Raw genomic sequence first — 56138 nt, forward strand, 5'->3', positions numbered from 1 at the left:
GGTCCGGCTGCCCCGCGGTGTAGGGAATGTCGGCGGCCGTCATCGCGATGCGCAGGACCGATTCGGCATGCGAGGCGCCCGACCAGAAGAGCGCGGCGCTGCCCAACACGGCCGCGGCAAACCGCAGGCCGGCCCGATATGCGTTTTTCGAAATCATGAAGATTTACTGCCCCCTTCGTTGGTTCAGACAAGAAAGAGATCACAGTCAAAAACGGCTGACAGGCGCTGCCCCGATGCCCGTCGTCGATACCGGCCGGCCCCGGGGTTCTGCCCTCCCGGAACGCGCCACAATTTTCGACTCTGCCCGCACCAATAAAAAATGTCGACATTCAAAAAAATTTCCCGTGCCGGATCGCCGGGAGTCCGTCTCCCGGCCGCCGTTCCGTCCGGAAACGGCGGCCCGGCAGCGGCACCGAATTTTTTGGCGCGCTTTGGCGGCCCGGCGGGTTTGCCTCTAAAATTGTCGACACTTTTATCCTGCCGGAGGAACCGCTCCATGACCGATCCCCTGCTCCGCGCGCCTTTTCGCACGGTGCTGACGCAGTTTCGCGACGGAACGCTCTCGCCCGTCGAGTACATGGAGCGCTTTCTGGAACGCATTGCCGAACGCGAACCCGTCGTCGGGGCGTTCAAGTTTCTCGACACGCAGCGCCTGCGCGAGGCCGCCGCCGCATCGGCCGCGCGCTATCGCGACGGCGCGAGCGCCGGCCCGCTGGACGGCATTCCGGTCGGCATCAAGGACATCATCGAGACAGCCGACATGCCGACGGGCTTCGGCAGCCCCGCGTTCGACGGCACGCGCACCGGGCGCGATGCGGCCTGCGTCGCGGCGCTGCGCCGGGCAGGCGCGATCATTGCCGGCAAGACCGTGACGACCGAATTCGCGTTCGGCTTCTCCGGCGCGACGCGCAATCCGCACGATCCCGAGCGCTCGCCGGGCGGCTCGTCGAGCGGCTCCGCGGCGGCGCTCGGCGCGTGCATGCTGCCGCTCGCGCTCGGCACGCAGACCCAGGGGTCGATGCTCCGGCCCGCGTCGTTCAACGGCGTCGTCGGGTTCAAGCCGAGCTTCGGCACCGTGACGCTCGGCGGCGTCCACCCGGTATCGTCGTCGCACGATCACCTCGGCTTCTTCGGCCATCACATGGAAGACGCCTGGCAACTCGCGGCCATCGTGTCGGCCGGCGCCGGCGCGGCGGGCGGCCATGCCGGCCTGCCCGACTACGCGCCGGACTGGACCGCCGCCGCGCTGGCGCCGCGACGCCTGATCCGGCTGCATCTGCGCGCGTGGGACGAGGTGGCCGACGCGGATCGCGCGACGATGAACGGGCTCGTCGACGCGCTGCGCGAACGCGGCGTCGAGATCGTCGACCGTCATAACGACAAACGCGTCGCCGAAGTGGAGGCGCTGCTCGATCGCGAGATCGACGGCTCGCTGGAAATGCTGGCATACGAAATGCGCTTTCCGTACACGGACTACGTCGCGCGCCACGGCGAGCTGATCGGCGAACGGGTCCGGGGCATGGTCGAGAAATCGCCGTCGATCACGAACGAGGCCTATCGAAGCCTGCTGGCCGCGCGCGCCGACGCGCAGCGGCGCGTCACCGCGCTCCTCGACGACGCCCGCGCCGACGGCTTCGTGATGCCTGCCGCCGCCGGCGCCGCGCCGCGCGGACTCGCCTACACCGGCAGCCGGATGCACCTCGCCTACTGGTCGTGGCTCGGCTTCCCGGCCGTCAGCCTGCCGCTGATGCGAGCCGAAGGTCTGCCCTGGGGGCTGCAGGTGATGCACTGCATGCAGCGCGACGCTCAACTGTGCACACTCGCACGATGGTTCGAACAATGCTTTCCGATACTTCGTTAAACGCCCTGCTGTGGATCGTCGCGACGGGCTTCTTCATGCAGTCGACCGACACGACGATCATCAACACCGCGCTGCCGGCCATGGCCGCGAGCCTCGGCAAGCATGCGCTCGACCTGCGGCCCGTCGTGGTCGCCTATTCGCTGACCATGGCGATGCTCACGCCCGCGTCGGGCTGGCTCGCCGACCGGTTCGGCACGCGGCGCGTCTACTTCACCTCGATCCTCGTCTTCGTGCTGGGCTCCGCGGCCTGCGCGACGTCGCACACGCTATGGGCGCTCGTGACGGCCCGCATCGTGCAGGGCATCGGCGGGTCGATGCTGCTGCCGGTCGGCCGGCTCGCGGTATTGCGGACGTTCCCGGCCGAGCGCTATATCTCCGGCCTCGCGTTCGTCGCGGTCGCGGGCCAGGTCGGCCCGCTCGTCGGCCCCGTGCTCGGCGGCTGGCTGGTGCAGGTCGCGTCGTGGCACTGGATCTTCCTCATCAACGTGCCGCTCGGCGCGCTCGGATGCGTGGCCGTGCTGCGCTTCCTGCCGCACAGCGTCGACGACCAGCCGGCGCCGCCCTTCGACTGGCCCGGCTTCGCGCTGATCGCGGCCGCGATGGCCACGTTCTCGCTCGGCCTCGACGCGCCGTCCCACCGCCAGCAGGGCAACGGCGCCATCTGGGCCGCGATCCTGATCGCCGCCGCCGCACTCTGCGTGCTCGGCTACGTGCTGCACGCGCGCCGGCGCAAGCAGCCGCTCTTCCCGCTGTCGATCATGAAACAGCCGGGTTTCGCGCTGGGGCTGCTCGGCAACCTGCTCGCGCGCATCGGCTGCGCGGCCGTGCCGTTCCTGCTGCCGCTGCTGCTGCAGCTACAACTCGGCTACACGCCGCTGCACTCGGGGCTCATGATGCTGCCCGTCGCCGTCGCCGGCATCTTCTCGAAACGCGCCGTCGCGCCGCTCGTGCGCCGCTTCGGCTTCGTGCCGTTCCTCGTCGCGAACACGGTGCTGGTCGGTCTGTCCATCGCCAGTTTCGCGACCATTTCCCGCAGCCTGCCGCTCCCGCTGCAGATCGTCGAGCTGGCCGTCTTCGGCATGGCCAATTCGCTGCAGTTCGCCGCGATGAACGGCGTCACGCTCAAGGACCTGGGACGCGAATATTCGGGCACCGGCAACAGCCTGTTCTCGATGGTGCAGATGCTCGCGATCAGCCTCGGCGTGACGGTCGGCGGCGGCCTCGTCGACGCGCTCTCTGCGCACGGGTCGAGCGCGGCGCTCGCGTACCGGATCACCTTCGTGTTCATGGGCGTCGTCGCGCTGCTGTCGACCTGGGTGTTCGTCGCCATGGGCAGCGCCGGCGGTCGCGCGGCCGCGGCAAAGACGGACGCGGCGCGCCAGGCGTCGTGAATCGCGAGCGCTACGACGCGTAGCGCTCGCGGCCCGTCAGGATGTGGTGGCGCATGGCGTCGCGCGCGCGTTGCGCATCGCCCGCGACGATCGCCGACGCGATCTCGCGATGCTGCTGGTTCGATTCGAGCCGATGCCGGAGTTCGGTGAGCCGCGGCAGGCGATAGATATGCAGCCTCATCACCGCGTTCCGGTAGATGTCGAGCATCTGCCGGTTGTCGCAATGCTCGGCGATGTAGCGGTGAAATTGCACGTTCAGCGCATAGTACGCGGCGCCCTTCTCCGACTCCGCGACCTTGTCCATCCGCTCGACGAACGACATCAGTTGGGTCTGCTGCGCGCGGGTGATCTGCGTGGCGAATTTCGCCGCCATCTCGCCCTCGATCAGCGAGCGGATTTCGTAGAGATCCCGGATTTCCCGCGCGTTGACTTCCCGCACGAACATGCCGCGATTGCGCACCGAGACGAGCAACCCGGCCTGCACGAGCGCGCGGCAGGCTTCCCGGACCGGCGCTCGGCTCAGCCCGAGCCGAGCGGCAAGCGGCGCCTCGGCGATCCGCTGTCCGGGGCCGATGTCGCCGCGCACGAGCATCGCCTCCAGCTCAAGGATCACGCGATCGGTCAGCGAGGATGAACCGGCATCGTCGGAATCGGTGGGCATCGGCAAGGCAGGGGCGTTGACGGGTACGGTGGATCGATCGGGACCAGCGAATGATACCGGAGAGCGTATCGTCGTTATCGCGCCTTTATCGCGCCGTCATCGCGGCACGCTGTCCGCCCGCTCGTCGATGCAGGTATGCACGACCGACGCGAAGTCGATCAGCGCGGCGTCCGAACCGGGCCGGCCGACCAGTTGCACGCCGAGCGGCAGCCCGCTGTCGTCGTGCGCGCTCGGCAAATGGATGCACGGCCAGCCGAGCACCGACCAGCCCTTGTTGAACGCCGACGGTCCCGTCGATGCGAGCCCTTGCGGCGCCGGACCGATCGCGCTCGAGGTCAGCACGAAATCGGCATCGCCGAATATCACGTCGTACTGCGTGCGTTGCGCGGCCTGAAGGGACTTCATCTCCAGGTAAAGCCCGGCCGGCATCGCCAGCCCGGTCTTGACCGCCTCCATCAGGCGCGGGCTCAGCAGCCGCGCGTGGCCGGACGCGACCGGCAGCATGCTGCGCGAAAACTCGTAATGCATGATCACGTCGTGCGCGGCGAGCAACTCCGATGCGATCGCGAAGTCCCCGATCGTCTGCACCGACGCGCCCTGCCGGGCCAGCGCCGCCTTCGCGCGGTTGAGCACGGCGTCGGCCCCGGCTTCGATCTCGTGGGCCGGATGGCCCGGCAAAAACGCGATGCGCAGCGACGCCAGCTCGCGCGGCGCGCCCGGACGCGCGGACGGCTTCGGAAGCAGCACGTCGCCGACCGCGGCGACGTCGGCGACGTTCGTGCCGTACCAGCCGATCACGTCGAGCGATTCGCAGAGCACCTTCGCGCCGAGCCGGCCGATTGCGCCGTGCGTCGGCTTGAATCCGACCACGCCGCAATATGCGGCGGGGCGGATCATCGAGCCGCCCGTCTGCGTGCCCAGCGCGATCGGCACCATGCCGGCGGCGACGGCCGCCGCCGAGCCGCTCGACGAGCCGCCCGGCGTGTGCTCCGGATTGACGGGATTGCGCGTCGGCCCGGGCGTCATGAACGCGAACTCCGCGGTGACCGTCTTGCCGACCGGCACCGCGCCCGCCGCGCGCAGCAGGCTGACGATCGAGGCGTCGAACTGGACCGGCCGGTCGTCGCAGGCGGGCGACTGGCAACGCGTCGGCATGCCGGCCACGTCGATGATGTCTTTCACGCCGAGCGGCACGCCCGCGAGCGGGCCGGCGAGCGCATCGCCTTCGGGCGCGCTCAGCACGTCCGCCGCGCTGACGTGGGCCCACGCATGGAGTTCGGCGTCGCGCGCGGCAATTTCGGCAAGCGCGGCGTGGGCCGCCGCGAGGGGCTCATCCTCGCGCTCACGGGTGCGTCGGGCGATTTCGACGGCTGACGGACGGGACGAAGCAGGAATCATCGGAAGGGGCCTTCTGGTAGGACGACGACGTGCGGGGGGCGCCCGTCGATCGGTCGGGTTCTGGAATGGATGCCTTCTTGCGTGACTATCATCGGCCACCCGAGGAGGGCGATGACGGGCGCTCCCGTCCATTATCGGGCTTCAAAAAATCGGGGGCTGCGTCGGCCGCGGATGTGGGCCGACGCGGGAAGAAAGCAAAAACCCCGCGCGCCTTACGGCGCGCGGGGTTTGCGAATACTGCGAAACTGCCTGGAATGTCTGTTGGTGGAGCGGATGAGGATCGAACTCACGACCTTCGCATTGCGAACGCGACGCTCTCCCAGCTGAGCTACCGCCCCAACGAAGCGAAGATTCTAGCACACTTTATTCCGCTATTGCCAACCCGCCCGGCAAGCAACCGGAGAAACGCCGCTTACTTCGACGGCGCGCCGGCCAGCACCCACGCCACCACGGTATGAATATCGGCGTCGCTCATCTGCGGATGGGCCGGCATCGGAATCACGCCCCACACGCCGGAACTGCCGTTCCTCACCTTCTGCGCAAGATAGGCCGGCGCGCCGGGGTTGCTCTTGTAGCGCGCCGCGATCTGCTGGAACGACGGGCCGACCAGCTTGCGATCCACTGCATGGCACCCCATGCACGCGTTGGTTCGCGCAATCGCCAGTCCCGCCGCGGCATCGTCGGCGGCGTGCGCCCCGGTCGCGAACCATGGCGCGACAAACATCGCCGCGGCCAGCGTCAGGGCACGCAGTCGTCCGGCCCTCCGGTTGATCCCCCTCATTGCACGACTCCCGCGCTACCCGGCTGTACGGGCGACGAATTGGTCACCGGCGCCGGCGGCTGTTGATCGAGCGGACGCGAACTGACCGACGAGTCCGGCACCGCACCGACCACCGGCCCGGCCGACGCGGCGTCGGCGGGCGCCGGCGCCGCAACCGGAGCGCTGCTGGCTGCGGGTGCGTTCGCGACGGCATCGGGGCTGATGTACTGGAACACCTTGACGACCTGCACGACGCCCGGCACGCGACTCGCCGCATCCGCGCCGAGGTTGCCCTCGTTGACGGTCACGAGCCCCATCAGATAAACGACGCCGCGCTCGCTGACCACCTTGAAGTTGTTCGCCGAAATGCCTTTCTGGGCGATCAGCGAGGTCTTCACGCGGCCTTCCAGATAGGCGTCGTTGCTGCGCGACCCGAACGAGCTCGCCGGTTGCACGGCCAACTCGTTGACGATCGAATGGACGTTCGGGATATTGCGCACGATCGACTCGGCCTTCTGCTTCGATGCGATGTCGGGCACTTCGCCCGTAATCAGGACGCGCTGGTTGAATACGGCCACGTTGGTATGCGAGCCGTCAGGCAGGTTGTTGCCCAGGTCGGAGAGCGCCTTCACCTGGATCTCGCGATCCTCGGTCTGCGCGCCCACCGTGCGGCGATCGGTGGCGACGAGCGCGGTGCCGCCGGCAGCCCCCGCCAGCGCGAGCACGCACCCCTGCAGCGTGGCCGCGAGTCCCGTCGCGAGGCCGATGGCCAGCGTGGTTCTGGTCAGCACGTTCCTGATGCCGTATCTGCTCATCAAATTCCCTCTCCGTAGTTCTGGGTGTCAGTCGTCGCCGAGCAGCATCGCGTCGATGCCGTCGCACAGGCAATGGATTGTCAGCAAATGCACTTCGTAGACGCGCGCCGCCCGCGTCGACGGCACGCCGATGTGAATGTCGGTGTCGGCCAGCGCCGCGCCCGTTTCGTCCTCGCTGCCGGTCAGCGCGACGACGATCATCTCGCGCTCGTGCGCGGCGTCGATCGCAGCGATCAGGCTGGCCGGATTGCCGGAGGCGGTGATCGCAAACAGGACGTCGCCGGGCTGGCCGAGCGCGCGGACCTGTTTCGCGAAAACCTGATCGGGGAAATCGTCGGCGGTCGCGGGTAGCGCAAGCGCGGGCAGGCCCGGGCGCTCGCGCTCGAACCCGCCGACGAGCCCCTGCGCGAAGCGTTGGGCCTCCACGGCGGACCCGCCGTTACCGCATGCCAGAATCTTGCCGCCGTTCGCGAGCGCGGCGAACATCGCGTCGATTGCCGCGGCGATCGGCATGGCCAGGGCGTCCAGCGCCTCGAGCCCGACTGCCGCGCTATCGCGGAAGTGTTGTTGGATGCGTTCGACTGACATCGAGTCTCTATTTTTACGGCGGGGTATCGCAGAAAGCCGCTCGCGCGGCGTGCCGCAAGTGTAGCGCACTCGGCGTGCGCGCAAGACACGTCAGCGGTCGTCCGCGCGAAACGCGTCGCGCAGCCACACGGGACGCCAGCCTTCGAATGCGACCACGTCGAAGCGGCACGGCGGCATCGCGGCATCGACGCGGGCGGCGAGAAAATGTCGCGCCGCGCACAGGAGCCGGTTGCGCTTGCGCCACCCGACGCTCGCCGCCGCGCCGCCATAATCGCGCCCGGCGCGCGCCCGGACCTCCACGAACACGAGCGTGCCGTCGGGCTCGCGCATCACGAGATCGAGTTCGCCGCCGCGACAGCGGACGTTGCGCGCGACGAGGCTCAGCCCCCGGTCGACCAGAAAATCCAGCGCCCGCGTTTCGAACGCGGCCCCGACGGCATGAGACCCGCGCCGCGCGCCGGAGTTGCGCGGGTCGGTACGGGCCTTTCCCGATGCTTTCGTCCGGGGCGCCTCGTGCGAAGCATCGGCAACGTACCGGACATCCGCCGTCGGCGCGCCGGACACCGCTGGGTCGCGCGTAGCCGCCAGGCCGCCGCCGTTGTCCGGCGACGCGCCATCCGGCTTGCGCCGATCCGCGCGAAGCCGCCGGCCCGCCGTGCCGCCGGACTCCCTATCCCCGTTCTGCGCCCGCGGCCCGTCGTACCCCGCGTGGCACAATGTCGGCCTCGTTCCTTCCGCTCGCGCGTTCCGCCTCATGACGCCCCTCTTCGAACTCGCACAGGCCCAGCACTACCCCGAGGCCACGCTGTACGTCGTGGCCACGCCGATCGGCAATACGGCCGACGTCACGTTGCGCGCGCTCCATGTGCTCGGTCTCGTCGACCGCGTCGCCGCCGAGGACACGCGCAACACCGGCCAGCTACTCACGCGCTACGGCATCGCGAAGCCGCTCGTCGCCGTGCACGAGCACAACGAGCGCGAAGCGGCGCAACGCATCGTCGAACACCTGCGGGCCGGCGAGCGCGTCGCCTACGTGTCGGACGCCGGCACGCCCGGCATCTCCGACCCGGGCGCGAAGCTCGTCGAGACCGTGCGCGAGGCGGGCCTGCGAGTCGTGCCGCTGCCGGGCGCGAGCGCGCTCGCCGCGGCAGTGAGCGCGGCCGGCGACTGGGTGACGACGTTCACGTTCCTCGGCTTTCTGCCGCCGAAAGCGAAGCAGCGCGCCGCCGCGCTGCAACCGCTCGCCGCGCACGTCCACGCGATGGTGTTCTACGAAGCGCCGCATCGCATCGTCGAAACCGTGCAGGCGCTGGCCGACGCGTTCGGCCCCGCGCGCCGTCTGCTGATCGCGCGAGAACTGACGAAGCTACACGAGGCCCTCTACGTCTGCACCCTGGCCGACGGGCCGGCATGGCTCGCCGCCGACGCCAACCGGCAGCGCGGCGAATTCGTGCTGGTGGTCGAGGGCGCGGGCGAATGCCCGGCGGCGGGGCAGGATCACGACGCGCTCCTGCGCGTCCTGCTGGAGGAGCTGCCGGTCAAGGGCGCCGCACGAATCGCGGCAACGTTGACGGGCGCATCGCGCAACGCGCTCTATGCGCGCGCGCTCGAACTGAAGGGCGGTTGAAGCCGCCGGCAGGCGGAAAAGCAAAAGGGCCGCCCGCAGGCGACCCTCTCTGAAGCCGGCCAACCCGCGCCGACCGAAACGAAACAAGCTCAGTGGTCGGAAACCGAATTTTCCGCCAGCATCTGCGCGCTCTGCTCCTTCGCTTCCTTGCTCGACAGTCCTTCGATCCGCACGCGCGCCGTGCCGACGTGCTGCAGCCCGAGGATGGAGGCGGCCGCATAAGACAGATCGATCACGCGGCCGCGCGCAAACGGGCCGCGATCGTTGATCCGCACGACCACCCACTTCGACGTGGCCGGCACGCTCACGCGCACGTACGAGCCGAGCGGCAACGTGCGATGCGCCGCCGTCAGCGCATGCATGTCGTAGCGCTCGCCGCTCGCCGTGCGGCGGCCGCGGAACGCCTGGCCGTACCACGAGGCCCGGCCGACCTGATGGAACGACGAGATGTCGGGCGCATCGCCGGAGATGGGTTCAGCCTTGGTCAACGGCGTATCGCCGCCGGCGCTATCCGTCGCGCTGGCGGTACTGACGGCGGCACTGGCCGGGGTGGCCGGCAATGCGGAGGCGGGACCGTCGTAACCCGACGGCGCAAGCATTGCCGTGGTATTGCTGTCGTGTGCGACCTTTGTGCGCAGCGCTTCGCTGTCGTCCGACTGGTTCTGGAGACCCGGTGGCACGGCACAGCCGGCCAGCGCCAAAAGAAGCGCGAGGCTACCGAACCGTCGTCGGGATAGTCGCCAATTCATAGATTCTTCGCCGTTTACAAGCCGTGTTGCGCAGCGATCAAACGCTTGGCACCCAGCTTGTGCGGACGGATATGGCCACGCTGTCCAGCCCGAAGGCAGACATCGGCCCAACCCGTATGCGGCCACTCGCGCCGCTACCGCCAGTTATTTTTCACGTCTGACCCAGCCTGTCCCAGCAGCCTGACCCAGACCCCACATGCCGCCATCGAACATGAAACCTGTTCTGGCGCACCGGATGCCCGGCACACACAGGAACGGCGGCGTAGGCCCCATCCAGCGTCACGGCAGCAAGGCCGTTGCAGGCGCGCGGCGCCTGGCTGGACAAGACGTGCGGCATCGAACCTTCTTCGATACCTGATTTGCCGTCGCGTCGGCGAACCTTCGACGACGGCACTTGCTTGACGGCGACGCCACGACCCGCGGTAAAACGGGTCCGCATCGCCCAGTGAAAGCACGAATTTCGTGCACGATCCGGCGCATTATACCCAAAAGGAATCCGCACCATGCCCCGCAAATTAAATTCCCGATCGTTTTTCTCTATCGCCCCCAATCGGGTGGTTGCCCAAACAGTGCCCGTCCCCGCCTGGCGATGCCCGATCCGCCAGCCCGGTACAATCGACGCTTTGGCGCCGCACCGCGCCGTCCCCGCCGATCCCGCATGAAAGTCACGCTGATACCCGTCACCCCGTTCCAGCAAAACAGCTCGCTGCTCGTCTGCGAGGCGACGGGACGCGCCGCGGTCGTCGATCCCGGCGGCGACCTCGAGCGAATCGAGAACGAAATCGGCCGACAGAACGTGCGGCTCGAAAAGGTGCTGCTCACGCACGGCCACATCGACCACTGCGCCGGCGCGAGAACGCTCGCGGACCGCTACGGCGTGCCGGTCGAGGGTCCGCACGAGGACGAGCGCTTCTGGCTGGAGCAGTTGCCCGAGCAGAGTCGGCGCTTCGGCTTTCCGGCCGCCGCAGCATTCGAACCCGACCGGTGGCTCATCGACGGCGACGCCGTGCGCTTCGGGGACGAAACGCTCGAGGTCTACCATTGCCCCGGCCACACGCCCGGGCACGTGGTGTTCTTCAGCCGCGCGCACCGGCTCGCGCTCGTCGGCGACGTGCTGTTCGCCGGCTCGATCGGCCGCACGGACTTTCCGCGCGGCAATCACGCCGACCTGATCCGCTCGATCCGCGAAAAACTCTGGCCGCTCGGCGACGACGTCGCGTTCGTGCCGGGTCACGGTCCGGCCTCGACGTTCGGCGCCGAGCGCCGGACCAACCCTTACGTCGCAGACGGAATGCCCGGATGAGCAACGAAGAAATCTACGTCAGTACCGACGTCGAGGCCGACGGCCCGATCCCCGGTCCGCACTCGATGCTGAGCTTCGCCTCGGCCGCCTACACGGCCGACAAGCGCCTCGTCTCCACCTTCTCCGCCAATCTCGAATTGCTCGAAGGCGCCGCCCCGCATCCGGTGCAGACGGCCTGGTGGCAGACCCAGCCCGAAGCCTGGGCCGCCTGCCGCCAGAACCTGCAAGCGCCGGCCGGGGCGCTCGTCGCCTACGTCGAATGGGTCGAGGCGCTGCCGGGCAAGCCGGTCTTCGTCGCCATGCCCGCCGGCTTCGATTTCACGTTCATGTTCTGGTACATGATGCGTTTCGCCGGCCGCTGCCCGTTTTCGTGGTCGGCGCTCGACATCAAGACGCTGGCCTTCGCGATGACGGGCCTGCCGTACCGCAAGTGCATCAAGCCGCGCCTGCCCGGGCGCTGGTTCGACGATCATCCGCACACGCACGTGGCGCTCGACGACGCCATCGAGCAGGGCGCGCTCTTTTGTAACATGCTCGCCGAGCTGCGCGCCGCGCAAGCCGGCGCCGGTTCCGCCGCCATTCGGCCTGATTGGGACGCCTCGGGGCAAAATTCCGCCATCAAACCGGCAAATTAGTTAAACTCCCTCGTCGAAGGCGCCTTACATTGCGTTTCGTTTCCGCGCCCTCTACCATCCGGTATACGGCGACGCAAACGGAGGCGCAGTTGACACTCGATACGTTCTCTCAAAAGATCCTGCGCCTGCTACAGCTCGACGCCCGCCGTTCGGTGCAGGAAATCTCCGACCAGGTGGGACTGTCCAGCACGCCATGCTGGCGGCGCATCAAGGACATGGAGCAGTCGGGCGTGATCCAGCGTTATACGGCGCTGCTCGATCGCGAAAAGCTCGGCCTGAACGTCTGTGCGCTCGCGCAGGTCCGTCTCGCCCGACACATCGAGGGTGGCGTCGCTCAGTTCGAACGCGAAATCGCCGCGCTGCCCGAAGTGACCGAGTGCTACAGCACGACGGGCGAGGCCGACTACGTCCTGAAGATCGTCGCGACCGACATCAAGGCCTACGACGCGTTCCTGCAGGCGCGCATTTTCCCGATTCCGGCCGTCACGCACGTCCACACGAGCGTCGTGCTCCGCGAAATCAAGTTCGATACGCAGTTGCCGCTCTAGCGCGCCGGGGCCCGCCAGGGCAGGGCACACAGGCGCCCCCGGCGCTACTTCAGCGCTCGTTCGGGTTCGGCGCCCCTGCGCGCGAAGTCCATGCTCAACACCTGCCGCACGTCGAGATGCCGTGCGCCGAGCCGTTGCCGGAGCGCCTCCAGGTCGATGCGTTCGAGCCGGGGAGCCACGTCGCCCGGCTGGTCGCAGGAAGCCGCCAGCGTCACCTCGATGTCGAGGCCGGTGCTCAGGTAATGCAGCATGACCTCGATGACGCGAATGCCGTGCCCGACGAACGACGCTTCCAGTTGCGCGATCACCTTGCCGCGCGGCGGCAGGTCGATCGGCGGGCGCGCCAGCATGTCGTTCTCGGGATCGACGTGAATGAGCGCGTCGAGCACGCGGGCGTCGCCGAGCAGCCGGGCCCGCGCCGATTCGGCGATGTAATGGCCTTCGGAGACCGAAATACGCGGCTCGACGAGAATGTGCGCGTCGACGAGGGCAAGGTCGCCGGTCTTGCGCGTGCGCATTTCGTGGACGTCCTTCACGCCGGGCGTGGAAAGCAGCAGCACGCGCAGGTCGGCCGCGGCCGATTCGTCGAGCGCGCGATCCGACAGATCCTGCAGCGCGTCCCAGCCGAACTCCCAGCCCATGCGCGCGACCATGAAGCCGACGATCGCCGCGGCGATCGGATCGAGCAGATGGATGCCCGCGAGGCTGCCGACGATGCCGAGCGCCACGACGAGCGACGAGGCGGCGTCCGAACGCGCGTGCCAGGCGTTGGCGATCAGCATGGCCGAGCGCACGCGCTGCGCCTCGCGCAGCATGTAGCGAAACAGGCTCTCTTTCGACGCCAGCACGACCAGCGCGACCACGAGCGCGCTCGCATGCACGGGCGGCACCGCGGTATGGCCCGCGAGCCGCACGCCGGCGCGCGAAAGCATGCCGACGCCGACGGCGATCAGCAATACGCCGAGGAAAAGCGACGCCACGGTTTCGTAGCGACTGTGTCCGTAATTGTGATCGGCGTCCGGCTTGGCGCCGCTATGCCGATTCGCGACGAGTACGACGAAATCGGAAACGAGATCGGCGAGCGAATGCACACCGTCGGCAATCAATGCCTGCGAATGGGCAAACAGGCCGACCACGATTTGCAGGACGACCAGCACCGAATTGAGGACGATGCTGACGAAAGTGGTCTTGCGCGCGACCTGGTGCTTTTCGGGGGACTGCTCCGCCGCGGATGAAGACATGCGAGAAATAAACCAGGATTTTGAATACCTGAATTGTACCGGCGTCTTCGTGAATTATCGGCAAAGCCCCCGAAAACCTCTTTTAAATCAGACGACTACAACAATACGACGCATTCGCATTCCACATCCGCACTCGCGCCGATGAAACGGGCAACAAAAAACCGCGCTCGTACGGCTGCGCGGTTTCTGTAATGAGAGGAGAGGCGAGAACGGCGCGTATCGGAAAAAAACGACCCGATACGTCCGTTCGGTTATTTCGCGATCAGGAATTTTTCCCGATCCTTGCCGACGATCCACCGCGGCGGCTTGCCCCGGCCCGACCACGTGCTGCCGCTATCCGGATCGCGATATTTGGGCGCGACGCTCGCGCGCGCGCGGCTGGCTTTTACGCCTTTGCCCCGACCGCCGCCGAGTTCGGCAAGCGTGATGCCGTAGTCGGCCATTTTCTGCTTGATTTCATTGAGCACTTCGGCGTATTCGCGAGCCTTCGCTTCTTCGATTTGTCTCTCGAGCTTTTCGCGCTGTGCCAGCAGTTCCTTGTAGGACGACATAGATTCCCTTGTGGTTTCGACGATTATTGGCCACCAGTCTATGCCGGCTTGCCACTTACCAGGTTGTCCTGCTTCTAAATTCGTGTGCGAGATTAACACAAAACTCGAATATGGGGAAAAGCCGCCGTGAAAGGCCCGATTAATTTATGTTTCAAATTACTACGATACTCAAACTGTCAACACAGCCTCTCATTCCATGCAAATAATTATTTTCATGGAAAGCCAAATTTATTCAATAATTCGGTCAGATCGAATCTCAATCCATGAGAATCCAATACCGAAAATCGCCGAAACATTTCATGCAATGACAACTTCAGCCTCGTTCATGCCTTAAACGCAAGGCTGCTATGCAATTCGATGTGCGGTACAGCACAAAATGCCACATGCAACGACGCGTAATCGTCCGGGTTCGTTAAAAACGAAACGGGCTCGAACGCCATCGTCCCGGCAGACCCGCCGGCGATCGGAACGACCGCCGTCCGGCGCGGCGGATATCCGATCCGCGACAGGCCCGCGCCCGCTTCGTTAAAATCCACGCTTTGCCGCGCGTTTTATCCGTCTCTCGCCCGGTCTCCGTTTGTCCGTCTCTTCTTCCCTACCGAACAACTTCGCTGTGCCAGACCATTCGACCGATTCCCTCGCCGCCGCGCCGCCCGTGTCCGGCCCCCATCAGACCCTGCCCGTCGCGAGGCTCAATCGCGCCCGCGTCGCGACGATGGCGATCTTCTTCATCGCGGGGTTCATGTACGCGTCGTGGGGCGTGCACGTCCCGACCGTGCGCGACCGCTTCCATCTGGATCCGGCCCTGCTCTCGTGCGCGCTGTTCGCCGTGGCCGGCGGCTCGATCGCGGCCATGACCCGCATCGGCCCGTGGATCGCGCGCGTCGGCACCCTGCGGGCCTGTCTCGCGGGCGGCCTGACCATGGCGGTGAGCAGCACGCTGATCCTCGTCGTGCCCGCCTACTGGATGCTGCTCGTCGTGCTGGCGGCGTTCGGCGCCGGCATGGCGACGCTCGACGTCGCGATGAACGCCGAGGCCAGCGCCGTCGAGGAAGCGCTCGAGCGGCCCATCATGTCGTCGCTGCACGGCATGTTCAGCGTCGGCGGCATGGCGGGCGCGGCGGCCGGCGGCGCGCTGCTCGCGCACGGCATGGCGCCCGCGCTGCACCTGCTGCTCGCCGGCGCGCTGAGCGCCGTCGTGGTGGTTCTCGCCTGCCCGGCCGTGCTGCCGCCTACCCCGCACGAGGAGCAGGCCGCATCCGCCTCCGGGCACGGCAACCGCTGGCGCACGCCGGCGCTCTGGGCACTCGGCGCGATCGCGCTGATCGCGTTGATCGCCGAAGGCGCGATGTACGACTGGGCGACGGTCTACATGCGCGACGTGGTGCGGGCCACGTCCGCCACGGCGAGCGCGGCCTATGCCGCGTTCTCGGCCGGCATGGCGGCCGGGCGTTTTTCCGGCGACGCCGTGCGCGCCCGTTTCGGCGCGCCGCAACTGGTGCTCGCGAGCGCGTCGCTCGCCTGCCTCGGCATGATCGGCGCGCTGCTTTTGCCCTACACGATTCCCGCCCTGGCCGGTTTCACGCTGATGGGCCTCGGCCTTGCCAACATGATGCCGGTGATGTTCGCGGCCGCCGCGCGCGTGAAGGGCGTCCACGCGGCCGAGGGCCTCGCGCACGTCGCGGGCCTCGCCTATTTCGGCCTGCTGCTCGGCCCGGTGGTGATCGGCGGCGTCACGCAGGCGACGAGCCTGCCCGTCGGCCTCTCGGTCGTCGCCCTGTGCGCCGCGCTCGTGGCGCTGGCGGGCCCGAAGGTGCTGCGGCGGCTCGGCGTCTGACGATCGCCGGATCGGCCGACCGCGCGGCGAATTCGCCGTCGCAACGCCGACGCGCCGCGCCGGCGCAGTTCCGCTAACGCAAGCCCCCAAGCGCAGTCCCAAAACCGCAGTCCCAAAAACAAAAGGCACGCGAGCCATCGGCCCGCGTGCCTTTTTCACATCGTCCGCAGGAACGCGCGGCCGAAGCCGCCGCGTCCCGCCGGAGCACCCGCTATTACATCGTCACGACGTCGAGCAGCGTCTTCTTGCCGGCCTTGTAGTCGTACAGCGAGATCACGCCGTGCTTCAGGTCGCCGTGCGAGTCGAACTGCGTCTCGCCGATCACGCCGTGGTAGTCGGTCGTCGGCATTTCGGCGAGGATCTTCGCCGGATCGGTCGAGTTCGCGCGCTTCATCGCGTCGACGATGATGTACACGGCGTCATAGGTGAACGGCGCGTAGATCTGGATCGGCTGGCCGAAGCGCTTTTCGTACTTCGCTTCGAACGCCTGGCCGCCCGGCATGCGCTCGAGCGCCATACCGGCTTCCGAGCACACGACGTTGTCGGTGGCGTCGCCGGCGAGCTGCGAGAGGCCGTCCGTGCAGACGCCGTCGCCCGCGAGCACCTTCGCGCGCAGGCCGAGCTGCTTCGCCTGCTTGGCGAACGGGCCGCCGGTCGCATCCATGCCGCCGTACATGATCGCGTCGGGGTTTTCGCCCTTGATCTTCGTGAGAATCGCGCGGAAGTCCACGGCCTTGTCGTTCGTCGCGTCGTGCGAGAGCACGTTCAGGCCGAGCGCCTTCGCCTGCTTCTCGAACTCGTCCGCGAGACCCTGACCGTAGGCGGTCGAGTCGTCGACGATCGCCACGCTCTTGATGTGCAGGCTCTTGGCCGCGTAGTTGGCGAGCGCCGGACCTTGCTGCGCGTCCGTCGCGACGACGCGATAGGCCGTCTTGAAGCCCTGTTGCGTGTAGGCCGGGTTGGTGGCCGACGGCGAGATCTGCACGATGCCTGCATCGCTGTAGATCTTCGAGGCCGGGATCGTCGTGCCCGAGTTCAAGTGGCCGACCACGGCCACGACGTGATCGTCGACGAGCTTCTGCGCAACCTGGGTAGCCGTGCGCGGGTCGGCCGCGTCGTCCACCGAGTCGAGCACCAGCGTGACCTTCTGGCCGCCGATCACGAGACCCTTCGCATTGATTTCTTCGATGGCGAGGCGCGCGCCGTTTTCGTTGTCCTTCCCGAGGTGGGCGATTTCACCCGTGAGCGGTGCGGCATGACCGATTTTCACGATCTCGTCAGCCGAAGCCGCCGTCGCGAACGACGCAAACATCACGACCGCCGCGCTGATCGGCAACAGCTTTTGAAGCTTGATATTCATGTAAGTCTCCAGTTTCGATCCCAAAAACATAACCTGCCCTGTGCCCCCGTGCCCCTTGCCTTCTCACCCACCTCAGCGGCGAACGGCGAATAGCGAGGTTGCCCCTGCAATGCACCTGGCCAGCATGACGGGCGGCCTGCTCTTCCTGTTCGAGACAGGCCACCCCTCCATACTTGCGCGCAAGTGTAGGCGATCAAATTAAATTGGGGGACTTTTTTCAGATATCGGGGTGAGTACCAATAGGCCGAATGGCCCATTGTCTGCAATGCCTGCGATATGGCACCTGCGGCGGATCCTTTTGCGCATCCGTAAAGCAGACCGAACGCGCGCCGCCCAAAGCGCCCGATTATTGTCGGGAAAAACCGGACGCTTCGGGCGAAGCCTGTGCGCCCCTATATATATTATGTCCGCGCCGGCGTCCGGAACCGCGAAGCGTGGCCGCTGGCGGGCACGCGCCGCGACGGCGACAAAACGGCGACGTCTCGAAAGCGACACGAACCCGGAAATGTCCGCGGCCGAAAAAAAGAAAGGAATCGCGACCAATACTTCATTTCCGGATACGGAAAAGCGCGAGAAAACTCGAAAACCTTCCGCAATTGCCGCTCGTAACGATCGCGCAATCGTTTTCGTTCATTTGTTTTCATCCATTCGTCAATCGACGCTTGCCGGTAATGCGAATAATTCCCGGCTGCGCGCGAACCCGGCATTCGGCAGGCCCCGCCCGCAGCCGCGCAACACCAGGCCGGCTGCAGCCGGGGCGGCTGATGTGGCAAACTGGCTCCCCATTTCGCTGCAAACGCTACTGAAGGAGAGCAACGTGAGCGTGACGTCCCGATGGATCGACATTCCCGCCGGCAACGACAGCTTCGGCGGATACCTGGCGCTGCCCAAGCGCGGCAAGGGCCCCGGCATCATCATCATTCAGGAAATCTTCGGCGTGAACGGACACATCCGCGACGTCGCCGACCAGTACGCGCTCGACGGCTACGTCGCGCTCGCCCCGGACATCTTCTGGCGCACCCAGCCTCGCGTCGAACTCGATTATGTGGGCGCGGACCGCGACAAGGGTATCGAGCTGCTGCAGAAAACCAACGTCGATCTCGCGGTTCAGGACATCGCCGCGACGGCCGCGGTGCTGCGCAAGCTGCCGGAAGCGAACGGCAAGGTGGCGGCGATCGGTTACTGCTTCGGCGGACGGCTCGCCTATCTCGCCGCGGCGCAAGGCTCGGTGGACGTGGCTGTCGCCTACTACGGCGGCGGCATCCAGAACGCGCTCGGCGAGGCCGACAAGATCAAGGCGCCGATCCAGTTCCATTACGCCGAGCTCGATCACGGCATTCCGCTCTCGGCCGTCGGCGAAGTGAAAGCGCGCTTCGCCGGACGCGACAACGCCGAATTCCATCTGTACCCGAGCGCCGACCACGGCTTCAACTGCTCGTCGCGCGACTCCTACAACCAGCACGCGTCCGCGCTCTCGCACGGCCGCACGCTGGCGTTCCTCGCCGAGCGCCTGTAAGCGTCGCGCAAGCGGCGCGGATCGCCCGGCCGCCCTCGCGAAATGGGGCCGCGATCCGCGCCGCCGTCTTTCCCGGGCGGGCCGGCATGGGCCGCCCGCCCCCTCGCCGGAGGCGCCCGCCGTGCAGTCCGACTATCTCGCCCACGACGCCGTCGGCCTCGCCGAACTGGTCCGAACCCGTGAAGTCGGCGCGCGCGAACTCGTCGACGCGGCCATTGCCCGCGCCGAAGCCGCCAACCCGGCGATCAACGCGATCGTCCTCAAGGATTACGAAGCTGCGCGCCGCCGCGCCTTGCGCGACGACGGCGACGGCACCGACGCGCTCGCGCACGGCCCGCTCGCCGGCGTGCCATTTCTCATGAAGGATCTGGGCGCCCCGGTCGCCGGCCTGCCGATGACGATGGGCAGCCGCCACTACCGCCATTTCGTGCCGATGGCCGATGCGCCCGTGGTGACGCGCTTTCGCCTCGCGGGCCTGAACCTGTTCGGCAAGACCAGCACGCCCGAGCTCGGCCAGATGCCCTGCACCGAGCCCGAGCTGTTCGGTCCCTGCCGCAATCCGTGGAATCTCGATCACACGCCGGGCGGCTCGAGCGGCGGCGCGGCCGCGGCCATCGCGGCGGGCATCGTGCCGTTCGCGCACGCGTCCGACGGCGGCGGCTCGATCCGCATCCCGGCGTCGTGCTGCGGCCTGTTCGGCCTCAAGCCGTCACGCTCGCGCCAGCCGCCCTCGAACGTCGCGCCGCCGCCCGGCGCGCTCGGCGTCGATCTCGCGTTGTCCCGCAGCGTGCGCGACAGCGCCCTCGCGCTCGACCTGATCGCGGGCGATCCGGCCGTGCCGCCCGGCGCGCCGGGTACGTTCGCCGCTGCCGTGCGCGAGCCGTGCCGGCCGCTGCGCGTCGCGTTCGCCACCGACCCGATGTTCGCCGTCTCGCTATCGGCCGACGTCAAGGCCGCGCTCGACGACGCGGGAAAGCTCGCCGAATCGCTGGGACACCACGTCGAGCCCGTCAGCCTCGGCATCGACTTCGCCGCCGTGCGCGAGGCGTTCCTGATGCTCTGGTCGGTCGTCGCCGAACAATACGTGCTCAACGCCGCCGACCTGTCGGGCCGGGCGCCGCGCCGGCGGGACTTCGAGACGGCCACCTGGGCGCTCGCCCACATCGGCCGCAAGCTCGGCGAGCGCGGGCTGCCCGCCGCGCTCGAAACGCAGCGGCGCATCACCGTCCAACTCGCGAGCCTGATGACGCGCTACGACGTGATGCTCTGCGCGACGCTGGCCAGCGCGCCGGTCAGGATCGGCGAACTGCGCCCGAGCGCGACCGAACGCCTGCGGATGCAGGCCGTCACGACCGTGCCGATGGAAACGCTGATGCGCCGGCTGCTGACCGAAGCGTCGAACAAGGCGTTCGCCTGGGCCGGCTGTACCGAGCTGTTCAATCTGACCGGCCAGCCGGCGATGTCGGTGCCGCTCTACTGGAACGCGCGCGGCCTGCCCGTCGGCGTGCAATTCGCCGCGCGCGAGGGCGACGATGCCACGCTGCTGCGCCTCGCCGCGCAACTCGAGGCGGCGCGCCCGTGGTTCGACCGGCGCCCGCCGCTGCTGCCGGCGCGGCGCTGACCGCTCAGGACTTCCGGATGTAAGCGCCGCACCAACCCTTGCCCGACACGCGCCGGCCGCCGAGCATCGGGCACGGCGCGAACGCGTCGGTGGGCTGGCCCTGATAGTAGGCACAGTTGCCGCACATCTGGCCGGCCGCGTATCGCGGATATTGGGTCTTGTCGACATGGGTCGCGTCGGACCGGTAGCCGAGCGCCTGCGCGGCGGGATCGGATTCCTGCACGACCGGCGGCGCGGCCAGCGCTTCGCGCGCGAACGCCAGCGCAGACGCGGCGCCGACGCTCGCGACGAGAAAAGTGCGGCGGGACAGCTTCATGAAGCGGGACTCCGTTTGCGGGGATGCGCTGCCCTGGCTACAGCAGCGAGTTCCGCAAGGATAGCAACGAAGCCTTTCGGCCTGCCGTCGAGATCCCAGGGGCGAGTCCGTTCATGCGAACCTCACGCGAACGGCAGCCTCGCGCCGGCCGCCGGAAAGGCCAGCGCAAGGATCGCGACGCAACGAAAACGCCGCTACGCCGCGAACCCCGAGCCGCCCAGCCGCTACGCCGGCGCCGCCATTTCGCTCACGCGCTGGGCGATCGCCAGCGAGGCCGTGAGTCCCGGCGACTCGATGCCGAACAGGTTCACGAGCCCGCGCACGCCGTGCGCGGCCGCCCCCTGGATCAGAAAGTCCGAAGCCGGCTCGCCCGGGCCGGAAAGCTTCGGGCGAATGCCCGAGTACGCCGGTTGCAGCGCGCCGTCCGGCAGCGACGGCCAGTAGCTGCGGATCTGCGTGTAGAAGCTGTCGGCGCGATGCGGATCGACGTCGTAATGAACCGATTCGACCCACTCGACGTCGGGCCCGAAACGCGCCTGGCCGCCGAGGTCGATGGTCAGATGCACGCCGAGCCCCGCCTCGTTGGGCATCGGATAAATGAGACGCGAGAACGGCGAGCGCCCCGACACGGCGAAGTAGTTGCCGCGCGCCAGAAAGAGCGGCGGCACGTGGCGCGCGTCGAGGCCGCGGATGCGCCGCGCCAGCGCGTTCGCGGCGAGCCCCGCGCTGTTGATCACGCAGGCCGCGCGAATCTCCGTCGGCGCCGGGCCGCCCACGCGCACGACGAACGCGCCGTCGCGCGCGTCGATCGATTCGACGCCCGCCTGCAGCGCCACCACGGCGCCGTCGCGCTCCGCGTCGCCCTGCAGCGCGAGCATGAGCTGATGGCTGTCGACGATGCCCGTCTGCGGCGAATAGACGGCCTCGACGCATTCGAGCGCGGGTTCGAGCGCCTGCGCCTCGGCCGCGTTGATGCGCGTGAGATCGAACACGCCGTTCTCGCGCCCGCGCGCGAGGATGCTTTCGAGCTGGGGCAGTTGGGCGCGCGAGGTCGCGACGAGCAATTTTCCGCAGCGCCGGTGCGGCACGTTGTGCGAGGCGCAGTACTCGTAGAGCATCTCGCGGCCGCGCACGCACAGCGTCGCCTTCAGCGAGCCGCGCGAATAGTAGAGGCCCGCGTGGATCACCTCGCTGTTGCGCGAACTGGTGCCGGTGCCGATCGCGTCGGCCGCCTCCAGCACGAGCACTTCGCGTCCGCGTGCCGCCAGCGCGCGGGCCACCGCGAGCCCGACTACGCCCGCTCCGATCACCACACATTCGATTTGATCCATGTCCCCACGTCCGTCTTCTGCTTTTCCGCCGGAGGCCGGCGTGCCGTCCCTCGTCGTTCCTCTTCGTCGTTCGCCGCGCGACGGGAACCGCCCCGGCCGGCGTCCCGGGTAAAAATTGTACGCTGTGCGGGTTTTGCCGGCTGGACGAGCGGCACGGGCCGAAACCGCGCCGCGCGGAAACGGACTATTACACTCCTGGCGCGGCGAACCCGGTATAGCATCGAGGGTCAGACAAGCGGCGGGATGCCCGTGCGCATCGCTATCGAAGGAGAATCGCCGACATGATGTGGTGGAAAGCCTGCGCCATTGCGCTCCTCGGCGTCGCCGGCGCCGCGTACGGCGAGGTCGCGACGCCCCCCGTCGTGCACTGGACGCTCGAAGTGGTGCGCGACGGCCAGACGATCGACACGTTCGACGCCTCCACGCCGGTCGGCCAGGCGCACACGGACACGCATCACCACGTCGTCGCGCACGACGTCGGCTGCAAGGACCAGCCCGGCGGCAGCATCGACCTCGAACGCACGCTGACCGTCTCGCCCACGGCGGCGGACGCGACGGACGTCACGCTCGCGATCGACGCGCACGATACGCTCGAGGACGACCCCGTCCAGCCGAGCCCCGAAGGCTGCCGTCTGCCGCCGCAGCCGCGCACGATCGCGGCGAGCCATCCGGGGCTGCGCGTGCCGGCCGGCCAGTGGGCCGACTGGCAAATCGTCCGCAAGGACCCGTCGCTCGTGTACCGCGTCCGCGCGAACCTCGTGCCGCAACCGTGACGACCGTGCGCCCCGTCCGCCCGCTGTCTCGCGCCACCCCCATCCCTTCCCGCGCATGCGAAATCCCGAAACCCTGATCGACGCGCCCAATGCCACGCCCCACGGCAACGATTTCGTCGCCGTGAGCTGGAACCTGCACAAGGGCCGCTCGCCGCTCGGCTTCCAGGCCTGGCAGGCCATGCAACGCTGGGTCCAGTCGATCCACGCGGACGCCTACTTCCTCCAGGAAGCGATGGCGCGGCGGCTGCCCGCGCCCGTGCTCTCGCCGGGCTTCGGCGCGCGGCTCGCCGATCCGCTCGACGACGTCTGGCACTGCCAGGCCACCGAAATCGCGCGCGCGCTCGAATTGCAGATCGCGCTCGGCCCGAACGTCTTCAAACCCTCCTGGCGGCACGGCAACGCCATCCTCTCGCCGCATCCGCTCGATCCCGGCGGCCGCTGGGACATCTCCGCGCACCGCTTCGAGCGACGCGGCCTGCTCGTCGCGCGCGCCGCCGTCGGCGGCCAGTCGGTCACGCTGCTGTGCGCGCATCTCGCGCTCACGCGCAGCGCGCGCCTCAAGCAGATGAACTGGATCGCGCACTGGATCGTGAAGGAAGCGCCGCACGGCCCGCTCGTGCTGGCCGGCGACTTCAACGACTGGCGCAACGACTCCGTGCCGCTCTTCGCCGAGCACGGCCTGCACGAAGTCGCGACGCTGCTCGGCGAGTCGGCGCGGACTTTCCCGGCGTTCTCGCCGGCGCTCGCGCTCGACAAGATGTTCGTGCGCGGCATGAAACCCGTCGAATGGATTCCGCCGTCGCAGGAAACGGCCTGGCTGTCGGACCATCTGCCGTACATCGCCCGGCTGCGCCTCGATTAACACGGCGAGCAAGGCCGGCAAGGCATCCTTTTCCCGGGAAGCCGGACCGGGCTCGCGTCGTCGGCAGAGGGTGCGGCGGATTCGTCATTCCGGTATGATTTGCGGCGTATTTTGCGGCTTGTTCGCGCGATCTGTCCGTATTCCGCGGCACGCGCCGCCCGGCCCCGACCGCGTTCCGCCGACGTTTTGCCCGTATTTCGCGTGCGTTTTGCCCGCGTTCCGCCCGTCGGCCACGAGCCGACCGAAACCGGATCGGGTCAGGCATCCGGCCGGATTCGCCCCAGAATTTGATCCATTGAAGGCGCCCCGACGCGCCGAACCCCGCCGACCGCCCGTTCAGCGCACCGCTACCCGCCGGCGGCAGGCGCGGTAAAATGGCGGATTGCGCTTCGATCGCGGCAAGCGGGGGGCGCGCAGCATCGCCTCTGCCGTGCCGGCGCGCGGGTCTGGCGGCCTTTGTTTTGCACATCCAGGAACCATGAGCAATCTGACAACCCAAACCGTCCTTTCCGTCCACCACTGGACCGACACGCTTTTCAGCTTCACCTGCACGCGCGATCCGGGCCTGCGCTTCGAGAACGGCCAGTTCACGATGGTCGGCCTCGAAGTGGACGGCAAGCCGCTGATCCGCGCCTACAGCATGGCCAGCGCGAATTACGAGGAGCATCTCGAATTCCTCAGCATCAAGGTGCAGGACGGCCCGCTCACGTCGCGGCTGCAGCACCTGAAGGTCGGCGACCAGGTCCTGATCGGCAAGAAGCCGACCGGCACGCTGATGGCCGACAACCTGGTGCCCGGCAAGACGCTGTGGCTCCTCTCCACGGGCACGGGGCTCGCGCCGTTCATGTCGATCATCAAGGACCCCGACGTGTACGACCGCTACGAGAAGGTCGTGCTCACGCACACCTGCCGCTTCGTGGACGAGCTCGCGTACAAGGAGTACATCAGCGAAGACCTGCGCAATCACGAATATCTCGGCGAGATCGTGCGCGAAAAGCTCCTCTACTATCCGACGGTTACGCGCGAAACGTTCCAGAACCGCGGCCGGATCACGGAGCTGATCGAGACGAAGAAGCTGTTCGCCGACCTGAACGTGGAGCCGTTCTCGGCCAAAAACGATCGCGTGATGCTCTGCGGCAGCCCGCACATGCTGCGCGACACGCGCGAGCTGCTCGACAACCTGGGCTTCAGGGAAGGCAGCAACAACGAGCCGGGCCACTACGTCGTCGAGAAAGCCTTCGTCGGCTGAAACGCCGGATACCGGGACGGGGCGCGAAAAGCGTCGCCGGCCCGTCCGCATCGCAAGCCGGAGCCTCGCGCTCCGGCTTTTTTTCGTCCGGTCGCTGTTACAAATTCCGCATCGACGACATCTTTTCGATGTAGGAAATTTTCTTACTGAATTGCTACACTGCGACATCTAGACGCAGTCCGGAGCAGGCCGCCAAGCCTTGCCCCGTATGGATTTTTCTTTTTTTAATATATTATCCCGACACTGAACAGTCAGACAAAAACGCGGGTCGACAGGCTCGCCTACTTGTTACGGGATGTAAATCTGGTTACGCCGCGGGTCGCTCTTTATCTGGCGCGACAGGCGGCATCGAGCAGGCCAGCGCCGGGGAAAGTCATGAACAGATCGACCGTCGTACCGATCGACGCGCAGCCCGCCCGCCCATCGCAGGATGTCCACCCGCAGCAGGATGCCCGCGACGCCGGCCGCGCGCGCGAGCGCCGGTTCGTCCCCGCGCTCGCCAACGCGACCGGGATCGGTCATCCGGCGCCCGCCGAGGCGGCGCTTGCGGCCAGCCACGCCCCGGTCGAGGCAGACGAAACCGCCCGGCGGCAGCTCGCGCGCGAATTGCACGACAGCGTCGGCGCGGAACTGACCGCCAGCCGCCTCGCGCTCGCCAGCGTGGAGACCTGGCTGCCCGCCGATGCGCCCCCCCAATGCCGCGAGGCGCTGACCATCGCGCTGCGTTCGCTCGACATCGCCAGCGAAGCGGTCCGCCACACGCTCGCCGGCCTGCACGCGCCGCAACTGGACGACGGTCTCGTGCCCGCGCTCGCGGACTGGACCCGCGATTTCTCCGCCCGCACCGGCCTGCCGGTCGCGCTCGATTGCGCTGCGGACGCCCGGCTGGCGCGCCTGCCGGCCGACGCGGCGATCGCCGTGTTCCGCGTTACGCAGGAAGCGCTCGCCAACGCCGTCCGGCATGCGCATGCAAGCCATGCCGACGTGCGGCTCGAAAGCGGAGCCGACCATCTGACGCTGATCGTCGCCGACAACGGCATCGGCCTGCCCGAACGCGCCGCGAACCGTCCCGGCCGCCACGGCCTGACCGGCATGCACGAGCGCTGCGCCGCGTTCGGCGGCACGCTGCGCATCCGCAGCATGCGCGCCGGCGCGGGTAGCGGCACCACGGTGCGCGCGCGCTTCGCCTGGGCCGCGCTGCTCGCCGCCGGCCGCACCGACGCCGGAGCCGCCGGCCACGCCATGCTCGCGAGCGCGCGGTCATGAGTCTTCGCATCCTGCTGGTCGACGACCACGCCGTGGTCCGTCAGGGCGTGCGGCAGTTGCTCGCCGACCGCGGCATCGCGCACGAAGTCGCCGAGGCGCAAAACGGCGCCGAGGCGCTCTCCGCGATCGGCGAACAGACCTGCGACCTCGTGCTGCTCGACGTCTCGCTGCCCGACATGAACGGCGTCGAGGTGCTCAAGCGGCTCAAGCGCAAGGCGCCGCGCGTGCCGGTGCTGATGTTCTCGATGTACCGCGAGGACCAGTACGCGGTGCGCGCGCTCAAGGCCGGCGCGTCCGGCTATCTGCCGAAAACGGCCGACGCGCAGCAGATGGTCGCCGCCATCCAGCAGGTCGCCGCCGGCCGCAAGTACGTGAGCACGGCGATGGCCGAGGCGCTCGCGGACTACGTCTCGCTCGACGGCGAGCAGTTGCCGCACGAGAAGCTTTCCGACCGCGAATACCAGACGCTCTGCATGCTGGCCTCGGGCCAGCGGCTCACCGACATCGCGCGCGCGTTGTCCCTGTCGGTGAAGACCGTGAGCGTCTATCGCGCGCGGCTGCTCGAAAAAATGAAGCTCAACAACAACGCCGAGCTCACCTATTACGCGATGAGCAACCGGCTCGTGGATCTGAATCCCTCCATCGGCAATTGACCGCGCCTTCCCCGTCGTTCCCCCGATCTTTTTCCCGTTCCGTCTGATCATTCGCAGCCCCAGGCAAAAGAAGTCGGCTTCCCGCCACGATCCGCCATCGCGGAAAGAAATCGCGCCGATTCGCGAGGCCTTTCGGCAAGGATCGCGCCAAGTCTCCCGTTTCGGGGGCTGGATTGCCTGCCGCGCCGGCGCCGGGTACGCCATCGGCTGCGGGAACCCCGCCTGAATCCGCTAGAATCGCGGACTTTTCGACATCGGCCCGCATCGTCATTGCGCGCATTTCAGGAGTCCTCTGCCAATGTCCCTTTTTCGCAAGAAAAACATCGAACACATGCTGCAGGCCAGCGCCCGCAACACCGGCCTGAAAAAAGCGCTCGGCGCGCTCGATCTGACCTTTCTCGGCGTCGGCGCCATCGTCGGCACCGGCATTTTCGTGCTGACCGGCACGGGCGCAGTAGAGGCCGGCCCCGCGCTGACGGTCGCGTTCGCCATCGCGGCCGTCGCCTGCGGCCTCGCCGCGCTCGCCTACGCGGAGTTCGCCTCGACGATTCCCGTGGCCGGCTCGATCTACACGTATTCCTATGCAACGCTCGGAGAGCTGGCCGCGTGGGTGATCGGCTGGGACCTGATGCTCGAGTACGGGCTCGCCACCTCGGCGGTATCGGTCGGCTGGTCCGGCTACCTGCAGTCGCTGCTCTCGGGCTTCGGCCTCTCGCTGCCGGCGGCGCTCACGGCCGCGCCCGGCGCGATGCCCTCCGTACACACCGTCTTCAACCTGCCGGCGTTCCTCGTGGTCATGGTCATCACGGCGCTGCTGTCGGTCGGCGTGCGCGAATCGACGCGCGTGAACAACCTGATGGTCGCGATCAAGGTGATCGTCGTACTGCTCGTGATCGCCGTCGGCGCGTTCCACGTCACCCCGGCCAATTGGCATCCGTTCATGCCGAACGGCTGGAACGGCGTGTTCGGCGCGGCCGCCGTGATGTTCTTCGCGTTCATCGGCTTCGACGCGGTCTCGTCCGCCGCCGAAGAGGTGGCGAATCCGAAGCGCGACCTGCCGGTAGGCATCATCGCTTCGCTCGCCGTCTGTGCGGTGCTGTACGTAGGCGTCGCGGCGGTCGTGACGGGCATCGTGCCGTTCCGGCAGTTCGACGGCATCGCGCACCCGGTGTCCTACGCGCTCCAGGTGGCGGGCCAGAAGTGGGTCGCCGGCTTCATCGACCTCGGCGCGGTGCTCGGCATGCTCACCGTGATGCTCGTGATGAGCTACGGCCAGACGCGCGTCATCTTCGCGATGTCGCGCGACGGCCTGCTGCCCGGCGTGCTCTCGCGCGTGCATCCGCGCTTCTCGACGCCGTTCCTGACCACCTGGCTCGTCGGCCTCTTCTTCGGCCTGATCGGCGCGCTCGTCCCGCTCAACGTCCTCGCGGAACTCATCAACATCGGCACGCTGGCCGCGTTCTCGATGGTCTCCATCGCCGTGCTGGTCCTGCGCCGGACCCATCCCGACCTGCCTCGCGCGTTCCGCTGCCCCGGCGTGCCCGTCGTGCCGGTGCTGGCCGTCGCGTCGTGCCTGTTCCTGATGGTGAACCTGAAGCTCGTCACCTGGATCGCGTTCGTGGTCTGGCTTGCCGTCGGCATGGCCGTCTACTTCGGCTATTCGCGCCGGCGCTCGCGTCTCGCGCAGATGCCCAAGGCCCACTGAGGCCGTCGCGGCACGCGCCGGCCGGCGCGTGCCGCCGTCTCTCCGTCTCTCCGTCTCTCCGTCTCTCCGGCCCTTCCCTGCGCCGCTCCCCGCCTTCGGCGTTCCCCAGCCACTCGCCGCCGTCCTGCCCGTAGAACCCCGTGCAGCGTAAACAGGGAATTTGTGCTTTACTTTTTTGATCGGCATCACGACAACCTTCGCGCCCTTTCTCCCTGCTTACGCGATTACGCGACGGCCACTGGCGGAATCGGGCGATAGGGTGTCGGCCGGTCTCAGCCTCGAGGAGACACAGCCAATGGCGATCAGCATCCGCCTGACGGTCGACGGGTCACCGGTGACCGTCACCGTCGAGCCCTCCGCGCTTCCAATTCCGCTGCTGCGCGAGCCGTCGCGCCCGAGCGACGGCGGCGCCGTGAAGTGCGGCACCTGTACCGTTCATCTGGACGGCGGTTTTGCGTTTCCGCTTCTGTCGGACGACGACGACCTCATGGGCGAGGCCGATCCGCCCCATGCCCCGCGCGGCACGGCCCGGTCCGATGCCACCGTACTTCCGCGACTCCGCGCCGCAAGCGCGCGGCGGCGGACCGGCCCCGCGCGCGGATCGTGTCCGCCCGCCTCGCCCGGGGCCATCCCCGCCCGCTGCGCCCGTGGAGGTTCCTCGCGATGGAACTGACCGAGCGCTACACGCTACCAGTATCGCAACAGCGCGCCTGGGAAGCGCTGAACGACACGACGATCCTGCGCGCGTCGATTCCCGGCTGCGAACAGATCGACTCCGACGGCGGCGGCGCCTACGCGCTCTCGATGAGCGCCTCGATCGGCCCCGTGAAGGCGCGCTTCAAGGGCCGCATACGGCTCGCCGACGTCGACGCGCCACGCGCTTACACGCTCGTGTTCGAAGGACAGGGCGACACGGCCGGCTTCGGCCAGGGCCGCGCCCACGTCACGCTCGAAGCGGCCGGCACGCAGACCACGACCCTGTCCTACTCGGCGAACGCCCGGCTCGAGGGCAAGCTCGCGCGCATCGGTTCGCGGTTCGTCGACGCGGCCGTGCGCAGACTCGTGGACGAATTCTTCCGGCGCTTTCACGCGCAACTCGGCACCAGGGGCACCGCCCCCGCCATCCTGGTTCCCGCCACGACAACGACGTCCCACGCCGCAACGCAGCCGGCGGACGGGGCGATCCCCGACAGGAGACGATCATGGACAGCGTGGATCTCGAAGTCCTGAAGTCCGGCGCACGCTGGCTTGACGAGGGCCACCGCGCGCTGCTCGTAACGGTCGTGAAGACGTGGGGATCGTCGCCGCGTCCCGAAGGCGCGATGCTCGTCGTGCGCGACGACGGGCTCGTGGTCGGCTCGGTTTCGGGCGGCTGCATCGAGGACGATCTCGTCGATCGCGTGCGTCGCGAGGGCATCGCGCAGCACGCGCCCGAAGCCGTCCGTTACGGCGTGAGCGCCGAAGAGGCCCATCGTTTCGGCCTGCCCTGCGGCGGCACGATCCAGCTCGTGCTGGAGCCGCTCGGCGAGGCGAGCGGCATCCGCGCGCTATACGAGGCCGTGCAGCACGGCCGGCTCGTCGCGCGCACGCTCGACATGGCAAGCGGCGCGGCCACGCTCGGCCCCGCGCTCGCGACCGACGGCGTGGACTTCGACGGCGCCCGGCTCCTGACGATCCACGGCCCGCGCTACCGGATGCTCGTGATCGGCGCGGGGCAGCTTTCGCGCTATCTCTGCCAGATCGCCGCCGGCCTCGACTACCAGGTCACCGTCTGCGACCCGCGCGAGGAATACACCGACGCCTGGGACGTGCCTGGCACGAAACTCGTGCGCACCATGCCCGACGACACCGTGCTCGACATGAAGCTCGACGAGCGAAGCGCCGTGATCGCGCTCACGCACGACCCCAAGCTCGACGATCTCGCGCTCATGGAGGCGCTCAAGACGCCCGCGTTCTACGTCGGCGCGCTCGGCTCGCGGCGCAACAATGCGGCGCGGCGCAAGCGGCTCCAGGAGTTCGATCTCGACGAAACGGAACTGGCCCGGCTGCACGGGCCCGTCGGCATCTACATCGGCAGCCGCACGCCGCCCGAGATCGCCGTCTCGATCCTCGCCGAGGTCACGGCGGCGAAAAACGGCGTCTCGCTGCCGACGATTCTCCAGGTGGAAGGCGCGAAGGCCGCGCGGGAACTGGCGGCAAGCGCCGGCTCGACCTGCCGGGTATGAGGTTGAAGTCCGCCGGAACGGCGTTCCGACAGAAACGCCGCCGCGCCTACACCGGCCAGAGCGGCCCGTCCTGCATCGCGCCGATCTGCTCGCGCAACTCGAGAATCCGGTCTTCCCAATAGCGCTGCGTGTTGAACCAGGGAAAGGCCGCCGGAAAGGCGGGGTCGTCCCAGCGCTGGGCAAGCCAGGCGCTGTAATGCACGAGCCTCAGCGTGCGCAGCGCCTCGACGAGATGCAGTTCGCGCGGCTCGAATTCGCAGAAGTCCTCGTAGCCGGCCAGCAGATCGGTAAGCGCGCGCGTCGCGGCGGGCCGCCCGTCGCCCGGCAGCAGCAGCCAGAGATCCTGCACGGCCGGCCCCATGCGGCTGTCGTCGAAATCGACGAAGTGGGGACCGGCGTCGGTCCAGAGCACGTTGCCCGGATGACAGTCGCCGTGCAGGCGCAGCGCGCGCACGTCGCCCGCGCGCTCGAACGCGGCCTCGACGCCCTCGAGCGCGAACGCGACGGCCGCCTGCCAGGCCGCGCGCACGTCGGCCGGAATGAAGTCGTGTTCGAGCAGCCAGTCTCTCGGCTCGAAGCCGAACGTGCGCAGATCGAGCGCCGGCCGCGCGCGATACGACTGACTCGCGCCGACCGCGTGAATCCGGCCGATGAAGCGGCCGAGCCATTCGAGCGTGTCGCTGCGGTCGAGCTCCGGCGCGCGGCCGCCGCGCCGCTCGAACAGGGCGAAGCGAAAGCCCTCGAATTCGTGCAGCGTGCGGCCGTCGTAAGTCAGCGCGGGCACCACCGGAATCTCGCGTTCGACCAGCTCCGCGACGAACGCGTGCTCCTCGAGGATCGCCTCGTCGGACCAGCGTCCGGGCCGGTAGAACTTGGCGACGAGCGGCGGGCCGTCCTCGACGCCCACCTGATAGACGCGGTTTTCGTAGCTGTTGAGCGCGAGCAGGCGGCCGTCGGTGCGCCGACCGTCGGGCAGCAGCACGCTGTCGAGCGCGTCGAGCACGCACTCGGGCGTGAGCCGCGCGTACGGCGCGGTGGCCGCATCGCGCGGCGGCGGGGAAAGATCGTGGTCGTCCATATCCCCGCATTGTGCCCGCATGGGCGCGATAACGCGACCGCGAACGTTCGTCGCCGACGAACCCGGCGCTTCGGGCTTCAGTGAACCTGGGCGCTGGCCGGACGAATCTGCTCGCCGGTGTCGATCAGGTCTTCGAGGAAAAAGGGTTCGGTGTTGAGTTCGGCCGATTCGCCGGGCTCGCCGGCGTACCAGGTCACCATTGCCATGTCGCCGAGAATGCGCATGACGATGCCGCGGGCGCCCGAAGGCACGGCAATGTGCATCGAGCGGACAATAGAACCGATTACCATGATGTTTCCCCGTTGCGAACGCCGGCTTCGACTGCTCCAACCGCCGGTCGGCATTGACGATGACCGCAGCCTGGAGGCGGTGACGTTCGCGCACGGTCCGCGCGCATCGCGCTCCATCCTGCCCTGCCGGCCCCTTCTCGCGTGAGCCGTTTTCCGCATTGTTACCGTTTTGGGCCCGCGGGCAAAGCAAAAAAACAGCGGGCACGCCCCGCTTTCCGGATGCTTTCGCGACATATTCCGGCAGCCGGATTTGTCACGAATACGGTTGACCTCGTCGGCACCCCGAAAGAAAGCAAAACGTAATGCCCGGGCCATCGGCAAAAACCCCGAGCCGCCCGCACAGACGACCCGCGAAGCCCGCGGGGCCGGGCTCGCTGCGCCCGTCGGCTGCACCGCCGCCGGACAGGATCGCGCCCCCATCCGCGCCGCGCGTCTATACTCGAACGAGGCTGGCCCCGACAAAACAATCTCGCCGCCAGGCCGGCCGACAAAAATCAATCAGGAGACAACCATGACAACGTACTTCACGATCGGCGACCTCGTGATGGTCATTCCCATGGCATTTGCGGGCGCGCTGTTTCTCGGCGCGCTGCCGTGCGCCACGGAATTCAGGCACAACGTGTTGCGCGTGATCGGCGCGCTGCTCGGCGTCGTCATCGCCTTCGCGCTCGTGGAAGGGCTGCCGCTGCTGATGTAGAGGTCGCGAAGGCGAACGAATCGAATCCGCCCGCGCAATGAAAAAACCGCCACGCGGTATGCGCGGCGGCTTCGGCGGCAAGAAGAAAACCGCGCCCGTTCAGACGCGCTGGTCGGTGGACGGCTTCTCCCACAGGTTGATGCCGCCCTCGGTCGCGTAACGGTCGATCTCGGCCAGCTCCTCGGCCGAGAACTCGAGGTTCTTCAGCGCGCCGACGTTCTCGCGCACCTGCTCCGCGCGGCTCGCGCCGATCAGCGCCGAGGTCACGCGGCCGCCGCGCAGCGTCCAGGCGATCGCCATCTGCGCGAGGCTCTGGCCGCGCCGCTTCGCGATCTCGTCGAGCTTGCGCACGTGCTCGATGTTCTGGCCGCTCAGGTGCTCGGCCTTCAGCGAGCCGCCGCCGGGACGGTTCACGCGCGCGTCCTGCGGCACGCCGTTCAGATACTTGTTGGTGAGCAGCCCCTGCGCGAGCGGCGTGAACGCGATGCTGCCGGCACCCACTTCGTCGAGCGCGTCGAGCAGCCCCTGCTCGATCCAGCGATTCAGCAGGTTGTAGGACGGCTGGTGAATCAGGAGCGGCACCTTGTACCCGGCAAGCAGCTTCGCTATCTCGCGCGTCTTCGCCGGCGAATACGACGAAATGCCGACATAGAGCGCCTTGCCCTGCTGGACCGCGCTCGCCAGCGCGCCGGCCGTTTCCTCGAGCGGCGTGTCCGCGTCGAAGCGGTGCGAGTAGAAGATGTCGACGTAGTCGAGACCCATGCGCTGCAGGCTCTGGTCGAGGCTCGCGAGCACGTACTTGCGCGAGCCGCCGCCGCTGCCGTACGGGCCCGGCCACATGTTCCAGCCGGCCTTCGACGAAATCAGCAGCTCGTCGCGATACGGACGGAAATCGTCCTTGAAAATGCGGCCGAAATTGGTTTCGGCGCTGCCGAACGGCGGGCCGTAGTTGTTGGCGAGGTCGAAATGCGTGATGCCCAGGTCGAACGCGGTGCGCAGGATTTCGCGCTGCGTGGCGATCGGCGTGGTGTCGCCGAAGTTGTGCCACAAGCCCAGCGACAGCGCCGGCAGCTTGAGCCCCGACTTGCCGCAAAACCGGTATTGCATGTCCGAATAGCGTTCTGAAGCTGCTTCGTAGCCCATTGCCTGAATCCTCGACGAAACGAAAAACCGGGAGAAAGAAAAGAAAGGACCGGCGGCCGCGCGGGACCGCATGGCATGACAGCGCGTCGCGCGATGCAACGGCGGCGCGCCCGCGGCCGGCGCAAGACGCGGCGACGGACGCGCTATGTTAGCCAATCCGCGCGCCGTGTGCAGACGCGGCGGCAGCCTCTGCCGGATCGGTTCAGAGCGGGATTTCGGGCATCGACGCAGTGCGCGTGCCGGGCAGCGGCACGTTGCTCGCGCCGTGGTAGGTGAAGACGAGCGAATATTTCACGTCGCGGCTCTCGTTGCGGCCGGCCGAATGCAGCGTGTTGCAATGGAAGAACACCACGTCGCCGGCATGCAGCGGCGGCGCGATCGCCTTGCCGATCCACGCCTCGTTTTCGGGCAGATCGGAGCGGAAGAACTTCGCCGCGTCGAACGAGGTCGAAGTGAACGTCGCCTCGTGCGAGCCGGGCACGAACCAGAGGCCGCCGTTCTCGACGGTCTCGTCGCCGAGCGCGAGCCAGACCGAGACGAGATCGTCGCGCTCGAACGACCAGTAGCGCACGTCGCGATGCCAGCCCGTGAGGCTGCCGTAATCGGGATGCTTCGTCATCACGCAGTTGTGATGCGCGCGCGAGAGCACGGGCTGCTCGCCGAAGTAAAGCTCCATCCAGCCGCGAATTTCCGGCGACGCCGCCCACTCGCGGAAGAGCGCATGCCGCGACCAGGCGTCGAGCAGGCGGCGCACCGTGTGGCCGCCCAGCGCGTCCTTCGACTCGGGCGCGCCCGGATAGCGCAGGTCCGCCTCGAATTCGAGCGGCGCCGCGGCTTCTTGCAACTGCTGCATGGCGGTACGCCGGATTTCGCCGCAGCGCTCCGGCGCGACGAGCCCCGGCACGATCACGAAGCCGCGCTCGCGCAACTGCTGGACCTGTTCTTTCTTCGACTGGACTGACATGGGACTTCCGTTATCTTGAGTTCGGATGCGGGCCGCATCGACGCCGGTCTGCTCTGCACGCGCCGGCGACGCCAGATTGTAAGGCCGCCGAAGCCGGCCCGGCGAAGCGGATACCCCGACTGAGGCAAAATGCGCGCCGCCGCGATCCCGCCCGTCGCGGGTATGCCCCGACTTTTGGACGTCACGATTCGCGTGTAGCCTGAATGCATGTCGTACGCATCCGTTCCGGCCTTTCGTTTCTCCGTCCGCTCCCTCCGTCTGCTCCCCTTTTCCCGGCAAGGCCGCGCCGACTCCGGCCTCCCGGCGACCCTCCGCGTTGCCGCCGCCCGACGGCGCGTCCGTCCCGCTCCGGCATTGAATCCGCCACAGGCACGTCCGCTGCTTCGTTTCATGTCCCGCGTGTCGCGCCTTTCGACTTCCGGCTAACCGACCATGTCCGCTTTCCTCGATACCCGTTTCACCCGCGCCGCCCTGAACGCCGCGCGGCCTGCGCGCCGCCATCTGGTGCGCGCGCTCCGGCATCACGCGGCGCGCAGTCGCGCACTCGCGGCGCAGGTACGCGAAGCGAAGCCCGTCGACGGCATGCGCGCCTGGTTTCGCGCCTTTTTCTCCGTGCTGCGCGTGCGCGCCGGCGCGCGTCATTTCTCGCTGCGCACGCTGATGCACCGGCCGGCCACGCCGCTGCGCGCGCCGACTTCGCCCGCGCCGGCCGACGACCCGTCCCGCGCCCCGCGCGGGCGCCGCCCGCGCCGGACGGTTCCGGGCGGCGCGGGCTGGTTCGCGTTCGCCATGCGTTAATCGCGACGGCTGGAGCGCGCCGCCTCTCGCCTACATCTCGCCCGCCCTTTCACACGGACGGCCCGCGAAAAAACAAAACCTCGCGCGGATCACCGTCCGCGCGAGGTTTTTCACATCAAGGTCCACCGGGCGCGCAGCCATCGCGGCCGCGCGCCCGCCGGCCGGCAATTACGCGAGCGCCGCCACCGGCGTGGTGCCGGCCGCTTCGGCCAGCGCGATCGCCTTGTCGGTCGCTTCCCACGAGAATTCCGGCTCGTCGCGGCCGAAGTGGCCGTAAGCCGCCGTCTTCTCGTAGATCGGGCGCAGCAGGTCGAGCATCTGGACGATGCCCTTCGGACGCAGATCGAAATGCTCGCCGACGAGCTTCGTGATGGTCGCGTCGGACACCTTGCCCGTGCCGAACGTGTTGACCATGACCGAGGTCGGCTGCGCCACGCCGATCGCGTACGACACCTGGATCAGGCAGCGCGAGGCGAGGCCCGCCGCGACGATGTTCTTCGCCACGTAGCGGCCCGCGTATGCAGCCGAGCGGTCGACCTTCGAGGGGTCCTTGCCCGAGAACGCGCCGCCGCCGTGCGGCGCCGCGCCGCCGTAGGTGTCGACGATGATCTTGCGGCCCGTCAAACCGCAGTCGCCCTGCGGGCCGCCGATCACGAACCGGCCGGTCGGGTTCACGAGGTACTTGATTTCGCCCTTCACGAGCTCGGCCGGCAGCACCGGCTTGATGACCTCCTCGATCACGGCTTCGCGCAGCGCCGCGAGCTCGATGTCCGGCGCGTGCTGCGTCGAGAGCACGACGGTGTCGATCGAATGCGGCTTGCCGTCGACGTAGCGCACCGTGACCTGCGACTTCGCGTCCGGACGCAGCCAGGGCAGGCGGCCGTCGCGGCGCAGGTTCGACTGGCGCTCGACGAGGCGGTGCGAAAGATAGATCGGCAGCGGCATCAGTTCGGGCGTTTCGTCGCACGCGTAGCCGAACATCAGGCCCTGGTCGCCCGCGCCCTGGTCGAGGTTGTTGTCGTGCGCGCGATTCACGCCCTGGGCGATGTCCGGCGACTGCTTGTCGTAGGCGACGAGCACCGCGCAGCCCTTGTAGTCGATGCCGTAGTCGGTATTGTCGTAGCCGATGCGCTTGATCGTGTCGCGCGCGACCTGGATGTAGTCGACGTTCGCGGTCGTCGTGATTTCGCCGGCGAGCACGACGAGACCCGTGTTGCACAGCGTTTCGGCGGCAACGCGCGAGTACTTGTCCTGCGTGAGGATGGCGTCGAGGATGGCGTCCGAGATCTGGTCGGCGACCTTGTCCGGATGGCCTTCGGAAACGGATTCGGAAGTGAAGAAGTAGTCGTTTGCCACTTTTGGACTCCTGCTGCTACTGACTGGTTACGGTTGAGCTTCACGTAGCCAGCTTCGAAGTCCCGAAGTGGCGACGCTTTAGCGGATTACCTGCCCGACCCGCGCGCCCTTCTGTATGGATGCCGCGCGAACCGGCTTCGCCCCGCAAGTTGTCTATTAACTCGGCGAAGACCGTATTATAGCGACTTCGTTTATTTGCCGCAGAGTGATTATCCGTGCAGTCCTTCGTCGCCGCCCGTCCGGTCCGCTCCCGCCCGCCGCACGGAGCCCCGACATGCTGAGCCGACTCGGCATCGGCCTGCTCAAGCTGTTCGCCGTCCTGCCGTACGGCTTCGTCGCCCGCCTCGGCGACGCGCTCGGCTGGCTGCTCTACAGGATTCCGAGCCGGCGCAGGCGCATCGTCCACATCAACCTCAAGCTCTGCTTTCCCGAGTGGAGCGACGCGCGCCGCGAGGAGGTGGCCGCGCTGCACTTCCGGCACGTGATCCGCAGCTATCTGGAACGCAGCGTCCAGTGGTTCGGCTCGGCGAAGAAGCTCGAGAAGCTCGTCGAACTCGACAGCGCCGTCGACCTGACCGACCCCGACCTGCCGCCGACGCTCTTCCTCGGCCTGCACTTCGTCGGCATCGAGGCCGGCTCGATGTTCCTCAACTACTCGCTGCACCGGCCGTGCGGGTCGCTCTACCAGCCGATGTCGAACCCCGAGCTCGAAGCCGCCGCGAAGGCGGGCCGCAGCCGCTTCGGCGCCGAAATGGTGAGCCGCGCGGACAGCGCGCGCGTCGTGCTGCGCTGGCTGCGCGACCGCAAGCCGGTGATGCTCGGCGCCGACATGGACTACGGCATGCGCAATTCGACGTTCGTGCCGTTCTTCGGCGTGCCGACCTGCACGCTGACGGCCGTCGGCCGGCTCGCGAAGACGGGCCGGGCGCAGGTGGTGCCGTTCATCGGCGAGGTGCTGCCGAACTATCGCGGCTACCGGCTCAAGGTATTCAAGCCCTGGGACAACTACCCGACCGGCAACGACGAGGCCGACGCGCGCCGGATGAACGCGTTCCTCGAAGAGCAGATCCCGCAGCTCCCCGAGCAGTACTACTGGGTGCACAAGCGCTTCAAGACCCGGCCGCCGGGCGAGCCGGGCTTCTATTGAGGCGTCGGCCTGCGGTGTCCGCCAGTCCGCGACGCGGCGCCCGCGCAGACCCGCGAACCGCGCCCGCGGGCCCCGCCGTTCCGGCGGCGGCGCGACCGGAGCGAGGCGCTTCGCGCGGGCGGCGCCCGCTTCCCGAAGAACGCGCGGCGAAGGCCCGTGCGTCACTTACAATAGCGGGATGAAACTGAATTTCACCAAAATGCACGGCGCGGGCAACGACTTCGTCGTGCTCGACGGCTACACCCGGCCGCTCGCGCTGACGCCCGCGCAAGTCCGCGCGCTCGCCGACCGGCATTTCGGCGTCGGCGCGGACCAGTTGCTGCTGGTCGAGAAGCCGACCGTGGACGGCGCCGATTTCCGCTACCGCATCTTCAACTGCGACGGCGGCGAGGTCGAGCATTGCGGCAACGGCGCGCGCTGCTTCGTGCGCTTCGTGCGCGAACGGAAGCTGACCGATGCGCGCAGCGTCCGCGTGCAGGTGCAGAACGGCATCATCACGCTCGTCATGCAGGAAAACGGCGAGGTCGTCGTCGACATGGGCCGCCCCGTGTTCGAGCCGTCGCGCGTGCCGTTCGACGCCGCCGGGCTCGACGGCCGGCGCGAGGGCAACGATACGCTCTGGCCGCTCGACGTGAACGGACAAACCCGCTGGATCTCGGCCGTCTCGATGGGCAACCCGCACGCCGTGCAGATCGTCGACGACGTCGAGGCATTCTCCGTGGCGGCCGACGGCCCGGCCATCGAATCGCACGCGCGCTTCCCGCGGCGGGTCAACGCCGGCTTCATGCAGATCGTCTCGCGTAACGCCATCCGCCTGCGCGTCCACGAGCGAGGCGCCGGCGAAACGCTCGCCTGCGGCACCGGCGCCTGCGCGGCGGTCGCCTCGGGCATCCGGCGCGGCCTGCTCGACACGCCCGTGACGGTGCACACGCACGGCGGCGTGCTGACGATCGCCTGGGACGGCGCGCGCGACGAAGCCGCGCCGCTGACGATGGCGGGCCCGGCGACGACCGTGTTCGAAGGCGAAATCGAGCTGAAAGACGAACTGTGAAACGCGCGATGAGACGCGCAGTGAAACGAACGGGCGGCAAGCCGCGCCCGGCAGCGCTCGCCGCAGCCGGACGCGACAGCAGCACCCGACCGAACCCCGGCCAGCGAGCCGGCCCCGATGTCCCGATGCGCCCGCGGCGCACCTGAAGCCGAAACCATGAACGATCGCGAAGTCGCCGAATATCTGCTGGCCAACCCCGATTTCTTCGTCGAGCACGCCGAGCTGCTGACGACGCTGCGCCTCGGCAACCCGCACGGCAAAGCCGCCGTGTCGTTGCAGGAGCGGCAGATGGAGATGCTGCGCGACAAGAACAAGCACCTCGAACGGCGCCTGTCCGAACTGCTGCGCTACGGCCACGAAAACGACAGCATCAGCGCGAAGTTCGGCCGCTGGACCACGCGCGTGATCGCCGAGCGCGACCCGCACGCGCTGCCGCGCACCATCGCGCAGGGCCTCTGCGACGTGTTCGAGGTGCCGCAGGCGGCGCTGCGCGTCTGGGACATCGCCGACGCCTATACGCAATCGGACTTCGCGCGCCATACGGGCGAGGAAGTGCGGCTCTTCGCGAACAGCCTCGCGACGCCCTATTGCGGCGCGAACACCGGCTTCGAGGCCGCCCAGTGGCTCGACGCCTCGCCGTTCGGCGTCGCGGCGCCGGGCACGGCCGGCGCCGCGCGGGCCGAATCCGTCGTGCTCGTCGCGCTGCGCGACCCGCACACCGAGCCGCAGGCGAACGCGTTCGGCCTGCTCGTGCTGGGCTCGCCCGATCCGCGCCGGTTCCACGACGGCATGGCGACCGACTTCCTCACGCAGATCGGCGCGCTCGCGAGCGCGGCGCTCACGCGCCTGCTGCCGCACTGACCGCGCCCGACGACAACCGCCCCTCGCCCCGCAACCCGACGTGAACGCGCCCGAACCGATCGCCGCCTACCTCTCGAGCCTCGAGCACGAGCGGCGCCTGTCGGCGCACACGCTGCGCGGCTATGCGCACGAACTCGACGAGCTGGCGAAGCTCGCGAACGGCCGGCCGCTCGAACGCCTGAGCGCCGCCGACATCCGCGGTGCCGCCGCGCGCGCGCACGCGCTCGGGCTGTCGGCGCGCTCGATCGCGCACCGGCTGTCCGCCTGGCGCGCGTTCTACCGCTGGCTCGCCGGCCGGGTCGAACTGGAGGCCAACCCCGTCGCCGCGGTGCGCGCGCCCAGGCGTGCGAAGACGCTGCCGAAGGCGCTTTCCGTCGACGACGCGACCGCGCTGATGGAAGCCCCCGTCGCCGAAACCGCCGAGGGGCTGCGCGACCACGCGATGCTCGAGCTGTTCTACTCGTCGGGACTGCGGCTCGCGGAACTCGTCGGGCTCGACGTCCAGTACGCGAAGCAGGACGGCTACGAATCGGCGGGCTGGCTCAAGCGCGACGCGGCCGAAGTCGAGGTGCTCGGCAAGGGCAAGCGCCGCCGCATCGTGCCCGTCGGCAGCAAGGCGCTCGCCGCGCTCGACGCCTGGATCGCCGTGCGGCACGCGCTCGTCAGGCACGACCCGCAGCCGCTCTTTCTATCGGCGCGTGGCAACCGGATGGCGCCGGGCGTCGTGCGCGAGCGCATCAAGCGCGCGGCCGTCGCCGCCGGCGTCCCCGCGAACGTGCATCCGCACGTGCTGCGCCACTCGTTCGCCACGCATCTGCTCCAGTCGAGCGGCGACCTGCGCGCCGTGCAGGAACTGCTCGGCCACGCGAGCATTTCGGCCACCCAGGTCTACACGTCGCTCGACTTCCAGCATCTGGCGCGCATCTACGACGACGCGCATCCGCGCGCGAAGAAACGCAGCTAATGCCCCACGCGGCGTGCGGACGGCGCCTTCCGCCGGCCGGCACGCTTTGCGCATCGAACCCATCCCATGCATACCGTCACGCTCAAACCGTCGAAAGAAAAATCCCTGCTGCGGCGCCATCCGTGGGTCTACGCGAACGCCATCGACCGCGTGGACGGCAAGCCGGCCGCCGGCGCGACCGTCGTCGTGCGCGGGCACGACGGACGCTTCCTCGCGCGCGCCGCGTGGAGCCCGCATTCGCAGATCCGCGCGCGGGTCTGGAGCTTCGACGAGGCCGAGCCCATCGACCATGCGTTCTTCAAGCGCCGCGTGCAGCGGGCCATTGCCCATCGCGCGGCGATGGTGCGCGACACCGGCGCGATCCGGCTCGTGTTCGGCGAGGCGGACGGCCTCCCCGGCCTCATCGTCGATTACTACGCAGCGCAGCAAGTCCCCTTGGGGGGCGCAGCGCAGCAAGTCCCCTCGAGAGACACCGCACAACAAACCACCGACGATTCCCCGCCCCATGCCCAACTGGTCTGCCAGTTCATGGCCGCAGGCGTCGACGCCTGGAAGGACGCCATCGTCGCGGCGCTCGCGGCGGCCACGGGCTGCCCGAACGTCTACGAGCGCTCGGACGTGTCGATCCGCGAGAAGGAAGGCCTCGAGCAGACGACCGGCGTGCTCGCCGGCGATGCGCCGCCCGGGACGCTGATCGTCGGGGAAAACGGCGTGCGCTACCACGTCGACGTGCGCAACGGCCACAAGACGGGCTTCTACATCGACCAGCGCGAGAACCGCGCGCTCGTGCAGGCCTATTCGCAGGGGCGCGACGTGCTCAACTGTTTCTGCTACACCGGCGGGTTCTCGCTCGCGGCCCTCAAGGGCGGCGCGGCGCGCGTCGTCTCGATCGACTCGTCAGGCGAGGCGCTCGCGCTCGCGCAGCGCAACGTCGAGACGAACGGCTTCGATGCGGCGCGCGCGAGCTGGCTCGACGCCGACGCGTTCAAGACGCTGCGGCGCCTCTACGACGACGGCGAACGCTTCGACCTCGTCGTGCTCGACCCGCCGAAGTTCGCGCCCTCGCGCGAGCACGTGGACCGCGCGGCCCGCGCCTACAAGGACATCAACCTGACCGGGCTGAAGCTGCTGCGGCCCGGCGGCCTGCTGTTCACCTATTCGTGCTCGGGCGCCATCGATTCGGAGCTGTTCCAGAAGATCGTCGCCGGCGCGGCGGTCGACGCGCGCGTGGACGCCCGCATCCTCAAGCGCCTCGGCGCCGGCGTCGATCACCCGCTGCTCACGGCGTTCCCCGAAGGCGAATATCTGAAGGGGCTGCTGTTGCAAATCGCCTGAGCGGCCTCATTTGCGGTTCGCCCGGCCCGGGTTCCGCCCACGGTTTCGGCGGCGAAAAACCGCGCGCACCGTGCACTTTTTCCGGTGCGCCGGGCACCCCGCGGCAAGCGCCGGAAACAGGAGGCGCACACGCCGTGCGACGCTCCGCGTTGCGCCCCTCTTTTTAGGAGACCGCGGGTCGGCGCGGCGGCGGTTCGTCCGATCGGCCAGGGTGCCCGGCGCCGCGAGCATCGGCACGACAGATATGTTTCAATAGGCGGTTTCCGGGCCGGCCTTGCTGGCCGGCCGGGCGGCCCGGCCAGCGGCGAAAGGCCGCCAGCCCGCCGGTTTCCGCCTCCGATTCACGTACTCACAGGCAACCAGCATGATTCCCGTCACCATCCTGACCGGCTTTCTCGGCAGCGGCAAAACCACGCTGCTCAAGCGCATCCTGAACGAACAGCACGGCATGAAGATCGCCGTGATCGAAAACGAGTTCGGCGAAGAGAACATCGACAACGAGATCCTCGTGCAGGATGCCGACGAGCAGATCATCCAGATGAGCAACGGTTGCATCTGCTGCACGATCCGCGGCGACCTCGCGCGCGTGCTCGGCGACCTCGCCGCGAAGAACCGCGCGGGCGAGCTCGACTTCGACCGCGTGGTGATCGAGACCACGGGCCTCGCCAACCCCGGCCCGGTCGCGCAGACGTTCTTCATGGACAACGAGACGGCCGACGAATTTCTGCTCGACGCGGTCATCACGCTCGTCGACGCCAAGCACGGCAACCACCAGCTCGACGAGCACGAAGTCGTGCAACGCCAGGTCGGGTTCGCCGACCGGCTCTTCCTCACGAAAGCCGACCTCGTCAGCGAAACGGAGCTCGGCGACCTGCGCCACCGCCTGCTGCACATGAACCCGAAGGCGCAGATCAGACAGGTCGACTTCGGCCAGGCCGACATCAAGGAAGTGTTCGACCTGCGCGGCTTCAACCTGAACGCCAAGCTCGAAATCGACCCGGACTTCCTCGCCGAGGACGATCACGATCACGCGCATCACGACCACGATCATGATCACGACCACTCGGCCTGCGGGCACGAAGGCCACGATCACCACCATCACCACCACGCGCATCACGACGACCACATCAAGTCGTTCGTCTACCGCAGCGACCGCCCGTTCGACCCGACCAAACTCGAGGACTTCCTCGGCGGCATCCTGCAGATCTACGGCGAGCACCTGCTGCGCTACAAGGGCGTGCTCTACATGAAGGGCGTCGACCGCAAGGTGGTGTTCCAGGGCGTGCATCAGATGATGGGCAGCGACCTCGCCGCGAAGTGGCTGCCGGCCGAAAAGAAGAACAGCAAGATGGTGTTCATCGGTATCGATCTGCCGAAGGACCTCATCACCGACGGGCTCGACGCCTGCCTCGCCTGAGCGGCGAACGGGAGAACGCAAGGCCCGGGCGACGTCCGGCCGGGCCGCCGCGAGCGATGTCCCCGGCACGTCCCATGCTGGCGGCCCCATCGCTTTTTCCCGCCAGGCGCGTTATATTTTCTGGATAACATGTCCGGCGCCTGCCCGGACGGCTGGCGGCACAGCAGGCGGCACAGGCGGGGCGACGCCCCGTCCGACGTTCCGGATTGCGATTCAGTTACAATACCTGCCCACTGAAGGGTGGCTAAAGAGAAGGGGATGGCCGCGACGTGCCGCGGGACATCCCGCCATGCCCGGCCGGCAGCGCCTGCGGACCGGGAAGGAGACGGCACCGGAACATCCTGTGTTCCGGGCTGACCGGCAGACTGGACGCGCCGCGGATCACGTCCGGCGCAGCAGCAAGTGCCTCAGGAGCATCTGAACTGGTTTCCAGAGGAGTTCGGCCCCGCAGGCGGCGCTTCGGCGTCACGACAGCCCATCGTCCGTGCCCGCCACCGCTCGATCGAGCATATCGAAGGCCATTGCGGGCAACACGAAAGTGCAGGCAATATGTGCCAGTTTTGCCTCACTCATTGAAGAAGCAAGCCAGATGACGACGAAACGACTCTTGACCGAAGCCGAAATCCTGAAGATGAGCGACAAGGATTACATGAACGAGGATCAGCTCGCCTTCTTCAAGAACCGGCTCGAACAGTTGCAGGCGGAAATTCTCCGCAATGCGGGCCAGACCACCGAGAATCTGCGCGAAACCGTGATCGTTCCGGATCCGGCCGACCGTGCGACGATCGAGGAAGAGCATGCCCTCGAGTTGCGCACGCGCGACCGCGAACGCAAGCTGCTGAAGAAGGTGCAGCAGTCGCTCGCGCGCATCGAGTCGGGCGAGTACGGCTGGTGCGAGGAAACGGGCGAGCCGATCGGCATTCCGCGTCTCTTGGCGCGGCCCACGGCCACGCTCTCGCTCGAAGCCCAGGAACGGCGCGAGCTGCGGCAGAAGCTGTTCGGCGACTGACGCCCCCGCCGGCCAGGCCCGGCGGCAACGTCCCCGCGTAAAAAAGCGCACGGCGATCGACCGTGCGCTTTTTTTTGCGCAAACGCTTGGCGGCGCCAGCCCGCGGCGTTTTCTGCCGCCGCCGCTCTTGATATGGAAGCGCGCGCCCTAAAATAGCGACGATATCGCACGCCCGTCGGGTGGCGCGCGGCATGCGACACCGGACCCGGTCAGCGGCAAAACCCCTCGGCCGCCCCTCCCGTCCGGCCAACCGGCACAAAGGATACGCACATGGAGCAATTTCACGGCACGACGATCGTTTCCGTGCGGCGCGGCGACAAGGTCGCGCTCGGCGGCGACGGCCAGGTCACGCTCGGCAACATCGTCATGAAGGGCGGCGCGAAGAAGGTCCGACGCATCTACAACGGCAAGGTGATGGTCGGCTTCGCGGGCGGCACGGCCGACGCGTTCTCGCTGCTCGACCGCTTCGAGGCGAAGCTCGAAAAGCACCAGGGCAATCTCACGCGCGCGGCCGTCGAGCTCGCGAAGGACTGGCGCACGGACCGCATGCTGCGCCGGCTCGAAGCCATGCTGATCGCCGCCGACGCGCAGACCACGCTCGTCATCACCGGCAACGGCGACGTGCTCGACCCGGAAGGCGGCATCTGCGCGATCGGCTCGGGCGGCGCGTATGCGCAGGCCGCCGCGCGCGCGCTCGTGGACAACACCGACCTCTCGCCGCGCGAGATCGTCGGGAAGGCGCTCGAGATCGCCGGCGACATGTGCATCTATACGAATCACAACCGCGTGATCGAAACCATCGAATAACCGTCGGGCCCGAAGCCGGACCTGCCTCCAGGGAACCAGGATGAGCACCATGACCCCCGCCGAGATCGTCTCGGAACTCGACAAGCACATCATCGGCCAGGCGAAGGCCAAGAAGGCCGTCGCCGTCGCGCTGCGCAACCGCTGGCGCCGCCAGCAGGTCGCCGAGCCGCTGCGTCAGGAAATCACCCCGAAGAACATCCTGATGATCGGGCCGACCGGCGTCGGCAAGACCGAAATCGCGCGGCGCCTCGCCAAGCTCGCCGACGCGCCGTTCATCAAGATCGAGGCGACCAAGTTCACCGAGGTCGGCTACGTGGGCCGCGATGTCGACAGCATCGTGCGCGACCTGATCGAGATCTCGGTCAAGCAGACGCGCGAGGCCGAGATGCGCAAGGTCCGCAGCAAGGCGACCGACCAGGCCGAGGACCGCATCCTCGACATCCTGCTGCCCGGCGCGCGCGCGGTCGGCTTCGGCACGTCGGCGCCGGCCGCCCACGACGACGGCGAGAACGCCACGCGCCAGACGTTCCGCAAGCGCCTGCGCGAAGGCCAGCTCGACGACAGGGAAATCGAGCTCGACGTCGAGCTGCCGCAGGTCGGCATGGACATCATGGGGCCGCCGGGCATGGAGGACATGACCGAGCAGATCCGCTCGATGTTCGCCAATCTCGGCGGCGGCAAGAAGACGCGCCGCAAGGTGAAGGTGAAGGAGGCGCTGCGCCTGCTCACCGACGAGGAAGCGGGCAAGATGCTCAACGACGAGGAGATCAAGACGCGGGCCGTGCAGAACGTCGAGCAGAACGGCATCGTGTTCCTCGACGAGATCGACAAGATCGCCTCGCGCAGCGAGACGGGCGGCGGCGAAGTCTCGCGCCAGGGCGTGCAGCGCGACCTGCTGCCGCTCGTCGAAGGCACGACCGTCAACACGAAGTACGGGATGGTGAAGACCGATCACGTCCTGTTCATCGCGAGCGGCGCGTTCCACCTCGCGAAGCCGAGCGACCTGATTCCCGAGTTGCAGGGCCGCTTCCCGATTCGCGTCGAACTCGACTCGCTGTCGGTCGAGGACTTCGAGTCGATTCTCGTCGCGACCGACGCGAGCCTCGTCAAGCAATACCAGGCGCTGCTCGCCACCGAGGACGTACAGCTCGAATTCGCCGGGGACGGCATCCGGCGGCTCGCCGAAATCGCGTTCTCCGTCAACGAAAAGACCGAGAACATCGGCGCGCGGCGGCTCTATACGGTCATCGAGAAGCTGCTCGAGGACGTGTCGTTCTCGGCCGGCAATCACACGGGCACGAGCGTCGTCGTCGACGCGGCCTACGTGAACGCGGCGCTCAGCGAGGTGGCCGACGACGAGGATCTGTCGCGCTACGTGCTGTAGGCTGCGCCCGCCCGAACGGCAACCGGATCGCCAAAAAGAAAGGACCCCGCACGGGGCCCTTCCGTTGTCCGGCCGATAATCGAGGCGCTTATTGCGTATTGCGTATTGTTATTGCCGGACCGGCCGCTTGGCCAGCTTGCGCTGCAGCGTGCGCCGGTGCATGTTGAGCGCACGCGCCGTCGCCGAGATGTTGCCGCCGTGCTCGGCCAGCACGCGCTGGATGTGCTCCCATTCGAGCCGCGCGACGGAGAGCGGCGTCGGATGCTCGATGGCTTCTTCGGCCTGCTGCAGGCTGGCCTCGCTCTGCAGCGCGGAGAGAATCGTCTCGACGTTGGCGGGCTTGGCGAGATAGTTGTCCGCGCCGTCCTTCACGGCCTGCACGGCCGTCGCGATGCTCGCGTAGCCGGTCAGCACCAGCATCCGCGCGTCGGGCTGGAGCCCGCGCAGCGGCGCGATCAGGCTCAGCCCCGAATCGTTGCCCAGGTGCAGATCCACGGTGATCTGCGCGAACTTCTGCTGGTTGGCGAACCGCACGGCCTCGTCCGCATTGTGCGCCTGCTGCACCTCGAAGCCGCGCCGGGTCAGCCCGCGCGTCAGGATGTCGGAGAACACCTCGTCGTCGTCGATCACCAGAAAACTCTTGTCGTTCATGCCTGTTTCTCCGTATTGGTAAACGGCGGCGCGGACGCTGCCCGGTCCGTGCCGAAATGATGATCCGAATCGGCGGCGGCCGTCCCGTCCGGCTCCCCGCCGGTTCCCGGACCCTGTTCGAGCGGCACGCGCAGCACCGCGCGCGTGCCGCGCCGCCCGCGGCCGCCGTCTGCGCCGGGTTCGACGTCGGCAAGCTCGATCGCGCCGCCCAGCCGGGCCGCCGACGAGAACGCCAGATACAGCCCGACGCCGTGGCCGCCCTGCGTGCTGTCGACGGGCGAAGCGCCGATCGCGCTGCGCAGCGATGCCGGAATGCCCGGCCCCGCGTCGCGGACCTCGAATTCGATGAAGTTGGGGCGCTCCGGGAGGCGCGCGCCGAGCGTCACGAAATCGCGGCTCGCGCGCGCGGCGTTGTCGAGCAGGATGGTCAGGATCTGGCCGACCGCCACCGCGTCGGCCAGATGCGCGTTCGCCGGCGCCTCGCCGACCAGCTCGAACTTCACGTGCGGATGGCGCAGCCGCCATTGCTCGACGAACGGCCCGAGCCATTCGCCGACGCTCTGGCGGCTGCCCGACGACGACGCGCGGCTGCGCAGACGCGCGAGCGCACTCGTGCACAGCGACATCTGCCGCTCGAGCAGCTCGAAGTCGGCCGTGTAGGGCGTGAGCCCGGCGTCGGTACGCGCCGAATCGAGCAGTTCCTCGGTCAGCATCGCGATGGTCGAGAGCGGCGTGCCGATTTCGTGCGCGACCGTCGCCGCCTGCACGCCGAGCGCGACCGCGCGCTCGTCGCGCAAGAGGCGCTGCTGGGCTTCGCCGAGCGCGGTGTCGCGCTGGCGCAACGCGCGCGACATGCGCGCGACGAACCAGGTGATGAGCCCGACGCTCACCATGAAGTTGACCCAGAGGCCCGTGCGGTAGTAGTTGAACAGGTTCGCCGGGTTGTCGAGGTTGAGCGGCACGGAATCGAAGCCGAGCAGCACGTAGCAGGCCACCGCGAACGCCGCGAGCCAGGCGGTCAGATACCAGGGCAGCACGGCGGCCGCGATGGCGAGCGAGGGCAGATAGAGCGACACGAACGGATTGGTGGTGCCGCCCGAGAGGAACAGCAGCGCGGAAAGCGCGCCCAGGTCGACCCAGAGCTGGCCGAACAGTTCGAGATTCGATTCGGGACGATCCTGCGCGACGCGCAGCCAGGTCACGCCGTTGAACAGCACTTCCAGCGCGATCACGATCAGCATCGCGGGCAGTGGCAAGTGCACGCCGAACAGGAACTCGACGCAGGCGATCGTGCAGAGCTGGCCGACGATGGCGAGGCTGCGCAGCCAGAACAGGTGGCCGAGATTGACGCGGGCGCTGAGGGTGATGCGATACATGGTGGTGCCAGTTTACCCGTTCGGGGTCGTGCGCCCGATTATCCTGGAAAGGTTTGTCTGGAACGGCGCTGCCCGGCGGCCGGATCATGGGGACGGGGCGGGGTGCGACACGCCGTGCGCGGAATGCCCCCGATTTTCCTGCTTTATGCCCGTCTATTTTTAATTTCAATCAAATGACGAGACCCGCGCGGATCGTCATCCATGAAGCGGACGGCAAATTCGCCGTCCGGCGCGGCGCGCCTCAGCCCGGTCCCGCCTGCGGCGCGCCGGCGGCCGCGTCGGCGAGGCATTCGGGGCACAGGCAACGCCCCTGCGGCTCCAGCCGGTCCACCGGCAGCGCGGGCAGCGTCTTGCACCAGCAGTCGAACGGCTCGGCTTGCCGGCCGCAATCGAACGCGCAACCGCAGCGCGGGCAGCGCGCGCGTTTCAGACCGGAAGCGGACGAGGCGGACGAAGTCATCGCGGCACACCCGAGAGGAACGCCGGTAACGGCGGTCGGGAAATGATGCCACACCGGCCGGCAACCGACGGCCGGGCCGGACCTCGAGGCGCCTGCCCGGAAGTCGGGAAATGAAGCCGCCCGGACGACGTGGACGACGGACAGTCCCAACCCGCCCGGCGGCATGCGACGTGCGACCCCGGCTGGAGATCCCGCCACCCGTGCCACCCGTGCCACCCGTGCCACCCGTGCCACCCGTGCCACCCGTGCCACCCGTGCCACCCGTGCCACCCGTGCCACCCGTGCCACCCGTGCCACCCGTGCCACCCGTGCCACCCGTGCCACCCGTGCCACCCGTGCCACCCGTGCCACCCGTGCCACCCGCGCCGTCCGCGCCGTCCGCGCCGTCCGCGCCGTCCGCGCCGTCCGTGCCGTCCGCGCCACCTGAGCCACCTGAGCCACCTGAGCCACCTGAGCCGCCTGAGCCATCCGAACCGCTCCGCCCCCTCCCGCCGTCCCGGCCGCGCCCTTTCCGGACCGCGCGCCCCGCCGGTTCCCCTGCATGCGAAAAACCGGCGCGCAAAGCGCAAAAAACGCCTCGGGCAGGCCGTCCGAAATCCCTGTCGCGGCGCGCCAGTCCTGTACAATTCGCCGTTGTTTTGAACCGCTTTTCGCCCCGTTTCCCGTCCTTTCGCGCCGCCATGTCCAACCCGTCCGACGTTTCGCAGATCGCTCCCAGCCTGAAGGCCGAGATTCTCGCCGAGGCACTGCCTTACATCCGCCAGTACCACGGCAAGACCGTCGTCATCAAGTACGGCGGCAACGCGATGACCGAGGAGCGGCTCAAGCAGGGCTTCGCCCGCGACGTGATCCTGCTGAAGCTCGTCGGCATCAACCCGGTAATCGTGCACGGCGGCGGCCCGCAGATCGACCTGGCGCTCAAGAAGATCGGCAAGCAGGGCACCTTCATCCAGGGCATGCGCGTCACGGACGAGGAGACGATGGAAGTCGTCGAATGGGTGCTCGGCGGCGAGGTGCAGCAGGACATCGTCACGCTCATCAACCATTTCGGCGGCCACGCGGTCGGCCTGACCGGCAAGGACGGCGGCCTCATCCACGCGCGCAAGCTGATGATGCCGGACCGCGAGAATCCGGGCCAATACGTCGACATCGGCCAGGTGGGCGAGGTCGAGGCGATCAATCCGGCGGTCGTGCAGGCGTTGCAGGACGACGCGTTCATTCCCGTCATTTCGCCGATCGGCTTCGGCGAGGACGGCCTTTCGTACAACATCAACGCCGACCTCGTGGCCGGCAAGCTGGCCGTCGTGCTGAACGCCGAAAAGCTCGTCATGATGACCAACATCCCCGGCGTCATGGACAAGGCCGGCAATCTGCTCACCGACCTGTCCGCGCGCGAGATCGACGCGCTCTTCGCCGACGGCACGATCTCGGGCGGCATGCTGCCGAAAATCTCGTCGGCGCTCGACGCCGCGAAGAGCGGCGTGCGCTCGGTGCACATCATCGACGGCCGCATCGAGCACTCGGTACTGCTCGAAATCCTGACCGAGCAGCCGTTCGGCACGATGATCCGCTCGCACTGACCCGTTCCTTGCCCCGGCCGTGCGCGCGTTCGCGGCGGCCGGCACCCCGATAACCCGTAACCCCAGCCCAGGTTCCGGCCCCGCGCCGGCCGCCCCGCCCCGATCCGCCGCGAGATGACCTACCCCCGCCTGCACCGCCGCCGGCCGCGGCGCGCCGCGCCCACGCCGGTCTGGCTGTTCGACCTCGACAACACGCTGCACGCCGCGTCGCGCGCGGTCTTTCCGGCCATCAACGAGGCCATGACGCAGTACATCGTCGATGCGCTCCGGATCACCCGCGCCGAAGCCGACCATCTGCGCACGCTCTACACGCAGCGCTACGGCGCGACGCTGCTCGGGCTCGCGCGTCACCACCCGATCGACCTGCACGACTTCCTGAAGGTGGTCCACACGTTTGCCGACCTGCCGTCGATGCTCCACGCCGAGCGCGGCCTCGCGCGCACGCTCGCCGCGCTGCCGGGCCGCAAGATCGTGCTGACCAACGCGCCCGAGGCCTACGCCGGCGCGGTCCTCGCGCAGCTCGGCATCGCGCGGCTCTTCGAATCGGTCGTCGCCATCGAGCACATGCGCGAGCGCGACGGCATCTGGCGCGCCAAGCCCGACCGTGCGATGCTGCGTCGGACCCTGCGCCGCGCGGGCGTGGCCCCCGCCGATGCGGTCCTCGTCGAGGACACGCGCGGGCATCTGAAGCGCTACCGGCCGCTCGGCATCCGCACCGTCTGGATCACGGGGCACCTGCCGGCCTCGGGCGGCGGTCGCCCGCACTATATCGACCACCGCATACGTTCGTTAAAATCGCTACAACCGGGTACCCGCGCGTGGCGTTCGGGTCGATCGAAGGGGCGACACTCATGCAGCCAACCGACAGGCGGGACGCAACCGTAGAGCAGGAACCGCTGCAGGCCGGCGGCGGCACGGTACGGCGCATGACGCGCCCGAAGCCGGGCGAGCGCCGCGTGCACATCCTGCAGGCGCTCGCGGCCATGCTGGAAGCGCCGCGCGGCGAAAAGATCACGACGGCGGCGCTGGCCGCGCGCATCGGCGTGTCGGAGGCGGCGCTCTACCGCCATTTCGCGAGCAAGGCCCAGATGTTCGAGGGGCTCATCGACTTCATCGAGCAGACGCTCTTCGCCCTCGTCAACCAGATCGTCGCGAAGGAGCCGAACGGCGTGCTCCAGGCGCGCGCCATCGCGCTCATGCTGATCCACTTCTCCACGAAGAACGCGGGCATGACGCGCGTGCTCACCTGCGAGGCGCTCGTGGGCGAGCACGAGCGCCTCGCGGCGCGCGTCAACCAGATGATCGAGCGGATCGAGGCCTCGCTACGCCAATGCCTGCGCATGGGTCTCATGGAGGCCAACGCGCAGCCCGACGGCGCGACGGTGCCGCTGCCAGAGGGCTACGATCCGGGCGTGCGCGCAAGCCTCGTCGTGAGCTACGTGATCGGCTGCTGGCACCGCTACGCCCAGAGCGGCTTCGCGCGCACGCCGCTCGAGCACGCCGACGAGCAACTGCGGCTCATCCTGCAGTAGCGGCGCCACGCGACATCGGCGGCGGCGCTGCGGCAGCCTTTTTTCCGCTATACTTTGCGTCCATCGGAAATACCGGCGCGCCGATTTGTCGACTCGATTGCGGGCGCGCGAACCGGAACGGGCGCGTCCCCCGGTTCATTACAAATGCGGCTAAAGAGGTCGTCAGCCGCGCCCCTCCTTTCCAGCGCCCCGCAGACACCATTTAGCCGCCTCTGTCACCAAGGCGGAATGAATGGAATCGATTGGGATCGTCGCTCCACAGAACCTGCATTTCGACGAACCGCTACCGCTGCAGAACGGCAGTTCGCTCGCCGGCTACGACCTGATGGTCGAGACCTACGGCACGCTCAACGCCTCGCGCAGCAACGCGGTACTCGTCTGCCACGCGCTCAACGCCTCGCATCACGTCGCCGGCATCGACGCCGACGACCCGAAGAACGTCGGCTGGTGGGACAACATGGTCGGGCCGGGCAAGCCGCTCGACACGAACCGCTTCTTCGTCATCGGCGTGAACAACCTCGGCTCGTGCTTCGGCTCCACCGGCCCGATGAGCCTCGACCCGGCCACGCAGCGCCCCTACGGCGCGCGCTTTCCGGTCGTCACGGTCGAGGACTGGGTCAACGCGCAGGCGCGCGTCGCCGACCGCTTCGGCATCGGACGCTTCGCGGCCGTCATGGGCGGCAGCCTCGGCGGCATGCAAGCGCTCGCCTGGAGCATGATGTACCCGGACCGGCTCGGCCACTGCATCGTGATCGCCTCGACGCCGAAGCTCTCGGCGCAGAACATCGCGTTCAACGAGGTGGCGCGCTCGGCCATCCTCTCCGATCCCGACTTCCACGGCGGCGACTACTACGCGCACGGCGTGAAGCCGCGGCGCGGGCTGCGCGTGGCGCGCATGATCGGCCACATCACCTACCTGTCCGACGACGACATGGCCGAGAAATTCGGCCGCGCCCTGCGCCGCGAGAGCCGCGCCGACGGCGTCGCCGACACGTACAACTTCAATTTCGACGTCGAATTCGAGGTCGAGTCGTATCTGCGCTACCAGGGCGACAAGTTCGCCGAGTACTTCGACGCGAACACCTATCTGCTGATCACGCGCGCGCTCGACTACTTCGATCCCGCGAGAGCGTTCGACGGCGACCTCACGGCCGCGCTCGCGCACACGAAGGCGAGCTATCTCGTCGCGAGCTTCACGACCGACTGGCGCTTCGCGCCGACGCGCTCGCGCGAGCTCGTGAAGGCGCTGCTCGACCACAAGCGTCAGGTCACCTACGCCGAAATCGACGCGCCGCACGGGCACGACGCGTTCCTGCTCGACGACGCGCGCTATCACAACCTGATACGCGCCTATTACGAGCGCATTGCCAGCGAGGTGGGCGCATGAATCCCAAAGCATTCGACAACCTTTCGACGCGCCCGGACTTTCGCACCATCGCGCGCTGGGTCGAGCCGCGCGCGAGCGTGCTCGACCTCGGCTGCGGCGACGGCTCGCTGCTTGCGCTCCTCGCCGAGGAGCTCGAGGTCTCCGGCTACGGCATCGAGATCAACGACGCGGGCGTGCTCGCGGCCACGCGCAACGGCGTGAACGTGATCCAGCAGAACCTCGAGGACGGCCTGCGCCTCTTCGAGGACGGCAGCTTCGACTTTGCGATTCTTTCGCAGACCCTGCAGACCATCCACCAGACCGCCGCGATCCTGCGCGAGACGGTGCGCGTCGGACGCGAATGCATCGTGTCGTTCCCGAATTTCGGCTACTGGCCGCATCGGCTCTCGGTGCTGCGCGGGCGCATGCCGGTGTCGAAGTCGCTGCCCTACCAGTGGCACAACACGCCGAACGTGCGGGTGCTAACGGTGAAGGACTTCGAGGCGCTCGCGCCGGAAGTGGGCATCGAGATTCTCGACCGCGCGGTGCTGCACGGCGGTCAGACCGTGCGCTGGGGCGTGAACTGGCGTGGTAGTCTTGCAGTCTATCGCGTCAGGAAGCGCTGACGCCGCTCCGTCCGCCCGAACTCCAAGCCAGCCCAGCCGCCGACGACATGCCGATTCAGCCCCGCGAAGCGCCCGCCCTGACCGCTCACGAGGAACACCCCGGCTGGCGTGCGTATCTGAATACGCACATGCTGATCTGCGTTTTTCTCGGCTTCACCTCGGGGCTGCCGCTCTTCACGCTGGTCTATCTCGTGCAGGCGTGGCTGCGCTCCGAGGGCGTGAACATCCGGGAGATCGGGCTTTTCGCGCTGATCCAGCTCCCCTACACCTGGAAGTTCGTCTGGGCGCCGCTGATGGACCGCTACGTGCCGCGCCTGCCGGGCTGGCGGCCCGGACGACGGCGCGGCTGGATGCTCCTCACACAGATTCTCGTCGCCGCGGCCATCGCCTCGCTCGGCTTCGTGTCGCCGCGCGAATCGATCTGGACCGTGGCCGCGCTGACCACGCTCGTCGCGTTCTTCAGCGCGAGCCAGGACATCTCGATCGACGCCTACCGGCGCGAACTGCTCACCGACCCGCAGCAGGGCCTCGGCAACGCGGTGCACGTGAACGCCTACAAGATCGCCGCGCTCGTGCCCGGCTCGCTCGCGCTGATCCTCTCGGACCATCTGCCCTGGCGCACCGTATTCGCCGTCACCGCGGCGTTCATGCTGCCGGGCATGATCATGACGCTCGTCGTCGGCGAGCCGCCCGTGCACGGCGCGCCGCCGAAGAACCTGCGCGAGGCGATCGTCGAGCCGTTCCGCGAATTCCTGCTGCGCGACGGCTGGCGCGGCGCGCTCCTCGTGCTCGCGTTCATCTTCCTCTACAAGCTCGGCGACACGATGGCGACCACGCTCTCGACGTCGTTCTTCCTCGACATCGGCTTCTCGCGCACCGAGATCGGCGTGATCGCGAAGACGACGGCGTTCGGCGCGAGCCTCGCGGGCGGGATCGTCGGCGGCGTGGCGCTCGTGAAGATCGGCATCGGCCGCGGCCTCTGGATCTTCGGTTTCCTGCAGATGGTCTCGACGCTCGGCTTCGCCTGGCTCGCGCAGCTCGGCCCCGGTTCGCCGTCGCTCGCACTCGTCGCCCATCTGGCCGCGACGGCCGGCAACGCGATATCGACGATCGCGTCGACGTTCGGCCTCGACGCCCAGGCGCACCTCGACCCGCGCGCGCTGGCGCTCGCGCTCGTGTACGGCTTCGAAACCTTCGCGACGGGCCTCACGCTCGCGGCCTTCACGGCTTACATCGCGAGCACGACCGACCCGCGCTATACGGCCACGCAGTTCGCGCTCTTCACGAGCCTCGCCTCGGTACCGCGCACGCTCGCGGCGGCGGCGAGCGGCTACGCGGTCGCGCGGCTGCACTGGTTCGACTACTTCCTGCTCTGCACGGTGCTCGCCGTGCCCGGCATAGTGC

General features: G+C 68.1%; 56 protein-coding genes, 1 tRNA gene and 2 pseudogenes (2 of these 59 only partly in view). 36 read left to right on the forward strand and 23 right to left on the reverse strand.

The window, feature by feature from the left end; translation table 11 throughout:
- Positions 1-157, reverse strand: partial view of an ABC transporter substrate-binding protein gene (locus tag CY652_RS11085; RefSeq protein ID WP_102130765.1) — the 5' end (the start) only. 1508 nt of this gene lie to the left of the window's left edge; the window shows 157 of its 1665 coding nt (coding positions 1-157); its start codon is at positions 155-157; the stop codon falls past the left edge of the window.
- Between the two features lie 339 nt (positions 158-496).
- Here CY652_RS11085 and CY652_RS11090 point away from each other — a divergent pair, with 339 nt between their 5' ends.
- On the forward strand, positions 497-1861 hold the full coding sequence (locus CY652_RS11090; RefSeq protein ID WP_180970536.1) for an amidase: 1365 nt from the start codon (positions 497-499) through the stop codon (positions 1859-1861).
- Entirely contained in the window at positions 1840-3252 is a 1413-nt protein-coding gene (locus tag CY652_RS11095) for a DHA2 family efflux MFS transporter permease subunit (RefSeq protein WP_102130767.1), read from the forward strand. The genes CY652_RS11090 and CY652_RS11095 overlap by 22 nt, the downstream gene beginning before the upstream one ends.
- Before the next feature lie 10 nt (positions 3253-3262).
- On the opposite strand, the gene CY652_RS11100 is transcribed toward CY652_RS11095, so the two are convergent.
- The 7 genes from CY652_RS11100 to CY652_RS11130 all read right to left on the reverse strand — a co-directional run bounded on the left by CY652_RS11100 (position 3263) and on the right by CY652_RS11130 (position 8038).
- Complete coding sequence (locus tag CY652_RS11100; RefSeq protein ID WP_146010072.1) at positions 3263-3913, reverse strand: GntR family transcriptional regulator; 651 nt, start codon at positions 3911-3913, stop codon at positions 3263-3265.
- Positions 3914-4009: 96 nt separating this feature from the next.
- Positions 4010-5209: an amidase gene (locus tag CY652_RS11105; protein WP_258002283.1), complete on the reverse strand. Its 1200-nt coding sequence runs from the start codon at positions 5207-5209 to the stop codon at positions 4010-4012.
- Between the two features lie 364 nt (positions 5210-5573).
- Positions 5574-5649, reverse strand: a tRNA-Ala gene (locus CY652_RS11110).
- 74 nt (positions 5650-5723) lie between these two features.
- Positions 5724-6092, reverse strand: a complete 369-nt coding sequence (locus CY652_RS11115) for a c-type cytochrome (protein WP_102130770.1) — start codon at positions 6090-6092, stop codon at positions 5724-5726.
- A complete protein-coding gene (locus CY652_RS11120) occupies positions 6089-6886 on the reverse strand; it encodes a BON domain-containing protein (protein WP_102130771.1) in 798 nt (265 codons plus the stop codon). Before CY652_RS11120 ends, CY652_RS11115 begins: the two co-directional genes overlap by 4 nt.
- Before the next feature lie 27 nt (positions 6887-6913).
- Positions 6914-7474, reverse strand: coding sequence for an SIS domain-containing protein (locus tag CY652_RS11125; RefSeq protein ID WP_102130772.1), 561 nt, complete (start codon positions 7472-7474; stop codon positions 6914-6916).
- Between the two features lie 90 nt (positions 7475-7564).
- Positions 7565-8038, reverse strand: coding sequence for a YraN family protein (locus tag CY652_RS11130; RefSeq protein ID WP_258002278.1), 474 nt, complete (start codon positions 8036-8038; stop codon positions 7565-7567).
- A gap of 190 nt (positions 8039-8228) precedes the next feature.
- On the opposite strand from CY652_RS11130, the gene rsmI reads away from it, so the two are divergent.
- Complete coding sequence (rsmI, locus tag CY652_RS11135) at positions 8229-9101, forward strand: 16S rRNA (cytidine(1402)-2'-O)-methyltransferase (protein ID WP_102130774.1); 873 nt, start codon at positions 8229-8231, stop codon at positions 9099-9101.
- 89 nt (positions 9102-9190) lie between these two features.
- Here rsmI and CY652_RS11140 read toward each other — a convergent pair whose 3' ends face one another.
- Entirely contained in the window at positions 9191-9850 is a 660-nt protein-coding gene (locus CY652_RS11140; protein WP_102130775.1) for a septal ring lytic transglycosylase RlpA family protein, read from the reverse strand.
- Positions 9851-10508: 658 nt separating this feature from the next.
- Here CY652_RS11140 and CY652_RS11145 point away from each other — a divergent pair.
- From CY652_RS11145 to CY652_RS11155, 3 genes are all read left to right on the forward strand, one after another.
- Positions 10509-11153 (forward strand): MBL fold metallo-hydrolase, encoded by a 645-nt coding sequence (locus CY652_RS11145; RefSeq protein ID WP_102130776.1) that lies wholly within the window; start codon positions 10509-10511, stop codon positions 11151-11153.
- Positions 11150-11788 carry an exonuclease gene (locus tag CY652_RS11150; RefSeq protein WP_102130777.1) on the forward strand — a complete coding sequence of 213 codons (639 nt, stop codon included), beginning with the start codon at positions 11150-11152 and terminating at the stop codon, positions 11786-11788. The genes CY652_RS11145 and CY652_RS11150 overlap by 4 nt, the downstream gene beginning before the upstream one ends.
- A gap of 89 nt (positions 11789-11877) precedes the next feature.
- Complete coding sequence (locus CY652_RS11155; RefSeq protein WP_102130890.1) at positions 11878-12336, forward strand: Lrp/AsnC family transcriptional regulator; 459 nt, start codon at positions 11878-11880, stop codon at positions 12334-12336.
- A 44-nt stretch (positions 12337-12380) separates the two neighbouring features.
- Here CY652_RS11155 and CY652_RS11160 read toward each other — a convergent pair whose 3' ends face one another.
- The 3 genes from CY652_RS11160 to CY652_RS23985 all read right to left on the reverse strand — a co-directional run bounded on the left by CY652_RS11160 (position 12381) and on the right by CY652_RS23985 (position 14664).
- Positions 12381-13577: a cation diffusion facilitator family transporter gene (locus CY652_RS11160; RefSeq protein WP_102130778.1), complete on the reverse strand. Its 1197-nt coding sequence runs from the start codon at positions 13575-13577 to the stop codon at positions 12381-12383.
- 251 nt (positions 13578-13828) lie between these two features.
- Positions 13829-14128, reverse strand: coding sequence for an H-NS histone family protein (locus tag CY652_RS11165; RefSeq protein WP_102130779.1), 300 nt, complete (start codon positions 14126-14128; stop codon positions 13829-13831).
- Between the two features lie 323 nt (positions 14129-14451).
- Positions 14452-14664 (reverse strand): hypothetical protein, encoded by a 213-nt coding sequence (locus CY652_RS23985; RefSeq protein WP_146010073.1) that lies wholly within the window; start codon positions 14662-14664, stop codon positions 14452-14454.
- 119 nt (positions 14665-14783) lie between these two features.
- Between CY652_RS23985 and CY652_RS11170 the strand changes: the two genes are divergently transcribed.
- Complete coding sequence (locus tag CY652_RS11170; RefSeq protein WP_258002285.1) at positions 14784-15965, forward strand: MFS transporter; 1182 nt, start codon at positions 14784-14786, stop codon at positions 15963-15965.
- A 214-nt stretch (positions 15966-16179) separates the two neighbouring features.
- Here the strand turns inward: CY652_RS11170 and CY652_RS11175 are convergent, their stop codons facing one another.
- A complete protein-coding gene (locus CY652_RS11175; RefSeq protein WP_102130780.1) occupies positions 16180-17325 on the reverse strand; it encodes a branched-chain amino acid ABC transporter substrate-binding protein in 1146 nt (381 codons plus the stop codon).
- Positions 17326-18142: 817 nt separating this feature from the next.
- On the opposite strand from CY652_RS11175, the gene CY652_RS11180 reads away from it, so the two are divergent.
- The gene (locus CY652_RS11180; RefSeq protein WP_102130892.1) at positions 18143-18841 is read left to right on the forward strand and encodes a dienelactone hydrolase family protein; all 699 of its coding nucleotides are present in this window, start codon (positions 18143-18145) and stop codon (positions 18839-18841) included.
- A 121-nt stretch (positions 18842-18962) separates the two neighbouring features.
- On the forward strand, positions 18963-20462 hold the full coding sequence (locus CY652_RS11185; protein WP_102130781.1) for an amidase: 1500 nt from the start codon (positions 18963-18965) through the stop codon (positions 20460-20462).
- 4 nt (positions 20463-20466) lie between these two features.
- On the opposite strand, the gene CY652_RS11190 is transcribed toward CY652_RS11185, so the two are convergent.
- Both CY652_RS11190 and CY652_RS11195 read right to left on the reverse strand, forming a co-directional pair.
- Positions 20467-20778, reverse strand: a complete 312-nt coding sequence (locus CY652_RS11190; RefSeq protein WP_102130782.1) for a high-potential iron-sulfur protein — start codon at positions 20776-20778, stop codon at positions 20467-20469.
- A gap of 224 nt (positions 20779-21002) precedes the next feature.
- Entirely contained in the window at positions 21003-22109 is a 1107-nt protein-coding gene (locus tag CY652_RS11195; RefSeq protein WP_102130783.1) for an NAD(P)/FAD-dependent oxidoreductase, read from the reverse strand.
- A 284-nt stretch (positions 22110-22393) separates the two neighbouring features.
- On the opposite strand from CY652_RS11195, the gene CY652_RS11200 reads away from it, so the two are divergent.
- The 9 genes from CY652_RS11200 to CY652_RS11240 all read left to right on the forward strand — a co-directional run bounded on the left by CY652_RS11200 (position 22394) and on the right by CY652_RS11240 (position 30842).
- A complete protein-coding gene (locus CY652_RS11200) occupies positions 22394-22882 on the forward strand; it encodes a hypothetical protein (RefSeq protein WP_102130893.1) in 489 nt (162 codons plus the stop codon).
- 55 nt (positions 22883-22937) lie between these two features.
- On the forward strand, positions 22938-23744 hold the full coding sequence (locus CY652_RS11205) for an endonuclease/exonuclease/phosphatase family protein (RefSeq protein WP_102130784.1): 807 nt from the start codon (positions 22938-22940) through the stop codon (positions 23742-23744).
- A 478-nt stretch (positions 23745-24222) separates the two neighbouring features.
- On the forward strand, positions 24223-24993 hold the full coding sequence (locus CY652_RS11210) for a ferredoxin--NADP reductase (protein WP_102130785.1): 771 nt from the start codon (positions 24223-24225) through the stop codon (positions 24991-24993).
- A gap of 375 nt (positions 24994-25368) precedes the next feature.
- Positions 25369-26259 carry a sensor histidine kinase gene (locus tag CY652_RS11215; protein WP_102130786.1) on the forward strand — a complete coding sequence of 297 codons (891 nt, stop codon included), beginning with the start codon at positions 25369-25371 and terminating at the stop codon, positions 26257-26259.
- Positions 26256-26912, forward strand: a complete 657-nt coding sequence (gene rqpR, locus CY652_RS11220) for a response regulator transcription factor RqpR (protein ID WP_102130787.1) — start codon at positions 26256-26258, stop codon at positions 26910-26912. The genes CY652_RS11215 and rqpR overlap by 4 nt, the downstream gene beginning before the upstream one ends.
- 298 nt (positions 26913-27210) lie before the next feature.
- A complete protein-coding gene (locus tag CY652_RS11225; protein WP_102130788.1) occupies positions 27211-28617 on the forward strand; it encodes an amino acid permease in 1407 nt (468 codons plus the stop codon).
- Between the two features lie 295 nt (positions 28618-28912).
- The gene (locus tag CY652_RS11230) at positions 28913-29290 is read left to right on the forward strand and encodes a hypothetical protein (RefSeq protein WP_102130789.1); all 378 of its coding nucleotides are present in this window, start codon (positions 28913-28915) and stop codon (positions 29288-29290) included.
- Complete coding sequence (locus tag CY652_RS11235; RefSeq protein ID WP_102130790.1) at positions 29281-29847, forward strand: CoxG family protein; 567 nt, start codon at positions 29281-29283, stop codon at positions 29845-29847. Before CY652_RS11230 ends, CY652_RS11235 begins: the two co-directional genes overlap by 10 nt.
- Positions 29820-30842 carry an XdhC family protein gene (locus CY652_RS11240; protein WP_102130791.1) on the forward strand — a complete coding sequence of 341 codons (1023 nt, stop codon included), beginning with the start codon at positions 29820-29822 and terminating at the stop codon, positions 30840-30842. The genes CY652_RS11235 and CY652_RS11240 overlap by 28 nt, the downstream gene beginning before the upstream one ends.
- A 46-nt stretch (positions 30843-30888) precedes the next feature.
- Here the strand turns inward: CY652_RS11240 and CY652_RS11245 are convergent, their stop codons facing one another.
- Together CY652_RS11245 and CY652_RS11250 are read right to left on the reverse strand one after the other, a co-directional pair.
- Positions 30889-31920 carry a serine/threonine protein kinase gene (locus CY652_RS11245; protein WP_102130792.1) on the reverse strand — a complete coding sequence of 344 codons (1032 nt, stop codon included), beginning with the start codon at positions 31918-31920 and terminating at the stop codon, positions 30889-30891.
- 77 nt (positions 31921-31997) lie between these two features.
- Complete coding sequence (locus CY652_RS11250) at positions 31998-32210, reverse strand: hypothetical protein (RefSeq protein WP_102130793.1); 213 nt, start codon at positions 32208-32210, stop codon at positions 31998-32000.
- A gap of 511 nt (positions 32211-32721) precedes the next feature.
- On the opposite strand from CY652_RS11250, the gene CY652_RS11255 reads away from it, so the two are divergent.
- The gene (locus CY652_RS11255) at positions 32722-32907 is read left to right on the forward strand and encodes a hypothetical protein (protein WP_102130794.1); all 186 of its coding nucleotides are present in this window, start codon (positions 32722-32724) and stop codon (positions 32905-32907) included.
- A gap of 99 nt (positions 32908-33006) precedes the next feature.
- On the opposite strand, the gene mgrA is transcribed toward CY652_RS11255, so the two are convergent.
- On the reverse strand, positions 33007-34050 hold the full coding sequence (gene mgrA / locus CY652_RS11260; protein WP_102130795.1) for an L-glyceraldehyde 3-phosphate reductase: 1044 nt from the start codon (positions 34048-34050) through the stop codon (positions 33007-33009).
- Between the two features lie 202 nt (positions 34051-34252).
- Positions 34253-35014 (reverse strand): phytanoyl-CoA dioxygenase family protein, encoded by a 762-nt coding sequence (locus CY652_RS11265; protein WP_102130796.1) that lies wholly within the window; start codon positions 35012-35014, stop codon positions 34253-34255.
- A 432-nt stretch (positions 35015-35446) separates the two neighbouring features.
- Between CY652_RS11265 and CY652_RS11270 the strand changes: the two genes are divergently transcribed.
- Positions 35447-35812 carry a hypothetical protein gene (locus CY652_RS11270; RefSeq protein ID WP_102130797.1) on the forward strand — a complete coding sequence of 122 codons (366 nt, stop codon included), beginning with the start codon at positions 35447-35449 and terminating at the stop codon, positions 35810-35812.
- A gap of 168 nt (positions 35813-35980) precedes the next feature.
- On the opposite strand, the gene metK is transcribed toward CY652_RS11270, so the two are convergent.
- Positions 35981-37168 carry a methionine adenosyltransferase gene (gene metK, locus CY652_RS11275; protein ID WP_102130798.1) on the reverse strand — a complete coding sequence of 396 codons (1188 nt, stop codon included), beginning with the start codon at positions 37166-37168 and terminating at the stop codon, positions 35981-35983.
- Positions 37169-37442: 274 nt separating this feature from the next.
- On the opposite strand from metK, the gene CY652_RS11280 reads away from it, so the two are divergent.
- The 10 genes and pseudogenes from CY652_RS11280 (at position 37443) to hslU (ending at position 47143) form a co-directional block, all read left to right on the forward strand.
- On the forward strand, positions 37443-38315 hold the full coding sequence (locus tag CY652_RS11280) for a lipid A biosynthesis lauroyl acyltransferase (protein WP_102130799.1): 873 nt from the start codon (positions 37443-37445) through the stop codon (positions 38313-38315).
- 178 nt (positions 38316-38493) lie between these two features.
- Positions 38494-39366 (forward strand): diaminopimelate epimerase, encoded by an 873-nt coding sequence (dapF, locus tag CY652_RS11285; protein WP_102130800.1) that lies wholly within the window; start codon positions 38494-38496, stop codon positions 39364-39366.
- Between the two features lie 156 nt (positions 39367-39522).
- Positions 39523-40227 carry a DUF484 family protein gene (locus CY652_RS11290; protein WP_102130801.1) on the forward strand — a complete coding sequence of 235 codons (705 nt, stop codon included), beginning with the start codon at positions 39523-39525 and terminating at the stop codon, positions 40225-40227.
- Between the two features lie 40 nt (positions 40228-40267).
- Positions 40268-41191: a tyrosine recombinase XerC gene (gene xerC, locus CY652_RS11295; RefSeq protein ID WP_102130802.1), complete on the forward strand. Its 924-nt coding sequence runs from the start codon at positions 40268-40270 to the stop codon at positions 41189-41191.
- 66 nt (positions 41192-41257) lie between these two features.
- A pseudogene (locus CY652_RS25110) lies at positions 41258-41615 on the forward strand (23S rRNA (cytosine(1962)-C(5))-methyltransferase RlmI); the annotation flags it as partial.
- 83 nt (positions 41616-41698) lie between these two features.
- Positions 41699-42526 (forward strand): annotated as a pseudogene (locus CY652_RS11300) (class I SAM-dependent rRNA methyltransferase); the annotation flags it as partial.
- A gap of 364 nt (positions 42527-42890) precedes the next feature.
- Positions 42891-43943: a CobW family GTP-binding protein gene (locus tag CY652_RS11305; protein WP_102130804.1), complete on the forward strand. Its 1053-nt coding sequence runs from the start codon at positions 42891-42893 to the stop codon at positions 43941-43943.
- A 589-nt stretch (positions 43944-44532) separates the two neighbouring features.
- On the forward strand, positions 44533-44952 hold the full coding sequence (gene dksA, locus CY652_RS11310; protein WP_085228454.1) for an RNA polymerase-binding protein DksA: 420 nt from the start codon (positions 44533-44535) through the stop codon (positions 44950-44952).
- A 270-nt stretch (positions 44953-45222) separates the two neighbouring features.
- Positions 45223-45759: an ATP-dependent protease subunit HslV gene (hslV, locus tag CY652_RS11315; RefSeq protein WP_102130805.1), complete on the forward strand. Its 537-nt coding sequence runs from the start codon at positions 45223-45225 to the stop codon at positions 45757-45759.
- A gap of 40 nt (positions 45760-45799) precedes the next feature.
- The gene (hslU, locus tag CY652_RS11320; protein ID WP_102130806.1) at positions 45800-47143 is read left to right on the forward strand and encodes an ATP-dependent protease ATPase subunit HslU; all 1344 of its coding nucleotides are present in this window, start codon (positions 45800-45802) and stop codon (positions 47141-47143) included.
- Between the two features lie 108 nt (positions 47144-47251).
- Here hslU and CY652_RS11325 read toward each other — a convergent pair whose 3' ends face one another.
- The 3 genes from CY652_RS11325 to CY652_RS11335 all read right to left on the reverse strand — a co-directional run bounded on the left by CY652_RS11325 (position 47252) and on the right by CY652_RS11335 (position 49630).
- Positions 47252-47794, reverse strand: coding sequence for a response regulator transcription factor (locus CY652_RS11325; RefSeq protein ID WP_102130807.1), 543 nt, complete (start codon positions 47792-47794; stop codon positions 47252-47254).
- Positions 47791-49170, reverse strand: coding sequence for an ATP-binding protein (locus CY652_RS11330; protein WP_102130808.1), 1380 nt, complete (start codon positions 49168-49170; stop codon positions 47791-47793). The genes CY652_RS11325 and CY652_RS11330 overlap by 4 nt, the downstream gene beginning before the upstream one ends.
- A gap of 241 nt (positions 49171-49411) precedes the next feature.
- Positions 49412-49630 carry a cysteine-rich CWC family protein gene (locus CY652_RS11335; protein WP_102130809.1) on the reverse strand — a complete coding sequence of 73 codons (219 nt, stop codon included), beginning with the start codon at positions 49628-49630 and terminating at the stop codon, positions 49412-49414.
- A 680-nt stretch (positions 49631-50310) separates the two neighbouring features.
- Between CY652_RS11335 and argB the strand changes: the two genes are divergently transcribed.
- The 6 genes from argB to CY652_RS11370 form a co-directional block, all read left to right on the forward strand.
- Entirely contained in the window at positions 50311-51210 is a 900-nt protein-coding gene (gene argB / locus CY652_RS11345) for an acetylglutamate kinase (protein ID WP_102130811.1), read from the forward strand.
- A 114-nt stretch (positions 51211-51324) separates the two neighbouring features.
- Entirely contained in the window at positions 51325-52095 is a 771-nt protein-coding gene (locus CY652_RS11350; RefSeq protein ID WP_102130812.1) for a pyrimidine 5'-nucleotidase, read from the forward strand.
- On the forward strand, positions 52062-52742 hold the full coding sequence (gene slmA, locus CY652_RS11355; protein ID WP_102130813.1) for a nucleoid occlusion factor SlmA: 681 nt from the start codon (positions 52062-52064) through the stop codon (positions 52740-52742). Before CY652_RS11350 ends, slmA begins: the two co-directional genes overlap by 34 nt.
- Positions 52743-52974: 232 nt before the next feature.
- Positions 52975-54129 (forward strand): homoserine O-succinyltransferase MetX, encoded by a 1155-nt coding sequence (gene metX, locus CY652_RS11360; protein WP_102130814.1) that lies wholly within the window; start codon positions 52975-52977, stop codon positions 54127-54129.
- Positions 54126-54734: a methionine biosynthesis protein MetW gene (metW, locus tag CY652_RS11365; RefSeq protein WP_102130815.1), complete on the forward strand. Its 609-nt coding sequence runs from the start codon at positions 54126-54128 to the stop codon at positions 54732-54734. Before metX ends, metW begins: the two co-directional genes overlap by 4 nt.
- Before the next feature lie 47 nt (positions 54735-54781).
- Positions 54782-56138, forward strand: partial view of an AmpG family muropeptide MFS transporter gene (locus tag CY652_RS11370; RefSeq protein ID WP_102130816.1) — the 5' portion only. Its footprint extends 38 nt past the window's final position; 1357 of the gene's 1395 nt are visible here — the first part of the coding sequence; it begins with the start codon at positions 54782-54784; the stop codon falls past the right edge of the window.

Origin of the sequence: Burkholderia sp. WAC0059 (genome assembly GCF_002870125.1) — a bacterium.
Classification (GTDB): Bacteria; Pseudomonadota; Gammaproteobacteria; order Burkholderiales; family Burkholderiaceae; genus Paraburkholderia.

Excerpts from the sequence above, each read along its gene's own strand:
- CY652_RS11165 (WP_102130779.1), bottom strand. The coding sequence starts at position 14,128 with ATGTCGTCCTACAAGGAACTGCTGGCACAGCGCGAAAAGCTCGAGAGA.
- CY652_RS11210 (WP_102130785.1), top strand. The coding sequence starts at position 24,223 with ATGAGCAATCTGACAACCCAAACCGTCCTTTCCGTCCACCACTGGACC.
- slmA (WP_102130813.1), top strand. The coding sequence starts at position 52,062 with ATGCAGCCAACCGACAGGCGGGACGCAACCGTAGAGCAGGAACCGCTG.
- CY652_RS11150 (WP_102130777.1), top strand. The coding sequence starts at position 11,150 with ATGAGCAACGAAGAAATCTACGTCAGTACCGACGTCGAGGCCGACGGC.
- CY652_RS11265 (WP_102130796.1), bottom strand. The coding sequence starts at position 35,014 with ATGTCAGTCCAGTCGAAGAAAGAACAGGTCCAGCAGTTGCGCGAGCGC.
- rqpR (WP_102130787.1), top strand. The coding sequence starts at position 26,256 with ATGAGTCTTCGCATCCTGCTGGTCGACGACCACGCCGTGGTCCGTCAG.
- CY652_RS11240 (WP_102130791.1), top strand. The coding sequence starts at position 29,820 with ATGGACAGCGTGGATCTCGAAGTCCTGAAGTCCGGCGCACGCTGGCTT.
- CY652_RS11160 (WP_102130778.1), bottom strand. The coding sequence starts at position 13,577 with ATGTCTTCATCCGCGGCGGAGCAGTCCCCCGAAAAGCACCAGGTCGCG.
- dapF (WP_102130800.1), top strand. The coding sequence starts at position 38,494 with ATGAAACTGAATTTCACCAAAATGCACGGCGCGGGCAACGACTTCGTC.
- metX (WP_102130814.1), top strand. The coding sequence starts at position 52,975 with ATGGAATCGATTGGGATCGTCGCTCCACAGAACCTGCATTTCGACGAA.
- CY652_RS11330 (WP_102130808.1), bottom strand. The coding sequence starts at position 49,170 with ATGTATCGCATCACCCTCAGCGCCCGCGTCAATCTCGGCCACCTGTTC.
- CY652_RS11205 (WP_102130784.1), top strand. The coding sequence starts at position 22,938 with ATGCGAAATCCCGAAACCCTGATCGACGCGCCCAATGCCACGCCCCAC.
- CY652_RS11230 (WP_102130789.1), top strand. The coding sequence starts at position 28,913 with ATGGCGATCAGCATCCGCCTGACGGTCGACGGGTCACCGGTGACCGTC.
- dksA (WP_085228454.1), top strand. The coding sequence starts at position 44,533 with ATGACGACGAAACGACTCTTGACCGAAGCCGAAATCCTGAAGATGAGC.
- hslU (WP_102130806.1), top strand. The coding sequence starts at position 45,800 with ATGAGCACCATGACCCCCGCCGAGATCGTCTCGGAACTCGACAAGCAC.
- argB (WP_102130811.1), top strand. The coding sequence starts at position 50,311 with ATGTCCAACCCGTCCGACGTTTCGCAGATCGCTCCCAGCCTGAAGGCC.
- CY652_RS11290 (WP_102130801.1), top strand. The coding sequence starts at position 39,523 with ATGAACGATCGCGAAGTCGCCGAATATCTGCTGGCCAACCCCGATTTC.
- CY652_RS11245 (WP_102130792.1), bottom strand. The coding sequence starts at position 31,920 with ATGGACGACCACGATCTTTCCCCGCCGCCGCGCGATGCGGCCACCGCG.
- CY652_RS11200 (WP_102130893.1), top strand. The coding sequence starts at position 22,394 with ATGTGGTGGAAAGCCTGCGCCATTGCGCTCCTCGGCGTCGCCGGCGCC.
- CY652_RS11305 (WP_102130804.1), top strand. The coding sequence starts at position 42,891 with ATGATTCCCGTCACCATCCTGACCGGCTTTCTCGGCAGCGGCAAAACC.
- CY652_RS11175 (WP_102130780.1), bottom strand. The coding sequence starts at position 17,325 with ATGAATATCAAGCTTCAAAAGCTGTTGCCGATCAGCGCGGCGGTCGTG.
- CY652_RS11215 (WP_102130786.1), top strand. The coding sequence starts at position 25,369 with ATGAACAGATCGACCGTCGTACCGATCGACGCGCAGCCCGCCCGCCCA.
- rsmI (WP_102130774.1), top strand. The coding sequence starts at position 8,229 with ATGACGCCCCTCTTCGAACTCGCACAGGCCCAGCACTACCCCGAGGCC.
- CY652_RS11095 (WP_102130767.1), top strand. The coding sequence starts at position 1,840 with ATGCTTTCCGATACTTCGTTAAACGCCCTGCTGTGGATCGTCGCGACG.
- CY652_RS11125 (WP_102130772.1), bottom strand. The coding sequence starts at position 7,474 with ATGTCAGTCGAACGCATCCAACAACACTTCCGCGATAGCGCGGCAGTC.
- CY652_RS11280 (WP_102130799.1), top strand. The coding sequence starts at position 37,443 with ATGCTGAGCCGACTCGGCATCGGCCTGCTCAAGCTGTTCGCCGTCCTG.
- CY652_RS11190 (WP_102130782.1), bottom strand. The coding sequence starts at position 20,778 with ATGAAGCTGTCCCGCCGCACTTTTCTCGTCGCGAGCGTCGGCGCCGCG.
- metW (WP_102130815.1), top strand. The coding sequence starts at position 54,126 with ATGAATCCCAAAGCATTCGACAACCTTTCGACGCGCCCGGACTTTCGC.
- CY652_RS11350 (WP_102130812.1), top strand. The coding sequence starts at position 51,325 with ATGACCTACCCCCGCCTGCACCGCCGCCGGCCGCGGCGCGCCGCGCCC.
- CY652_RS11335 (WP_102130809.1), bottom strand. The coding sequence starts at position 49,630 with ATGACTTCGTCCGCCTCGTCCGCTTCCGGTCTGAAACGCGCGCGCTGC.
- hslV (WP_102130805.1), top strand. The coding sequence starts at position 45,223 with ATGGAGCAATTTCACGGCACGACGATCGTTTCCGTGCGGCGCGGCGAC.
- CY652_RS11225 (WP_102130788.1), top strand. The coding sequence starts at position 27,211 with ATGTCCCTTTTTCGCAAGAAAAACATCGAACACATGCTGCAGGCCAGC.
- CY652_RS11115 (WP_102130770.1), bottom strand. The coding sequence starts at position 6,092 with ATGAGGGGGATCAACCGGAGGGCCGGACGACTGCGTGCCCTGACGCTG.
- CY652_RS11195 (WP_102130783.1), bottom strand. The coding sequence starts at position 22,109 with ATGGATCAAATCGAATGTGTGGTGATCGGAGCGGGCGTAGTCGGGCTC.
- CY652_RS11250 (WP_102130793.1), bottom strand. The coding sequence starts at position 32,210 with ATGGTAATCGGTTCTATTGTCCGCTCGATGCACATTGCCGTGCCTTCG.
- CY652_RS11325 (WP_102130807.1), bottom strand. The coding sequence starts at position 47,794 with ATGAACGACAAGAGTTTTCTGGTGATCGACGACGACGAGGTGTTCTCC.
- CY652_RS11145 (WP_102130776.1), top strand. The coding sequence starts at position 10,509 with ATGAAAGTCACGCTGATACCCGTCACCCCGTTCCAGCAAAACAGCTCG.
- CY652_RS11140 (WP_102130775.1), bottom strand. The coding sequence starts at position 9,850 with ATGAATTGGCGACTATCCCGACGACGGTTCGGTAGCCTCGCGCTTCTT.
- CY652_RS11255 (WP_102130794.1), top strand. The coding sequence starts at position 32,722 with ATGACAACGTACTTCACGATCGGCGACCTCGTGATGGTCATTCCCATG.
- CY652_RS11235 (WP_102130790.1), top strand. The coding sequence starts at position 29,281 with ATGGAACTGACCGAGCGCTACACGCTACCAGTATCGCAACAGCGCGCC.
- mgrA (WP_102130795.1), bottom strand. The coding sequence starts at position 34,050 with ATGGGCTACGAAGCAGCTTCAGAACGCTATTCGGACATGCAATACCGG.
- CY652_RS11120 (WP_102130771.1), bottom strand. The coding sequence starts at position 6,886 with ATGAGCAGATACGGCATCAGGAACGTGCTGACCAGAACCACGCTGGCC.
- CY652_RS11270 (WP_102130797.1), top strand. The coding sequence starts at position 35,447 with ATGTCCGCTTTCCTCGATACCCGTTTCACCCGCGCCGCCCTGAACGCC.
- CY652_RS11100 (WP_146010072.1), bottom strand. The coding sequence starts at position 3,913 with ATGCCCACCGATTCCGACGATGCCGGTTCATCCTCGCTGACCGATCGC.
- CY652_RS11090 (WP_180970536.1), top strand. The coding sequence starts at position 497 with ATGACCGATCCCCTGCTCCGCGCGCCTTTTCGCACGGTGCTGACGCAG.